The 53,638-nt window shown below is 58.5% G+C and carries 63 protein-coding genes and 2 tRNA genes (1 of these 65 only partly in view); 42 read left to right on the forward strand and 23 right to left on the reverse strand.

Translation table 11 applies throughout. The features are described 5' to 3' along the window. The 3 genes from DBP26_RS19095 to DBP26_RS19105 all read right to left on the reverse strand — a co-directional run. Positions 1–476, reverse strand: the 5' portion of a protein-coding gene (locus DBP26_RS19095) for an SOS response-associated peptidase (RefSeq protein ID WP_108239111.1). 154 nt of this gene lie to the left of the window's left edge; the window shows 476 of its 630 coding nt (coding positions 1–476); the start codon lies at positions 474–476; the stop codon falls past the left edge of the window. A 63-nt stretch (positions 477–539) separates the two neighbouring features. Further along, complete coding sequence (locus tag DBP26_RS19100) at positions 540–800, reverse strand: DUF2007 domain-containing protein (RefSeq protein ID WP_108239162.1); 261 nt, start codon at positions 798–800, stop codon at positions 540–542. Then, positions 800–982 (reverse strand): CPXCG motif-containing cysteine-rich protein, encoded by a 183-nt coding sequence (locus DBP26_RS19105; protein WP_108239110.1) that lies wholly within the window; start codon positions 980–982, stop codon positions 800–802. The genes DBP26_RS19100 and DBP26_RS19105 overlap by 1 nt, the downstream gene beginning before the upstream one ends. Before the next feature lie 204 nt (positions 983–1,186). Between DBP26_RS19105 and DBP26_RS19110 the strand changes: the two genes are divergently transcribed. Beyond that, positions 1,187–2,350, forward strand: coding sequence for a 1-acyl-sn-glycerol-3-phosphate acyltransferase (locus tag DBP26_RS19110; protein ID WP_177411090.1), 1,164 nt, complete (start codon positions 1,187–1,189; stop codon positions 2,348–2,350). A gap of 203 nt (positions 2,351–2,553) precedes the next feature. Here DBP26_RS19110 and DBP26_RS19115 read toward each other — a convergent pair whose 3' ends face one another. Continuing rightward, positions 2,554–2,823, reverse strand: coding sequence for a hypothetical protein (locus DBP26_RS19115; RefSeq protein ID WP_108239108.1), 270 nt, complete (start codon positions 2,821–2,823; stop codon positions 2,554–2,556). A gap of 214 nt (positions 2,824–3,037) precedes the next feature. Continuing rightward, a complete protein-coding gene (locus DBP26_RS19120; RefSeq protein WP_108239107.1) occupies positions 3,038–3,619 on the reverse strand; it encodes a YajG family lipoprotein in 582 nt (193 codons plus the stop codon). 224 nt (positions 3,620–3,843) lie between these two features. On the opposite strand from DBP26_RS19120, the gene DBP26_RS19125 reads away from it, so the two are divergent. Then, a complete protein-coding gene (locus DBP26_RS19125; protein WP_108239106.1) occupies positions 3,844–4,077 on the forward strand; it encodes a hypothetical protein in 234 nt (77 codons plus the stop codon). Between the two features lie 730 nt (positions 4,078–4,807). Then, positions 4,808–6,313, forward strand: a complete 1,506-nt coding sequence (mqo, locus tag DBP26_RS19130) for a malate dehydrogenase (quinone) (RefSeq protein WP_108239105.1) — start codon at positions 4,808–4,810, stop codon at positions 6,311–6,313. 133 nt (positions 6,314–6,446) lie between these two features. Here the strand turns inward: mqo and DBP26_RS19135 are convergent, their stop codons facing one another. The 5 genes from DBP26_RS19135 to DBP26_RS19155 all read right to left on the reverse strand — a co-directional run bounded on the left by DBP26_RS19135 (position 6,447) and on the right by DBP26_RS19155 (position 10,227). Further along, positions 6,447–7,556, reverse strand: coding sequence for a hypothetical protein (locus DBP26_RS19135; RefSeq protein WP_108239104.1), 1,110 nt, complete (start codon positions 7,554–7,556; stop codon positions 6,447–6,449). Between the two features lie 426 nt (positions 7,557–7,982). After that, on the reverse strand, positions 7,983–8,447 hold the full coding sequence (locus DBP26_RS19140) for a hypothetical protein (protein WP_108239103.1): 465 nt from the start codon (positions 8,445–8,447) through the stop codon (positions 7,983–7,985). A 228-nt stretch (positions 8,448–8,675) separates the two neighbouring features. Then, positions 8,676–8,963 (reverse strand): PA4642 family protein, encoded by a 288-nt coding sequence (locus tag DBP26_RS19145; protein WP_108239102.1) that lies wholly within the window; start codon positions 8,961–8,963, stop codon positions 8,676–8,678. Positions 8,964–9,030: 67 nt separating this feature from the next. Next, positions 9,031–9,516: a hypothetical protein gene (locus DBP26_RS19150; protein ID WP_108239101.1), complete on the reverse strand. Its 486-nt coding sequence runs from the start codon at positions 9,514–9,516 to the stop codon at positions 9,031–9,033. Positions 9,517–9,669: 153 nt separating this feature from the next. Further along, positions 9,670–10,227, reverse strand: coding sequence for a hypoxanthine-guanine phosphoribosyltransferase (locus tag DBP26_RS19155; RefSeq protein ID WP_108239100.1), 558 nt, complete (start codon positions 10,225–10,227; stop codon positions 9,670–9,672). A 269-nt stretch (positions 10,228–10,496) separates the two neighbouring features. Between DBP26_RS19155 and upp the strand changes: the two genes are divergently transcribed. Next, positions 10,497–11,135 carry a uracil phosphoribosyltransferase gene (upp, locus tag DBP26_RS19160; protein WP_108239099.1) on the forward strand — a complete coding sequence of 213 codons (639 nt, stop codon included), beginning with the start codon at positions 10,497–10,499 and terminating at the stop codon, positions 11,133–11,135. Continuing rightward, on the forward strand, positions 11,135–12,415 hold the full coding sequence (locus DBP26_RS19165) for a uracil-xanthine permease family protein (protein WP_108239098.1): 1,281 nt from the start codon (positions 11,135–11,137) through the stop codon (positions 12,413–12,415). The genes upp and DBP26_RS19165 overlap by 1 nt, the downstream gene beginning before the upstream one ends. 277 nt (positions 12,416–12,692) lie before the next feature. On the opposite strand, the gene hemH is transcribed toward DBP26_RS19165, so the two are convergent. Further along, complete coding sequence (gene hemH / locus DBP26_RS19170) at positions 12,693–13,724, reverse strand: ferrochelatase (protein WP_108239097.1); 1,032 nt, start codon at positions 13,722–13,724, stop codon at positions 12,693–12,695. 14 nt (positions 13,725–13,738) lie between these two features. Beyond that, complete coding sequence (locus tag DBP26_RS19175) at positions 13,739–14,641, reverse strand: TIGR01777 family oxidoreductase (protein ID WP_108239096.1); 903 nt, start codon at positions 14,639–14,641, stop codon at positions 13,739–13,741. A gap of 299 nt (positions 14,642–14,940) precedes the next feature. Here DBP26_RS19175 and DBP26_RS19180 point away from each other — a divergent pair, with 299 nt between their 5' ends. The 6 genes from DBP26_RS19180 (at position 14,941) to DBP26_RS19205 (ending at position 20,097) form a co-directional block, all read left to right on the forward strand. Continuing rightward, entirely contained in the window at positions 14,941–15,927 is a 987-nt protein-coding gene (locus tag DBP26_RS19180; RefSeq protein WP_108239095.1) for an NAD(P)/FAD-dependent oxidoreductase, read from the forward strand. Beyond that, positions 15,924–16,139 carry a TIGR02450 family Trp-rich protein gene (locus DBP26_RS19185; protein ID WP_108239094.1) on the forward strand — a complete coding sequence of 72 codons (216 nt, stop codon included), beginning with the start codon at positions 15,924–15,926 and terminating at the stop codon, positions 16,137–16,139. Before DBP26_RS19180 ends, DBP26_RS19185 begins: the two co-directional genes overlap by 4 nt. Positions 16,140–16,301: 162 nt before the next feature. Further along, positions 16,302–17,282: a DUF523 and DUF1722 domain-containing protein gene (locus tag DBP26_RS19190; protein ID WP_108239093.1), complete on the forward strand. Its 981-nt coding sequence runs from the start codon at positions 16,302–16,304 to the stop codon at positions 17,280–17,282. 3 nt (positions 17,283–17,285) lie between these two features. After that, complete coding sequence (locus tag DBP26_RS19195) at positions 17,286–18,224, forward strand: MerR family transcriptional regulator (protein ID WP_108239092.1); 939 nt, start codon at positions 17,286–17,288, stop codon at positions 18,222–18,224. 9 nt (positions 18,225–18,233) lie between these two features. Next, on the forward strand, positions 18,234–19,679 hold the full coding sequence (gene phrB, locus DBP26_RS19200; protein WP_108239091.1) for a deoxyribodipyrimidine photo-lyase: 1,446 nt from the start codon (positions 18,234–18,236) through the stop codon (positions 19,677–19,679). After that, positions 19,672–20,097 (forward strand): nuclear transport factor 2 family protein, encoded by a 426-nt coding sequence (locus tag DBP26_RS19205; protein WP_108239090.1) that lies wholly within the window; start codon positions 19,672–19,674, stop codon positions 20,095–20,097. Before phrB ends, DBP26_RS19205 begins: the two co-directional genes overlap by 8 nt. 174 nt (positions 20,098–20,271) lie before the next feature. Here the strand turns inward: DBP26_RS19205 and DBP26_RS19210 are convergent, their stop codons facing one another. The 6 genes from DBP26_RS19210 to hemA form a co-directional block, all read right to left on the reverse strand. Further along, positions 20,272–20,790, reverse strand: coding sequence for an acyloxyacyl hydrolase (locus DBP26_RS19210; RefSeq protein ID WP_108239089.1), 519 nt, complete (start codon positions 20,788–20,790; stop codon positions 20,272–20,274). 111 nt (positions 20,791–20,901) lie between these two features. After that, positions 20,902–21,702, reverse strand: coding sequence for a glutamate racemase (murI, locus tag DBP26_RS19215; RefSeq protein ID WP_108239088.1), 801 nt, complete (start codon positions 21,700–21,702; stop codon positions 20,902–20,904). Positions 21,703–21,716: 14 nt separating this feature from the next. Then, a complete protein-coding gene (locus tag DBP26_RS19220) occupies positions 21,717–22,472 on the reverse strand; it encodes a molybdopterin-synthase adenylyltransferase MoeB (RefSeq protein WP_108239087.1) in 756 nt (251 codons plus the stop codon). Then, complete coding sequence (prmC, locus tag DBP26_RS19225) at positions 22,466–23,299, reverse strand: peptide chain release factor N(5)-glutamine methyltransferase (RefSeq protein WP_108239086.1); 834 nt, start codon at positions 23,297–23,299, stop codon at positions 22,466–22,468. The genes DBP26_RS19220 and prmC overlap by 7 nt, the downstream gene beginning before the upstream one ends. After that, a complete protein-coding gene (gene prfA / locus DBP26_RS19230; RefSeq protein ID WP_108239085.1) occupies positions 23,300–24,382 on the reverse strand; it encodes a peptide chain release factor 1 in 1,083 nt (360 codons plus the stop codon). Further along, positions 24,379–25,656 (reverse strand): glutamyl-tRNA reductase, encoded by a 1,278-nt coding sequence (hemA, locus tag DBP26_RS19235; RefSeq protein WP_108239084.1) that lies wholly within the window; start codon positions 25,654–25,656, stop codon positions 24,379–24,381. The genes prfA and hemA overlap by 4 nt, the downstream gene beginning before the upstream one ends. Positions 25,657–25,913: 257 nt before the next feature. Between hemA and DBP26_RS19240 the strand changes: the two genes are divergently transcribed. From DBP26_RS19240 to ychF, 8 genes are all read left to right on the forward strand, one after another. Next, positions 25,914–27,641, forward strand: a complete 1,728-nt coding sequence (locus DBP26_RS19240; RefSeq protein ID WP_108239083.1) for a tetratricopeptide repeat protein — start codon at positions 25,914–25,916, stop codon at positions 27,639–27,641. A gap of 3 nt (positions 27,642–27,644) precedes the next feature. Further along, entirely contained in the window at positions 27,645–28,262 is a 618-nt protein-coding gene (gene lolB / locus DBP26_RS19245) for a lipoprotein insertase outer membrane protein LolB (protein WP_108239082.1), read from the forward strand. 1 nt (position 28,263) lies between these two features. Further along, complete coding sequence (ispE, locus tag DBP26_RS19250) at positions 28,264–29,115, forward strand: 4-(cytidine 5'-diphospho)-2-C-methyl-D-erythritol kinase (RefSeq protein ID WP_108239081.1); 852 nt, start codon at positions 28,264–28,266, stop codon at positions 29,113–29,115. A gap of 36 nt (positions 29,116–29,151) precedes the next feature. Continuing rightward, positions 29,152–29,226 (forward strand) — tRNA-Gln (locus tag DBP26_RS19255). A gap of 47 nt (positions 29,227–29,273) precedes the next feature. Next, the gene (locus DBP26_RS19260; protein WP_093462390.1) at positions 29,274–30,215 is read left to right on the forward strand and encodes a ribose-phosphate pyrophosphokinase; all 942 of its coding nucleotides are present in this window, start codon (positions 29,274–29,276) and stop codon (positions 30,213–30,215) included. A 139-nt stretch (positions 30,216–30,354) separates the two neighbouring features. Further along, complete coding sequence (locus tag DBP26_RS19265; RefSeq protein WP_108239080.1) at positions 30,355–30,960, forward strand: 50S ribosomal protein L25/general stress protein Ctc; 606 nt, start codon at positions 30,355–30,357, stop codon at positions 30,958–30,960. Positions 30,961–31,033: 73 nt separating this feature from the next. After that, entirely contained in the window at positions 31,034–31,618 is a 585-nt protein-coding gene (pth, locus tag DBP26_RS19270) for an aminoacyl-tRNA hydrolase (protein WP_108239079.1), read from the forward strand. A 21-nt stretch (positions 31,619–31,639) separates the two neighbouring features. After that, positions 31,640–32,740, forward strand: a complete 1,101-nt coding sequence (gene ychF, locus DBP26_RS19275) for a redox-regulated ATPase YchF (RefSeq protein ID WP_108239078.1) — start codon at positions 31,640–31,642, stop codon at positions 32,738–32,740. 51 nt (positions 32,741–32,791) lie between these two features. Here ychF and DBP26_RS19280 read toward each other — a convergent pair whose 3' ends face one another. Both DBP26_RS19280 and DBP26_RS19285 read right to left on the reverse strand, forming a co-directional pair. After that, positions 32,792–33,451 carry a class I SAM-dependent methyltransferase gene (locus DBP26_RS19280; RefSeq protein WP_108239077.1) on the reverse strand — a complete coding sequence of 220 codons (660 nt, stop codon included), beginning with the start codon at positions 33,449–33,451 and terminating at the stop codon, positions 32,792–32,794. A gap of 164 nt (positions 33,452–33,615) precedes the next feature. Then, complete coding sequence (locus tag DBP26_RS19285; RefSeq protein WP_108239076.1) at positions 33,616–35,673, reverse strand: methyl-accepting chemotaxis protein; 2,058 nt, start codon at positions 35,671–35,673, stop codon at positions 33,616–33,618. 443 nt (positions 35,674–36,116) lie between these two features. Here DBP26_RS19285 and DBP26_RS19290 point away from each other — a divergent pair. From DBP26_RS19290 to DBP26_RS19365, 17 genes are all read left to right on the forward strand, one after another. Next, positions 36,117–36,193 (forward strand) — tRNA-Met (locus DBP26_RS19290). Between the two features lie 170 nt (positions 36,194–36,363). Continuing rightward, positions 36,364–37,596 (forward strand): tyrosine-type recombinase/integrase, encoded by a 1,233-nt coding sequence (locus DBP26_RS19295; RefSeq protein ID WP_108239075.1) that lies wholly within the window; start codon positions 36,364–36,366, stop codon positions 37,594–37,596. 103 nt (positions 37,597–37,699) lie between these two features. After that, positions 37,700–38,581 carry a hypothetical protein gene (locus DBP26_RS19300; protein ID WP_108239074.1) on the forward strand — a complete coding sequence of 294 codons (882 nt, stop codon included), beginning with the start codon at positions 37,700–37,702 and terminating at the stop codon, positions 38,579–38,581. Between the two features lie 91 nt (positions 38,582–38,672). After that, on the forward strand, positions 38,673–38,942 hold the full coding sequence (locus DBP26_RS19305) for an AlpA family phage regulatory protein (protein WP_256600902.1): 270 nt from the start codon (positions 38,673–38,675) through the stop codon (positions 38,940–38,942). After that, positions 38,942–39,580, forward strand: a complete 639-nt coding sequence (locus tag DBP26_RS19310) for a hypothetical protein (protein ID WP_108239073.1) — start codon at positions 38,942–38,944, stop codon at positions 39,578–39,580. The genes DBP26_RS19305 and DBP26_RS19310 overlap by 1 nt, the downstream gene beginning before the upstream one ends. A gap of 1 nt (position 39,581) precedes the next feature. Continuing rightward, on the forward strand, positions 39,582–39,884 hold the full coding sequence (locus DBP26_RS19315) for a helix-turn-helix domain-containing protein (protein WP_108239072.1): 303 nt from the start codon (positions 39,582–39,584) through the stop codon (positions 39,882–39,884). Further along, positions 39,881–40,534 (forward strand): KilA-N domain-containing protein, encoded by a 654-nt coding sequence (locus tag DBP26_RS19320; protein ID WP_108239071.1) that lies wholly within the window; start codon positions 39,881–39,883, stop codon positions 40,532–40,534. Before DBP26_RS19315 ends, DBP26_RS19320 begins: the two co-directional genes overlap by 4 nt. After that, a complete protein-coding gene (locus tag DBP26_RS26885) occupies positions 40,534–41,010 on the forward strand; it encodes a hypothetical protein (RefSeq protein WP_146749650.1) in 477 nt (158 codons plus the stop codon). The genes DBP26_RS19320 and DBP26_RS26885 overlap by 1 nt, the downstream gene beginning before the upstream one ends. After that, entirely contained in the window at positions 41,007–41,228 is a 222-nt protein-coding gene (locus DBP26_RS19325) for a hypothetical protein (RefSeq protein ID WP_108239070.1), read from the forward strand. The genes DBP26_RS26885 and DBP26_RS19325 overlap by 4 nt, the downstream gene beginning before the upstream one ends. A gap of 11 nt (positions 41,229–41,239) precedes the next feature. After that, positions 41,240–41,515, forward strand: coding sequence for a DUF3077 domain-containing protein (locus DBP26_RS19330; RefSeq protein WP_158541410.1), 276 nt, complete (start codon positions 41,240–41,242; stop codon positions 41,513–41,515). Further along, the gene (locus DBP26_RS19335; protein ID WP_108239068.1) at positions 41,512–41,814 is read left to right on the forward strand and encodes a hypothetical protein; all 303 of its coding nucleotides are present in this window, start codon (positions 41,512–41,514) and stop codon (positions 41,812–41,814) included. The genes DBP26_RS19330 and DBP26_RS19335 overlap by 4 nt, the downstream gene beginning before the upstream one ends. Further along, positions 41,811–42,107 (forward strand): hypothetical protein, encoded by a 297-nt coding sequence (locus tag DBP26_RS19340; RefSeq protein WP_108239067.1) that lies wholly within the window; start codon positions 41,811–41,813, stop codon positions 42,105–42,107. Before DBP26_RS19335 ends, DBP26_RS19340 begins: the two co-directional genes overlap by 4 nt. Continuing rightward, a complete protein-coding gene (locus tag DBP26_RS19345) occupies positions 42,104–42,439 on the forward strand; it encodes a hypothetical protein (RefSeq protein ID WP_108239066.1) in 336 nt (111 codons plus the stop codon). Before DBP26_RS19340 ends, DBP26_RS19345 begins: the two co-directional genes overlap by 4 nt. Positions 42,440–42,502: 63 nt before the next feature. Next, positions 42,503–42,775 carry a hypothetical protein gene (locus tag DBP26_RS19350; RefSeq protein WP_108239065.1) on the forward strand — a complete coding sequence of 91 codons (273 nt, stop codon included), beginning with the start codon at positions 42,503–42,505 and terminating at the stop codon, positions 42,773–42,775. Then, positions 42,768–42,989 carry a hypothetical protein gene (locus DBP26_RS19355; RefSeq protein WP_108239064.1) on the forward strand — a complete coding sequence of 74 codons (222 nt, stop codon included), beginning with the start codon at positions 42,768–42,770 and terminating at the stop codon, positions 42,987–42,989. Before DBP26_RS19350 ends, DBP26_RS19355 begins: the two co-directional genes overlap by 8 nt. A gap of 550 nt (positions 42,990–43,539) precedes the next feature. Beyond that, positions 43,540–44,154 (forward strand): hypothetical protein, encoded by a 615-nt coding sequence (locus DBP26_RS19360; protein ID WP_108239063.1) that lies wholly within the window; start codon positions 43,540–43,542, stop codon positions 44,152–44,154. 60 nt (positions 44,155–44,214) lie between these two features. Next, positions 44,215–44,574 (forward strand): hypothetical protein, encoded by a 360-nt coding sequence (locus DBP26_RS19365; RefSeq protein WP_108239062.1) that lies wholly within the window; start codon positions 44,215–44,217, stop codon positions 44,572–44,574. 166 nt (positions 44,575–44,740) lie between these two features. Here the strand turns inward: DBP26_RS19365 and DBP26_RS19370 are convergent, their stop codons facing one another. Beyond that, complete coding sequence (locus DBP26_RS19370) at positions 44,741–45,346, reverse strand: DUF6030 family protein (protein WP_349254554.1); 606 nt, start codon at positions 45,344–45,346, stop codon at positions 44,741–44,743. Between the two features lie 93 nt (positions 45,347–45,439). Between DBP26_RS19370 and DBP26_RS19375 the strand changes: the two genes are divergently transcribed. Next, complete coding sequence (locus DBP26_RS19375; RefSeq protein ID WP_108239060.1) at positions 45,440–46,222, forward strand: hypothetical protein; 783 nt, start codon at positions 45,440–45,442, stop codon at positions 46,220–46,222. Positions 46,223–46,505: 283 nt separating this feature from the next. Here the strand turns inward: DBP26_RS19375 and DBP26_RS19380 are convergent, their stop codons facing one another. Continuing rightward, positions 46,506–46,940, reverse strand: a complete 435-nt coding sequence (locus DBP26_RS19380) for a hypothetical protein (protein ID WP_112235849.1) — start codon at positions 46,938–46,940, stop codon at positions 46,506–46,508. Between the two features lie 280 nt (positions 46,941–47,220). Here DBP26_RS19380 and DBP26_RS19385 point away from each other — a divergent pair, with 280 nt between their 5' ends. The 5 genes from DBP26_RS19385 to DBP26_RS26995 all read left to right on the forward strand — a co-directional run bounded on the left by DBP26_RS19385 (position 47,221) and on the right by DBP26_RS26995 (position 53,208). Beyond that, the gene (locus tag DBP26_RS19385) at positions 47,221–49,023 is read left to right on the forward strand and encodes a hypothetical protein (RefSeq protein ID WP_108239058.1); all 1,803 of its coding nucleotides are present in this window, start codon (positions 47,221–47,223) and stop codon (positions 49,021–49,023) included. Continuing rightward, on the forward strand, positions 49,023–51,455 hold the full coding sequence (locus DBP26_RS19390) for a hypothetical protein (RefSeq protein ID WP_108239057.1): 2,433 nt from the start codon (positions 49,023–49,025) through the stop codon (positions 51,453–51,455). Before DBP26_RS19385 ends, DBP26_RS19390 begins: the two co-directional genes overlap by 1 nt. A gap of 34 nt (positions 51,456–51,489) precedes the next feature. Beyond that, on the forward strand, positions 51,490–51,726 hold the full coding sequence (locus DBP26_RS19395; RefSeq protein WP_108239056.1) for a hypothetical protein: 237 nt from the start codon (positions 51,490–51,492) through the stop codon (positions 51,724–51,726). A 360-nt stretch (positions 51,727–52,086) separates the two neighbouring features. Further along, positions 52,087–52,605, forward strand: coding sequence for a hypothetical protein (locus DBP26_RS19405; RefSeq protein WP_108239055.1), 519 nt, complete (start codon positions 52,087–52,089; stop codon positions 52,603–52,605). 426 nt (positions 52,606–53,031) lie between these two features. After that, positions 53,032–53,208: a hypothetical protein gene (locus tag DBP26_RS26995; RefSeq protein WP_158541409.1), complete on the forward strand. Its 177-nt coding sequence runs from the start codon at positions 53,032–53,034 to the stop codon at positions 53,206–53,208. Between the two features lie 102 nt (positions 53,209–53,310). On the opposite strand, the gene DBP26_RS19410 is transcribed toward DBP26_RS26995, so the two are convergent. Further along, the gene (locus tag DBP26_RS19410; protein ID WP_108239054.1) at positions 53,311–53,505 is read right to left on the reverse strand and encodes a hypothetical protein; all 195 of its coding nucleotides are present in this window, start codon (positions 53,503–53,505) and stop codon (positions 53,311–53,313) included. Positions 53,506–53,638 lie beyond the last annotated feature (133 nt).

Genomic DNA, 53,638 nt, shown 5'->3' on the forward strand with positions numbered 1-53,638 from the left:
GCGTCGAGGATCAGCGGTCGACGCTGGCTCATCGCGGGCTGCGTCACCACGGCCACACTCAGCCAGTCGTGGCCGTCTACCGGGTAGGCTTCCCAGATCGCTGCGAAAAACAGCGACGCTCCCTCCCCCGGCGTCAGCCAGAACGGCCGCTTGCGTACGGTGCCGCGCCACTCATAAAAGCCGTTGGCCGGCAGCAAACAGCGGCGCTCCCGGAACGCCTGGCGAAACATCGGCTGCTCGGCCAGCGTTTCCGCCCGGGCGTGAGCGGGGGTACGCGACATGTCGGTGAGCCACGCAGGTGTCAGTCCCCAGCGGGCACGCGCCAGCGTTCGCGCGGCCGGTTCGCCTGGAACGGCGCGCAACATCAGCACCGAGTCATTGGGGGAAATGTTCCATTGCGCCTGCTGGTCGGCCGGAAAACCGGGCAACGCCGCAAAAGCGGGCGACCAACGAAACAGCGCATAACGTCCACACATGAATTAGGAGCACTTCTTCTGGAAAAACGGGGGGGGGGGGAGGTCTAACCGACGGAGCCGTTATCAGCACAGCAACACATCGGGGTAATTGTCAGGCTCTTCGCCCGACAGTGGAAAAGCCTCATTGTACTCAGTGATCAAGCGTCGCGCCCGCTCGGCCTGATCGTCATGCACAGCCAGGCCCAGCAGGCCGAACACCGGCAGTTCGCCGATGCCGCCGAGCAGGTGCCGGCCTGTGATGTGCGACTCGATCCCTTCACTGGCAAGCATTGCCTGCAGCAACTCACCTTCCATCATGTTTTCCGGCTCGTAGATTTTGCGCATCATTCGTTCTCGCTACGCACGTCCAGGGTCCAGTCCTCGCCATCGGTCTGCAGGCTGAAAATGATCGGCCGACAGCACACCGGGCAGTCTTCAATATAAGTCTGGTCGCCGCCGGAAAGGTCGAGCACCGCCTCCACCGGTTCGCCGCAGTAAGGGCAGTCATAATCCTGTATTTCCTGCATCACAGTCTCCTGGCCCAGTTTTGCGTATAATCGCCGACTCGTTTGCTGGCCGAACGTTTTGTTGCAAGGTGGCAGGCTCCGTACGAAAGGGGTTGAAAGCGAAGTGATCGAGGATGTTTTCAGCCCGGCATGGCCGAATATCGACCCCTTTCGTATCGAGCCTGCCGCCTACCTTTACCCTAGCCGTTTTTACAAGAGAGCATGATGGGCGAATTCGATGCCATCCGACCGTACGACGACACCGAAGTAAAAGCCGTACTCAACCGGCTACTGAGTGACAAGGCGTTCCTCGCGATCCTCACGCATTTTCGTTTTCCGCGCTTGGCCGGCTCGCTCGGCTGGATCCTGCAGCCGGCGATCGCCCGCAAGCTGCGTCGTCAGTTTGCCGGTATCGATTCGGTGGCTGCCTTGCAGGACAAGGTCGAGCATTACGTCGACCACACCATCGAGCGCGCCACCGATGGTGTGACCTACACCGGCGTCGAGCAGTTCAAGTCAGGGGTGGCCTACCTGTTCCTGGCCAACCACCGCGACATTGTGATGGACCCTGCGTTCGTGAACTATGCGGTGTACCACGCCGGCCTGCCGACGCCACGCATTGCGATCGGCGACAACCTGCTGCAGAAGCCCTTTGTCAGCGATCTGATGCGCCTGAACAAGAGCTTCATCGTGCACCGTTCCATCACCGGCCGGCGGGAGAAGATGGCGGCCTATCAGTTGCTGTCGGCTTACATCAATCATTCGATTCGCCACGACTGCCAGTCGATCTGGATCGCTCAGGCCGAAGGCCGGGCCAAAGACGGGGACGACCGCACCGAATCAGCCATCCTCAAGATGTTTCACATGAGCCGCAAGGACGAGCCATTTGGCGAGGTCATTCGGTCGCTGAACCTGACCCCGGTGTCGATCAGTTACGAGTACGACCCCTGTGATCACGCCAAGGCGCGCGAGCTGTACATCCGGGCCACCACGGGCAGCTATACCAAAGCGCCGGGCGAAGACGATGTCAGCATCGCGCTGGGCATCACCGGCTATAAAGGCCGAGTGCATGTCAATTTCGCGCCGCCCATCACCGAGGTCTACGAAGACACCAAGCAACTGGCGGCAGAGATGGACAAGCAGATTCTCGGCGGCTATCGCTTGTTCCCGGTGCATTACCTCGCGTATGCGCAGTGGGCCGATGCCGATCCCGGCCTGAAGGTGCCAAGCGCAGCCGAGGTGTTCCCGGCAGATGAATTGGCGCGTGCGAAGGAGGAGTGGCAGCGCCGTCTGGACGGCTGTCCGGAAGAACACCGGCCCTACCTGGTTTTGCAATACGCCACGCCCGTGCGCAATCAGTACCGGGTCAAGGCGGGATTACCGCTGTAGGCTCAAGATGCCCGGCAACCGTGACTTGCGGTTGCCGGCACCGAACATTCCCACGCTCCGCGTTGCCGGATATCGAATGCGAAGTCTCAACGGCGTCGGAAAATCTCCAGACAAGGCCTGCTGAACCTCCCAGCCGTGCGCCCAACAAGCCAGCTGGCGCGCTCCCCTCCTCGGTCATGGGCAGGCAGACTCCGCGAAGACGCTCAGAGCTTGGTGCTGACCCATGACAACGCCAGTGCGAACGCCAAACAACCGGCCCCGATCCGGTAGCTCAGGCGGATCATGCGCAGCGTCGGCACATCCATCAGGTGCATTGGCTCGTCGATCGGCGCCTGCTCGGTCAGGTTGTTCAAATGCGTGGTTTCCCGCTGCTCACGGATGCGGGTGGAATGGAGCAGCCAGATACCAGGGCCTGCCGCCAGCAATGCCATAAAGTTGATGACCATCCCGGGAGAGTGCTGGATGAGTGACATGGGGCCTCGATGGCGCCATGCAGAAGGCGCCGCAGATTCGGGTGTATCTGCCCCTACGGTATCCGCTGCCACCTTAACCTCGCCTGAACCGCTCGTTAGCCTGGCCGTGACGAACACAGCGCGGCGCAGCCCAGGGTTCTTTTCGGGTCGACATGAGGCACAAAAAAGCCCCGGCATCTTGCGACTCCAGGGCTTCGATGGACGCGGCAGAGGGTTACTGGCTCAGCATTTGCCCAATGGTGGGGTCCTTGAACAGGCGAGTCAGCGCATCGCTCAGCACATCACCGATCAGCTTGGTATTGGTTTCCTCGTTCGGCGCCATGCCGAAACGCTGGTCCAGCGAGGCGGCGTAGCGGCCGTTATAGCTGCGGCCATTGTTCTGCACATCGGCGCGGAACGTCGAGCTGATGTTCGCTTCAGTCACGTACAGGCCTTCCTTGGGTGACTGATACTTCAAATCAGCCAAGGTGACGGTCAGCTGCGGGCCGTTCCCACCTTGAACGGGCGTGAAGCCCAGCAGGCGAACGGCAGCTTCGGCCTGAGCCTGAAGCTGGGGCACCAGTTGCTGCCCGCTCACGGTGATTGCACTGGTTTCCGGGTACAGACCACCCCGGGTGCCGAGGGTCTGGGACTGACGACCGTCGACCACCCGCACCACGACCTGCTGGCCATGGCCGACCGCCGCGAGCTGGCTGTTCAGCTTGGGTTGCGGATTGAGTGTCTGCGGACTGTGGGCACATCCCACCAGCATCAGACTGCCGACGGCAAGCAAACCGAACAAAACACGACGCAACATGCTCATTTCTCCATGGGCCAGGGCACAAATTGTGCGGCAGTATAGCGACCTCCAGAGGTCGCTCACTAGGGTAAAGATACGACAAAGTGCCACTGTCGCGGTTCCCATACCAGCCGGGTGCCTGCCTCCCAAAACATCTGGACATCATCGCGCAACGGTAACGTCACGGACATGTCATCGGCCCACGACATACTTTTCACAACTGCCCTCACTGGAGTCCGAGCATGGACTTTTTCTGGTCGTTGTTCTCTCGGAAAAGCCGACATCGCTACTACGCCCGTGTCGACGCGCAGGGCGTGTGTCTGTCATTCAGGCATTGCTCACAGCCGCCCGGAGGCGAGGAATGGGTGGAAATCACCGAACCCAGGCTGTGCTGGCTGAAGCGCCCGCTGCCCAAAAGCGCCTGCGTCATTCGCCAGCCTCGGGCGATCACCGCCCGGCAATTGCTCAGCATCTGACCGGACGGCGAATAAAAGTCATTTTTTCTGGATCATTTCTGCGCGTTTCATCGTTATAATCTCCCCCCGATTATAAGGACGTCTCCTGATCGGGCCTCGCAGCATCGCTGATAGCAGCTTTCAGCTCCTTCGTTCCGCCCACAGAGAGCCTTCCACACAGACATGTGCAGCCCGGCGTGCAGCCTTGCCGCGTGTAAAGCTCGATCCATTCGAACCTTTCGCGTCGGCCAGTGCCCACACTGTGTTGGAACCTGATCTGCAGGCCCTGCCAGCGCGCAGGCCTTTTTTGAGGTTCGCGTCTCCAAAAGAGCGCGAAAAAAACGGGTTTTCACAACTTCACAAGAGTGTGGCGAGCAAATGAACAGTTACGCGTTTGTAAATGCACCGTTAGCGTCTGACCCAACCCCTTCGCACAGCCCTGACTGCCGCGCAGTCTCCACCATTGGAGCCTGATGCCGTTCACGACTGATTTGCCTGCATGACCGGACGTCTTGACGTTAGTCGAATGGCTGTTCGGGCCAGAAAATGCGTTCATGCTTGGTAATAAAAGCATCAACCCAGGCCCTACCAGTGGCGTCCGCTGAAGATGCAAGAAATGGCGAAGAACCGGACAGGGAATTTCCCGGCCGATCGGCACGAGGTACTGCGCGATCCCGCGCGGCCCGGCATCGGTCATTGACCTCGGGAACCCTGCCGCCAATTTGGTGTTGCAGATTTTGGAGACGCGTTAATGGCGCATAACGAAGCAGTCGATGTGGTATTGGTCGGGGCAGGCATCATGAGTGCCACCCTCGCAGTACTGCTCAAGGAACTGGACCCGGGCCTCAAGATCGAGGTGGTCGAGTTGATGGACTCAGGTGCCGCGGAGAGTTCCAACCCCTGGAACAACGCCGGAACCGGTCACGCAGGCCTGTGTGAGCTGAACTACACCCCTCAGGCGGCCGATGGCTCCATCGACACCAAAAAAGCGATTCACATCAACACGCAGTTCGAAGTCTCTAAGCAGTTCTGGGCCTATCTGGCACGCAAGGGCACTTTTGGCTCCGCGCGCTCCTTCATCACGCCCGTTCCCCACCTGAGCTACGTCGAAGGCGAGAAAGGTGTTGCTTACCTGAAGAAGCGCTTTGAAGCGCTGCGCAAGCATCACGCGTTTTCAGCGATGGAATACACCGAAGACAAGGCCAAGATGGCCGAGTGGATGCCCTTGATGATGCCGGGCCGCCCGGCAGACCAGCGCTTGGCAGCCACCCGCGTCATGCATGGCACCGACGTCAACTTCGGCGCGCTGACCAACCAACTGCTCAAGCATCTGGCCAGCGCGCCGGACGCTCAAGTGAAGTATTGCAAGCGGGTCACCGGTCTGAGCCGCAAGGGCGAAGGCTGGAGCGTGACCATCAAGGACGTCAACAGCGGCAGCACGCGTGATATCGACGCTCGGTTCGTGTTCCTCGGTGCCGGAGGCGCGGCGCTGCCGCTGCTGCAAATGTCCGGTATCGAGGAAGGCAAGGGCTTTGGTGGCTTCCCGGTCAGTGGCCAATGGCTGCGCTGCGACAACCCTGAAGTGGTCAAGCGCCATCAGGCCAAGGTCTACAGCCAGGCCGCGGTGGGCTCGCCGCCCATGTCGGTTCCACACCTGGACACCCGTGTCGTGGACGGCAAGACTTCCCTGCTGTTCGGACCGTACGCCGGCTTTACCACCAAGTTCCTCAAGCATGGGTCGATCATGGACCTGCCCTTGTCGATCCGCGCAGCCAACATCGCGCCGATGCTGGCGGTGGCCCGCGACAACATGGACCTGACCAAATACCTGATCAGCGAAGTGAGGCAGTCGATGGAACAGCGTCTGGAATCGTTGCGCCGTTTCTATCCCGAGGCCAAAGCCGAAGACTGGCGTCTGGAAGTGGCAGGGCAGCGCGTGCAAATCATCAAGAAAGATCCGAAGAAAGGCGGCGTTCTGCAATTCGGTACCGAACTGGTTTCGGCCAAGGATGGTTCCCTCGCCGCCCTGCTGGGCGCCTCCCCAGGCGCTTCGGTCACGGTGTCGATCATGCTGGAATTGATCGAGCGCTGCTTCCCGGAAAAAGCCAAAACCGAATGGGCCGCCAAACTCGACGAAATCTTCCCGGCGCGTGAAAAGGCCCTGGAAAGCGATGCGCAGTTGTACCAACGCATCGCGGCTCAGAGCGACGAGAGCCTGGAGCTGGTTTCCAACAGCCCCGCGGCAAGCTTCGCTTGATTCAGGAGTCATCCTGAATCGGTGAGATGACTGAAGGCCCCGCCCCCGCAGCGGGGCCTTCAGTTTTACGGAACGAGCTGTTCAGCAGAGCGCTCAGCTTTCGAAGACAATCTGCGAATGTCGATTCTCTCTGTTATGGGTGCCTGTACTGAGGCCTTGTCCGCCCCCAGGCAGCCTTGTCCGACTTTGGAGCGGCCCACGTCATCAGGCCGCTCGAATACATCGTGCCATCCGTGTCTTCCACAATGACGGTTGCGGTTTTGAGCATCGAATGGAAATACAGATAAGGCTCTGGCACAACGAATGAGACAAAACCTGGTCCGTCCTCTTCAAGCAAAACAGTTTGAGCAAAAGGTTCTGCTGCGACTCCAAACAGATGAAAAGTTACCCGACTGCCACGTCCGACGGGCTGATTGATCCTTGAGCTGAACCTGCAAGCGGGAATCCCCCCGATATCCTCTACTACAGGATACAGATACCAATCCATCTCAAGATCCGGGTCGGTCTCATAAACAGAGTCCGCATCCATCCAACTTGGCAAGGCAGCAGTTATCGGAATAGATCTGCGCAATGTTGTACTCCTCCAAAGTTCTCCGTACCGTACCTCCCCTGCTTTACGCATAACAGCCAGGTACTTTAAGCGTTTGCTAGGCAACGTCTGGGAATATTCTTTCGGGTATTTGATATAGATTCCATTATCGATATCAGACTGCTGCAGCGTTAACTGCGCAGCAAAACCGAGAGAAACAGGGGACTCATCCACCACGACCTGCACAACGTCGCCCACTTCCATGCCATAGTATTTCGAAAACTCGAACGTCAGCCCCTTGTCGAGCAGATCTACCGGAATGGCTCCATCACTGGCCCCAACCACACTCACCGATGGGGCGAAGCGTTCCACGCGGAACGAGAACGGCTCCGACATTCCACCCGAGGTGAGGTTTGCATACCCGACAATTCCACTACCAGGATCATAATTAGCAGCAAAACCGCGTATCACAATACGCAACTCTTTTTCCGGATCAGCCAGTGTCGCCCGTTCCCAGTAACCAAAAAAGTAGGCAGCAATCTCATCACCACTGACGCCATTGGGTTGAGGGGGGACGATAACAACGACGCCATTTATAAATGTATCCCATGGCAAATAGTCACCTTCCGCATCACTCTCCAGACCAACGATTGAACACGGCGGAAGATACCCTTCCTGTTTAACAATGCATCTTAGTTCCTTAAGCGCACTCATCTTGGATCTCCATTTTTTGAGAGAGGTGGCCTATTCAACAGTAGATCACTGAGCTTTAATCACTAGAATGATTCACGATAACCTTCAAAATCGATCGCTATAACTGAAAAATAAAGTACCAGAAATTAAGCTGCTTTCTGACAACTTGAGGAAAGAATCGGAGAGATCGACGACACGGCTATAAGAACCCGCAAAGCTCCGGCGCGTGCACATCGTCAAGATAGGCCTTGATCAGCGTGTACTGATCGAACGCTGCGTCCCTGAAAAACCCAAAACCGAATGGGCCGCCCAGAGCGACGCGAGCCTGGAACTGGTTCAACAGCCCCGCGGCAAGCTTCGCTTGATTCGGCAGTCATCCTGAATCGGTGAGATGACTGAAGGCCCCGCCCACGCAGCGGGGCCTTCAGTTTTATACAGGTGCGCCGGTTACTTCATCGAGAACCGCACGCGATACCGGTCCAACGAACCTTGCCCATCCGTCACCACTGCCGTGCACTCAGCAGGCACCGCTCCAGTGGATCTGGCGCTCACGCGCTTTTCGTTGTTCGGGCTTAGACCGAACCAGCTGAAGACCATTTGATGGGACATTTGAAATTCACACTTTTTGCCCTCCCCATTGCTGTAACGAAAGGCCGCTACACCGCTTCGCGGATTACTGAACACTCGCTTGAATACCCGGAATGATTGATCAGCGGTCAGCGCATGCCGGGCGCGCTCGTCGGCGTCTGCGTTCCAACTGGTGCCCGTCATTTGGAGGTCTTGCCGGCCATCATTTCGGATCTCGAACGTGGCTTGCATGGTCTTCGGATAGTTCGCAGCATGGACTGCAGGCATTGCCAGAATCGCAGCAATTGCCAAGCCGCCCGCGAAAACGGATTTGATAACGCTCATTGTTGAATTCCTTTTCCTAAATTGAATAACCGGGCTTCCTGCCCGGCGCTCGTGCATCTGTGCACGAATTTAGTATGGCGCCAAACGCTTGATTAAAAAGGGTCAACGAGAGGATGTGGCTGTAGGAAAGATCAACCAAAGGCGTGAGGGAGATAGAGTGGGGGGTGGGCAATACGTTGAGCAGACGGACGCGTCGAAGCGCCCGTCATAGTGGCTGATCGATGCCGGTTAGCCGCGCGCTTTCTCGATCAACTCGATGTAATCCCCGGCATTGCGCTGATCCTTGATCAGAGCGACAAAATCGTTGCCGTGCTCGTCCTTGCCATTAAGGTCGTAGCCCGCTTCCTTGAAGAAGCCCAGAAAGCGCTCGAAGTCATCGATGCGCAAACCGCGATACGCTTTGATCAGCTTGTGCAACGAGGGTGAAGTGGCATCGGCGGGTTCGAAATTGAGGAACGACTTGATTTGGGCATCGCCGATTTCATCGCCAATCACCTGCTTCTTATCTTTACGCATTGCTGACTCCAACTGACTTTCGGGACATTTCGCGGGCGAGCAGTTTACCCCTCGCCCGGTCACGGGCTCAACGCGCGCGTACGCTGCCGGTGTGCAGGTCGGCCCAGATATGGCCGTTGGGGTAGCTCAGAAATTGCACGTACACCTTTTCATTACGCAGCAGATCGACCACGACCCGGTACTGAGTTGCCGGGTAAAAGAGCGTCAGCGTGCGGTTCGATTCATCGAAGGTCGGTTTCTTCAGGCTTTTACTTTCGCCGTCGAAGTGAATGAACACCTCGGCAATCGTTGCGCCCTTGTTCATTGGCTTGCCTTTCAGGCGCACGCTCAAGGGCGAGGTGACCGGGATGGGTTGCTGATTGGATTGACGCTGGCTGCCCGCAACGATCGAGTATTCGGTGACCTGCAACAACTGCTGCTGTTCAGGTTCGCCCTCGCGCACTGACAGCTCATCCGGAGGGAGGTATTGGGCGTGCATGGGCTCAGCGAGGGCCGGGAGCGGCAGGGTCAACAGCAACATCAACGCGGCTCGACTGCGAAACGATAACGTCATGGAGGCCTCCCGGGAAAAGTGGGTGGCACTCTAGCATGTGGGGGCGCAGAACACCTGTAGGAGCACGCTTGCCCGCGATAGCGGTGAATCAGTCACTTCTTTAGCCACCGATAAATCCCATTCGCGGGCAAACGCAGCCCTGCAGGTCACGGCTCACATGCCTTTAACGGCGTAGATCCCTGCCGCATTGCGCCAGTAGCCTTTGTAGTCCATCCCGTAGCCGAAGATGTAACGATCAACGCATGGCAGCCCCACGAAATCGGCTTTCAGGTCCGGGCGTGCCTTACGGTCGTGGTCCTTATCGATCAGCACGGCAGTGTGAACGGCGCTGGCACCCGCATGCTTGCAGAAGTCGATGATCGCTCCCAAGGTGTGGCCCTCGTCGAGGATGTCATCGATGATCAGTACGTCGCGGTCGATGAAGGACACTTCAGGCTTGGCCTTCCAGAACAATTCTCCGCCGCTGGTTTCGTTGCGGTAACGCGTGGCGTGCAGATAAGACGCCTCCAGCGGAAAATTCAGATGGGTCAACAGCTTGCCTGCGAAGATCAGGCCGCCGTTCATCACGCAGAACACCACCGGGTTGCGATCCGCCAGCACGCTGTTGATTTGCTCGCCGACGCGAGCGATGGACGCCTCGACCTCGTCGTGGGTGTACAGGCAGTCAGCCTCGCGCATGACTTGACGGATATGCTCGAGATCAGCGGACATGATGCTCTCCAAAGGGGCTGGGCAGGGAAAAGCGGGCAAAGGTACGCATCCGTCATCGTCAGAGCAAGCTTTTATGGACTAACGTTGCCGGAGTCGCCACGAAAAGCGGCTGCGTGCCGCGACCCTGCCCTGCCTGCGTCGACAGGGCTCGCCTTGATGACGGGTCAGACCCTCAATGTCAGAAACAGGAACTTAACCGGTAAGACAAGTTACAGCTGAATAGATTAATCTAAGCCGTTTTTTTTGCCCGTCCGCTGGAGCCCTTTCCTATGTCCATCCGTGAGATCCGCCATCCGCTGATCCGTCACAAGCTCGGCCTCATGCGCCGCGCCGATATCAGCACCAAGAACTTCCGTGAACTGGCTCAGGAAGTCGGCGCGCTGCTGACCTATGAGGCGACCAAGGACCTACCGTTGGAAACCTACGCGATCGAAGGTTGGGCCGGAACGGTTCAGGTCGAGAAGATCGCAGGCAAGAAGATCACGGTAGTCCCCATTCTGCGCGCCGGAATCGGCATGCTCGAAGGCGTATTGAGCCTGATTCCGGGTGCCAAGGTCAGTGCCGTGGGGGTGGCCCGCAACGAAGAAACGCTCGAAGCCCACACCTATCTCGAAAAACTCGCGCCGGAAATCGACCAGCGTCTGGCGCTGATCATCGACCCGATGCTAGCCACCGGCGGCTCGATGGTCGCCACCATCGACCTGCTGAAAAAAGCCGGTTGCCGCGACATCCGCGCGATGGTGCTGGTGGCGGCGCCGGAAGGCATCGCCATTGTCGAGAAAGCGCACCCCGACGTGCAAATTTATACCGCGTCCATCGATCAGCGCCTGAACGAACACGGCTACATCATTCCGGGTCTGGGCGATGCGGGCGACAAGATTTTCGGCACCAAGCAAAAGGACGCCTGATGAAACAGGACGAGTTCAACGATCCACTGTGGCGCACCGTACTGTCGGGCGCTCAAATGCTGTTCGTGGCTTTCGGGGCCCTGGTGCTCATGCCACTGATCACAGGGCTCGACCCCAACGTCGCGTTATTCACCGCAGGCCTTGGCACGCTGTGCTTCCAAGTGGTCACGGGCCGTCAGGTGCCGGTTTTCCTGGCCTCCAGCTTCGCGTTCATTACCCCGATCATTCTCGCCAAGGGCCAGTTCGGGCTGGCAGCGACCATGGGGGGCGTGATGGCGGCGGGCTTTGTCTACACCTTCCTCGGGCTGGCCGTGAAGATCAAAGGCACGGGTTTCATTGACCGGCTGTTACCTCCAGTCGTTATCGGCCCAGTGGTCATCTCCATTGGTCTTGCGATGGCACCCATTGCCGCGAACATGGCCATGGGCAAAACCGGTGACGGCGCTGCGGTGCTGATTCCCTATAACACCGCGATCATCATTTCGATGGCGGCGCTGCTGACAACGCTCATCGTTGCCGTATTCGGTAAAGGCATTTTCCGCCTGGTGCCAATCATCTCCGGCGTGTTGGTGGGCTTCGCATTGTCGTTCTGGTTCGGCGTGGTGGACGTGGCCAAAATCGCCGCAGCGCCTTGGCTGGAGCTTCCCCGCTTCACCGCACCGGAGTTCAACTGGCAGGCGATCCTGTTCATCGTCCCCGTTGCGCTGGCGCCCGCGATCGAACACATCGGCGGTGTCATCGCCGTGGGTAGCGTGACGGGGCGCGACTATATTCAAAAGCCAGGCTTGCATCGCACACTGCTCGGCGACGGTATTGCCACCACAGTGGCGGGCGCGTTCGGCGGTCCTCCCAACACCACCTACGCCGAAGTGACGGGTGCGGTGATGCTGACCAAGAACTACAACCCGAAGATCATGACCTGGGCCGCAGTCTTCGCCATCGCACTGGCGTTCATCGGTAAGTTTGGCGCGCTGCTGCAGAGCATCCCTGCGCCCGTCATGGGCGGCATCCTTTGCCTGTTGTTCGGATCGATTGCAGCCGTCGGCCTGAACACCATGATTCGCCACAAGGTCGACCTGGCAGAAGCGCGCAATCTGGTCATCGTTTCCGTCACGCTGGTGTTCGGGATCGGCGGCGTGCTCATTGGCACCGGCAACGGCCCGGATGACTTCGGCATGAAGGGTATCGCGTTGTGCGCCGTGACCGCGATCCTGCTCAACCTGGTATTGCCGGGCAATGACGGTTGGAAGAACAAGCACCTGGATGATCAATTGCCGTAAACGCAGTATTTGTAGGAGCGCGCCTGCCCGCGATTGCGGTGTGTCATTCAACGTTCATGTGACTGACACCTGCAATCGCGGGCAAGCGCGCTCTACAGTGTTCTAGACCCGCATTGCAGGGGCCCGCTCGCAGAGGGCATTGAGTGCCTTCGCCCACAGATCAGTTGCCGTAGACGCAGTATTCGTAGGAGCGCGCTTGCCCGCGATTGCGGTGTGTCATTCAACGTTCATGTGACTGACACCCTGCAATCGCGGGCAAGCGCGCTCCTACAGTGTTCTACACCCGCATTGCAGGGGCCCGCTCGCAGAGCGCATTGAGTGCCTTCGCCCACAGCGGATCGTCGTTCAGGCACGGGATCAGCACCAACTCCTCCCCGCCCGCCTCCTTGAACTGCTCCGCCCCCCGATCACCGATCTCTTCCAGCGTCTCGATGCAGTCGGCGACGAAGGCCGGGCACATCACCAGCAGCCTCTTCACGCCTTTCTCGGCCAACTCGGCCAGGTGCGCCTCAGTGTAGGGTTCGATCCACTTGTTGCGGCCCAGTCGAGATTGAAACGAGACCGACCACTTACCTTCGGGAATACCCATCAGCTTGGCAAACTCGGCAGAGGAACGCATGCACTGCGCGCGGTAGCAAAACGCAAGGGTCTCGGGCGTTGCGTTGCGGCAACAGTCGCCGGACTTTTCGCAACGGTGCTGACCCGTAGGGTCGAGTTTGTTGATGTGGCTTTCCGGCAAACCATGAAAGCTCAGCAGCAAATGGTCGTAATGCTGTTCCAGGTAGGGCTTGACGCTATGGACCAGCGCGTCGAGGTATTCCGGCTGATTGAAGAACGGCGGCAGCAGAGCCAATTCGAATTTCAACTGCTTTTCGCGGATGACGCGGCGCGCCTCTTCAACCACTGTGGTGACGGTACTGTCTGCGAATTGCGGGTAAAGCGGCGCCAGGGTGACTTTCCGAATACCTTGCGCTGCCAGGCGGGTCAGCACCGACTCGATTGACGGCTCGCCGTAACGCATCGCCAGCTCGACCGGCCCCTGCGTCCATTCCCCCACCATCGCCTGTTGCAAACGCTTGCTCAGCACCACAAGCGGCGAACCCTCGTCCCACCAGATCGACGCATAGGCATGCGCCGATTGTTCAGGGCGCTTGATCAGGATCAGCGACACCAGCAGTCGGCGCACAGGCCAAGGCAGATCGATAACGTAGGGATCCATCAGAAACTGATTGAGGTAGCGGCGCACATCCGCAACTTCGGTAGAAGCCGGCGAACCGAGGTTTACCAGCAGCAATGCGTGATCGGTCATGCAACACCTTGGGGTCAATGGCGGCCTGTTACGTCTTTGAGTGCCGCGTGCAGATCGGTGAATCGGAAAGTGTATCCGGCGTCCATCAGCCGGCTCGGCCGGGCGCGCTGACCGCCCAGAAGCAGTATCGACAGTTCGCCCATCAGCAATCGCAAGGCAAATGCCGGCATGGGCATGAACGCTGGCCGTTGCAAGATCGAACCCAGCGTCTTGGCGAAATCGCGATTGCGAACCGGTGCGGGCGCGCAGGCATTATAAGGGCCTTGGGCTTGTTCACGGTTCAAGAGAAAATCAATCACCGCGATTTGATCGTCGATGTGAACCCAGGGCATCCATTGCCGTCCGCTGCCGATGGGCCCGCCGAGTCCGAGCTTGAAAGGAGGCAGTAGGCGCTGCACCATTCCACCGTCGGCGCTGAGCACCAGGCCGGTTCGAAGCAGTACGACGCGTATGCCCAAGGTTTCAGCTCGCTGGGCAGTTTCTTCCCACGCGATGCACAGACGGCTCGCGAAGTCCTCACTGACGGGAGGCGAGTTCTCGTCGAGATCGCGCTCGCCACCATCGCCATACCAGCCAACCGCAGAGCCCGAAATCAGGACAGCGGATTTTTGCTGCCGCCGCTCCAGCCAAGTGATGAGCCGTTCTGTCAACGTAATGCGGCTGTCCCACAACAAGCGTTTGCGCTTGCGAGTCCAGGGTCTGTCGGCAATGGGTGCGCCTGCCAGATTGATCACGGCGTCGACCGGCTGATCGCCGACTTCGTCCAGGTGACCGACGCCCCGGATGCCTGCACCGCACAAACGCGGCACCTCGGCAGGCTTACGGCTCAAAACGGTCAGTTGATGACCCTGATCGCGCCAGTGTCGACACAGGCGACGACCTATCAAACCTGTACCGCCGGTCAGCAAGATGTGCATGTCGGTAATCCTCGCGTGGCGTTCATCGCAATTCAGTAGTCTATTTCTTCACACACCCTGCGCATTCAGACGCGGCGAGCAGTGAAACTTTAGGCCACGTTATTGAGCAGCGCTGGAGACATACGTTCGATCTCACCCGTTCGCTCCATTGAACGAATCGGATGACATGTCAGACTCAATATGGACCGCGACGGCGGCCTGCGCCCTGGACGCCGTAGGGCGATAAGTTATACCGGAAAACAGCATTGTACAGGTTTTGACGACGGCGTAGTCTGTGCAGACAAGGTTACGAGGCTCCTATGACTGTACCCATCGCAATCATCGGTACCGGCATCGCCGGACTCTCAGCTGCCCGAGCGCTTCATGCTGCCGGGCACAGCGTTCACCTCTTCGACAAGAGCCGCGGCAGTGGCGGGCGCATGTCCAGCAAGCGCAGCGACGCGGGCGCACTGGACATGGGCGCGCAGTACTTCACAACCCGAGATCGCCGCTTCGCCAAAGTGGTCCAGCAATGGCAGGCTGAGGGCCATGTCGCTGAGTGGGCCCCGGTGCTCTACAACTTTCATGGCGGCCAACTGAGCCTCTCCCCGGACGAGCAAGTCCGGTGGGTAGGCAAACCACGCATGAGCGCCATCACCCGGGCGATGCTTGGCGATATGCCGGTTACGTTCTCCTGCCGCGTCACCGAGGTTTTTCGAGGCGAGGAGCACTGGCATCTGCTCGACGCCGAAGGTCGCAGCCACGGCCCATTCAGCCAGGTCGTCATCGCGATACCCGCGCCCCAGGCGACCACCTTGCTCGCCGCTGCCCCCAAACTGGCGAGTGTCGTGGCGGGCGTGAAAATGGAGCCTACCTGGGCGGTCGCCATGGCCTTCGAAACCCCGCTGGACACCCCCATGGAGGGGTGCTTCGTGCAGGACAGCCCGATCGACTGGCTGGCACGCAACCGCAGCAAGCCGGGCCGCGACAACACCATGGACACGTGGGTTCTACACGCCACCAGCGCCTGGAGTCGTCAGCATCTGGACATGCCCAAGGAAGTAGTGATCGAACACCTGCATGGAGCTTTCGCCGAGATGGTCAGCTGCGCAATGCCAGCGCCCGCCTTTACTCTTGCGCATCGATGGCTGTACGCGCGGCCGGCGGGCGGACGGGAAGTGGGCGCGCTGTCCGATCCGGATCTGGGTCTATACGTGTGCGGCGACTGGTGCCTGTCAGGCCGCGTCGAGGGCGCGTGGCTCAGCGGCCAGGAGGCAGCTCGTCGCTTGCTCGATCACTTGAAATGAATCGTCTGACTCCTCGCAAATTGCTGCTGTCGAAGTGGACAGCAGCCCATCCGCGGCACCGTGAGAAACATTTTCTAGTCACTGAACTCTTCTGCGATGAAGAAGGCACCGTACTGGAAATCGAACTTCAAGCCGTATTGACCAAACGCAGCCAGCGCTTGGCTTGGCAAACTCTGCAAGATGACCAGCAGTGGCTGATGGGCTGGAAGTGACCGGCCGCTGAACGTCCTGCTGAATGTTCACCTTTCCCACGAAAAAGGTTGTACAAATCGTTTGACTTGTACAACTCAATTCTTATGATGACCAGAAGTTGTACAGCGGGTTGAGGCTGTACAAGATGCCGTCGAGATCGCGAGCCTGACGAGATTTGATCCATGCGTAAGCCCCCAGAGCCATCGCCAGAACTGAAAGCTAAACCCAAACTGGGCGTCAGTGCCTGCCTGATGGGGGTTGAAGTGCGCTACAACGGCGGTCACAAGGAATCCCACCTGCTGACCCGAGCCCTCAACGAGCATTTCGACTTCGTCCCCGCCTGTCCGGAAGTCGCCATTGGCCTGGGCATCCCTCGGGAGACGATTCGGCTGGTGGGCGACCCTCATCATCCCCAAGCCGTCGGCACCGTCCACGCAGACTTGAATGTCACGCAGCCTCTGGCCGATTACGGTCGCCACATGGCCAAGGCCATGGACGGTATAAGCGGCTATATCTTCATGCAGAAATCCCCCTCCTGCGGCCTGGAGCGGGTCAAGGTCTACCGCGATAACGGTGCTCCGTTCGAAGAAGGCGGCCGCGGGATTTATGCCCAGGCATTCTGTGACCAACACCCCGATTTACCGGTGGAGGAAGACGGCCGATTGAATGACCCGGTTCTGCGTGAGAATTTCATCACGCGCGTATTTGCGTATGCAGCTTGGCAGCAGTTGATCAGAGAAGGGATCAGCCGTCGCGCGCTGACCGAGTTTCACTCGCGCTACAAATACCAGCTGATGGCCAGTGATCCGGTGCAGTACAAAGCCCTGGGCAGTTTGTTGGGCCACATGGGCCGCAGCGACCCGTCCGAGATTGCCCCCCGTTACTTCAGTGCTTTGATGAACGCGCTGAAAAAGCCGGCTACGCGGCGCACTCATACCAATGTGCTCCAGCATCTGTGCGGTTACCTGCGCGAGACACTCGGCACGTCGGACAAACAGGAGCTGCAAGGCCTGATCAGCCAGTACCGTGAGGGGATCGTGCCGCTGGTCGTCCCCCTGACCTTGCTCAAACATCACTTTCGTCAACACCCGGACCCGTACATCGCAATACAGGTGTACCTGCAACCTCACCCGGAAAACCTTAGCCTGCGTAACGCCATCTGACTTATGAACGACCACAACACCGAAGCCCTCGACGACGATCCGCAAGCCTACGCTGAAGCCTTGGAGGGCGGCTGGCTGCCGATCCGTGAAGTGGCGCGCATGACCGGCGTGAACGCCGTCACCCTGCGAGCCTGGGAGCGGCGCTATGGCCTGATCGTCCCCCATCGCACGCCCAAGGGGCACCGCCTGTACAGCACGGCTCATGTGGACCGAGTACTGGCCATTCTCACCTGGCTCAACCGCGGCGTTTCCGTCAGTCAGGTCAAGCAACTGCTCGACAGCCAGCAGACGCCACCTCCGAGCGTCGAGAGCGACTGGGACCCGTTGCGCCAGAATCTGATGCAAGCGATCACCACGCTGTCGGAGCGACGGTTGGACGACACCGTCAACCAGGCCATGTCGCTCTACCCACCACGCACACTTTGCGAACAGTTGCTCTTTCCTCTTCTCAATGCCCTTGAACAGCGCTGGCAAGGGCAGTTCGGGGCTCAACTGGAACGCGCGTTCTTCTATTCATGGTTGCGTAGCAAGTTCGGCGCACGCCTTTACCACAACAACCGTCAGGTCAATGGCACACCGCTGTTGCTGCTCAACCAATCCGACGCCCCCATGGAGCCACACCTGTGGCTGACGGCGTGGCTGATCAGCAGCGCTGATTTCCCGGTGGAAGTCTTCGATTGGCCGCTGCCTGTCGGCGAGCTGGGGCTGGCGTGCGAACACCTCAAGCCTCGAGCAGTGCTTTTGTATTCCAGCAAGCCGCTGAATCTCACGCAGTTGCCCCGACTGCTGAGCAACGTCGACTGCCCGAAATTGATCATAGGGCCTTGCGTCCGCATTCACGGGGAGGAATGGAGCAGCACCGTAAATGACATCGACGGGCTGACGCTCGCAGAAGATCCACTGGGCGCTTACGCCGCGCTGCAGCGTCTGGACCTCATTTAAGGAGCGACCATGCAATTGTTCTGGCTGCGCACCGATCTGCGTACACATGACAATACGGCACTGAATGCTGCAATGAAGCAAGGTCCGACCGTTGCTGCATTCATGATCAGCCCGGAACAATGGCGCCGCCACGACGAGGCTTCATGCAAGGTGGATTTCTGGCTGCGTAATCTGGCGGTGCTGAAGGACAGCCTGAAGGCGTTGAACATACCGCTGCTCATCGTGAATGCCGACACCTGGGATAAGGCCCCGCAAGCCTTGCTGGAGTTATGCCAGACCCACGGAATCGAACACGTGCACGTCAATGAAGAATACGGGGTCAATGAGGAAAAACGCGATAAGGCCGTCGAAGCGATGCTGGACAAACACGGCATTGGCTTCGATCGCTACCTGGACCAGTTGCTCTTCAAGCCCGGCAGTGTGCTGACCAAAAGTGGCAATTACTTCAAGGTCTATACCCAGTTCCGCAAGGTCTGCTACGAGCGTCTGCACCACTCAATCCCCTCGGTCGCCAGGCTGCACAAGCCACAGGCGGCGGTGCGCATCAAGAGCGACGACATCCCGAAGCAGGTGAAAGGGTTCAAGCAGCCCTCCGAGGCGCTGCGCAACCGCTGGCCGGCTGGAGAGGACGAAGCGCGCAAGCGGCTGGCGCAGTTCACCGACGATCAAGTGCATCATTACGAGGACGAGCGCGACTTCCCCGCTCGCCCAGGCACCAGCCAGTTGTCAGCGTATCTCGCGGCGGGTGTGGTGTCTGCGCGGCAGTGCCTGCACGCTGCACTGAGCAGCAATAATGGCGAGTTCGAGACCGGCAACGTCGGTGCCGTGACCTGGATCAATGAGCTGTTATGGCGTGAGTTCTATAAACACGTACTGGTGGGTTTCCCTCGGGTGTCCCGCCACAGGGCCTTCCGGCCGGAAACCGAGGCGTTGAAATGGCGTCACGCACCCAAGGACCTCCAGGCCTGGCAAGAAGGGCGTACCGGGCTGCCCATCGTCGATGCAGCAATGCGTCAGTTGTTGGAGACCGGTTGGATGCACAACCGCCTGCGCATGATCACGGCGATGTTCCTGACCAAAAACCTGCTGATCGACTGGCGGGAAGGTGAGCGCTTCTTCATGCAGCACCTGATCGACGGGGATCTGGCGGCCAATAACGGCGGATGGCAGTGGAGCTCGTCGACTGGTACGGACTCTTCACCCTACTTCCGCATTTTCAACCCGATCAGCCAGTCCGAACGCTTCGACCCCCAGGGTGTGTTCATCAAGCAGTGGGTGCCGGAACTGAGTGAGCTGAACAAACGCGACATTCATGATCCCTCGGCGCTGAGCGGGCTGTTTGGGGTCGAGGGCTACCCCTCCCCCATCGTGGATTTGAAAGCGAGCCGCGAGCGAGCGCTTGCAGCATTCAAGTCTCTGCCTCACCGCCATGCGGAGGCGCTTGATCATGAGTGAATTTCTGCGTGATCACACTCGGCGCTTCGCCGCTCTGACCAAAGACAATCTGGACCTTCTCGACGAGCTGTACAGCGACGACATCGCGTTTACCGATCCGCTGCATGAGGTTCATGGCCTTCCAGGCCTGCGGGAGTATTTCACCGGGCTTTACGCGACCATGGGCGATCGTCGCTTCGAGTTCCATGCGTTCGATCAGGTCCGGGATGGCAAGGGCTATGTCCGCTGGACCATGACTTATCAGCATCCACGCCTCAATCAAGGTGCCATGATTTCGGTCAGCGGTTGCTCACACTTGCTGTGGACCGATAACAAGGTCTTCCAGCATCGGGATTACTTCGACGCAGGAGCGCTGTTCTACGAGCACTTGCCGGTGATGGGCAGGATGGTTGGCTGGTTCAAGAGGCGGCTGAGATGAAAGCCAACGTTGCTGAAATGCGCTTCGGCTTCAATGTCGAGGGGAGAAATCAAGACAGTCTGACTTGATCTATCACCGTGGGAGCGAACTGATGCACGAGAGGCAGGCTGCCTTCACGCGAATGCATTCGCTCCCACAGATTCCGCAGCAGATGGCCTGCAGAGGATTACAGACTTAGAACGGCATGGTGTAGTGAACCGCGTAGCTCTCGATGCCGTCGTTGTCGCTGGTCAGGCCACCGTTGGAGTAGTGAGTGGCACGCAGGCCCACTTCATGACCACCGGCAAAGCGCAGGCCGAAGCCGATACGGTCTTCGAACTGGAATGCGCTACCCAGTTTGTTGCCTTCGACTTCAGTGCGCTGGAAGACCGCCGCACCGATACCCGCTTCGATATAAGGTTTGACGCTGTCTCCGGCAAACTCATAAACGAACACCGGGGAGAACGAAAGGCTGTTATTGCTCGCGTTCTTGTCGCCTTCCCAATGGGTATAGGCGCCGCTCCAATAACCGGTCAGACGACCGACGCCGGTTTGCCACCAGCTTTTATCCCAATCAAATTGCGCGCCCAGACGATAGGTCATCGTCGATTCCCCGGTATGACCTACCGAGAACTCGACGCCATCGGCTTGAGCGATAGCGCTTTGCCCCGTTAATGCAGCCGCAATCGCAGCCAAACAAAACAGTCGCTTCATTTGAAACATCCTATTTTCGAACGCCGTTAGAAATTTTTGTATCAACAGAGAGCTGTAGAAATCCGTCGGTGAACATAAGTTCAGCCGAAACCAGTCCAATTCACGTTTTTTTCACGAAGCGAAGAATCTCACACTGTCAGATTTTTTCCATAGCATCGGTAGGATGTTTCTGAAATTTTCTGGACTTCCACTCGTCCAGAACTGGGTTTCCCGCGCATTGGCCGACGAAAGGAGATCATGCTGACTCAACAGGCGTTGCAACTGGCGCGCTACAGCGGCACCCGTATCGATCAGCGTGATCGACATCGGAATCATGTCCCGCAAAAGAGGCTTAAGGAAAGGGTAGTGGGTACAGCCCAATATGATCGTGTCACACCCGGCTTCCAGCAGGGGCTGGACATAACCCCACAACAGCTGGCGAATGGCAGGGCTGAGCAGGTCGCCTGTTTCGATCAACTCTACCAACCCAGGACAGGGCTGGGTCACCACGCGTACGTCAGCAGCGAAGCGGTCCAGTAACGCGGCGAATTTGGCGCTTTGGAGTGTGCCGGTGGTCGCCAGGACGCCCACCACACCAGTCTGGGTCGCCGCTGCCGCGGGTTTTACAGCCGGCTCCATGCCGACCAGCGGCCAGTCGGGATAACGCTCGCGAAGATCGGCCACACCAGCGACCGTGGCCGTATTGCACGCGATCACCAAGGCTTTGGCGCCCTGCTCGCGGAAAAACTCCGCCATCGTCACGCAACGCTGACGGATGAACTCCGGCGATTTTTCGCCATAGGGGATATGGCCGCAGTCGGCGACATAAAGCAGCGATTCGTGAGGCAGCAAGCGATGAATCTCGCCTAGCACCGAGAGCCCGCCTACACCCGAATCGAAAACCCCCACAGGGGCGTCGTTGCCCCTAGCCATGTTCAAGCGTTCTATCATTCATGGGCAGTACCACATACGCTGCAGCCCGGATCGCGTTTCACCTTGAGTTCGCGGAATCGCGTGCCCAACGCATCGATCAACAGCAGACGACCCACGAGGGGCTCACCGAAACCGGCCAGCAGTTTCAAGCCCTCCAACGCTTGTAGACTGCCGACCAAGCCGACGAGCGGGCCGATGACGCCGGCTTCGCTGCACGTCAATTCGCTGTCGTTGCCGTGCCCATAAAGGCAGTGATAGCAGGGACTCTCGGCGCGGCGCGAATCGAACACCGACAGTTGCCCCTCGAGGCGGATAGCCGCACCGCTGACCAGCGGCTTACCCGCCGCCACGCACGCCGCATTCACGGCTTCGCGGGTGGTGAAGTTGTCGGAACAGTCGAGCACCAGATCCACGGCCGCGACGGCAGCCGCGAGGGAATCATCATCCAGTGCCGAACGGTGTGGTACCAGCGTAACGTCGGGGTTGATTGCCTTCAGTCGCGCGATGGCGGAATCTACCTTGGCCAGGCCGACGCTCGCGGTGTCGTGAATGATCTGCCGTTGCAGGTTGGTCAGGTCCACCGTATCGAAGTCAGCCAGATGAAGCTCACCGACGCCGGCCGCAGCCAGATAAAGCGCCACGGGAGAACCCAATCCGCCGACGCCCACGACCAATGCACGGCTGCGTTTGAGGCGCAACTGGCCGTCGATGTCGACCTGTTGCAAAAGAATCTGCCGGCTGTAACGCAGCAGTTCTTCGTCAGTCAGCACGGCACACGTCCGAACGTGATGCGCTCGTGCTCGCCGAGGTCACGACGGGTTTGAATCTGCTCGAAGCCTTGCTCGTTCAACAACTCGCGCACTGCCGAACCCTGGTCGTAGCCATGCTCCAGCAACAACCAGCCGCCGGGCTCCAGATGCAGCGGCGCCTGAGCGACGATCAAACGCAAATCATCCAGCCCGTCGGCACCTGAGGTCAGTGCACTGCTGGGCTCGAAGCGCACATCACCCTGCGCCAAATGCGGATCGTTGTCTGCGATGTACGGCGGGTTACTCAAGATCAGATCGAAACGCTGGCCTTCGACGGCGCTGAACCAGTGGCTTTCCAGCACCTGCGCGTTATCCAGGTGCAGACGCCGACGGTTGCGCTCGGCCAGCTCAACGGCTTCCGCGACCCGGTCCACAGCCGTCACCTGCCACTGCGGCCGGTCTTTGGCCAAGGACAGCGCAATGGCGCCGGTTCCCGTGCCCAGGTCCAGAAGGCGATGCGGGATCGGCCCTGGCAACAGTTCCAGCGCGGTTTCGACCAGCATTTCAGTTTCCGGCCGGGGGATGAGGGTATGGGTCGCTACTTCAAGGTCGATGCTCCAGAAACCCTGCTGGCCAAGGATGTAGGCCACCGGCTCGCCTGTGCGGCGACGCTCGAGGTAGCGATCGAACACTTGGGCAGCCTCGGTACTGACAATGCGTTCCGGCCAGGTATGCAAAAAGCTGCGCGGCTTGCCCAGGGCAGCCGCCAACAGCAGTTCGGCATCCAAACGGGCTGTCGGCGAATCCGGCAACTCGGCACTTCTTAACAAGCTGGCGATGATGGTCATTTACTCACCCAATGCCGCAAGTTGATCTGCCTGATACTCGGCAAGCAGCGGTTCTATCACTGCATCGACCCCACCCGCCAAAACTTCATCCAGCGAATACAGCGTGAGGTTGATGCGATGGTCCGTCACCCGCCCCTGGGGGAAGTTGTAGGTCCGAATGCGTTCGGAACGGTCACCCGAACCGACCAGCAACTTGCGCTCACTGGCGATGGCACTGGCCGCTGCAGCCGTCTGTTGGTCGTTCAGCTTGGCCGACAACCACGCCATGGCCCGGGCCCGGTTCTTGTGCTGGGAGCGTTCTTCCTGACACTCCACGACGATGCCGGTCGGCAAGTGCGTGATGCGAATGGCCGAATCGGTCTTGTTGACGTGCTGACCACCGGCGCCCGAAGAGCGGTAGGTGTCGATGCGCAGATCGGCCGGATTGATCTCGATGGCCTGCTGCTCATCAGGCTCAGGCAATACGGCGACCGTACAGGCCGAGGTGTGAATCCGCCCCTGAGATTCGGTCTCGGGTACGCGTTGGACACGGTGCGCGCCGGACTCGAACTTCAGCTTGCCGTAGACGTTCTCGCCTTCGACCCGCGCGATGACCTCTTTGAACCCACCGTGCTCGCCTTCGCTTTCGGAAAGAATTTCCACCCGCCAGCCACGCCGCTCTGCGTAGCGCGAGTACATGCGGAACAGGTCGCCGGAGAAAATCGCCGCCTCGTCACCGCCGGTACCCGCGCGGATTTCCAGAAAGATGTTACGACCGTCATTGGGGTCCTTGGGCAGCAGCATTTTTTGCAGCTCGCTTTCCAGTACCGCCAACTGCTCCTTGGCCTCGCGCACTTCCTCGACGGCCATCTCGCGCATGTCCGGGTCACTGTCCTTGAGCAATGCCTGAGCACCCTCGAGGCCGGCCTGGACCTTTTTCAGCCGCGAGTAGGCCTGAATCACAGGCTCGACTTCCGCATATTCGCGGGAATAGGCGCGAAACTGGGTCTGATCGGAAATGACTTCGGCGTCGCCCAGCAACGCAGTCAGTTCTTCGAAACGGTCGCTGAGCACATCCAGCTTATTAAGCAGTGAAGCTTTCATTGCGTGGGTTTATCCGTGGCACCCTCATGGAGGGCAAAGAGTTCCTGGGCCATGGCCAACGCATCGACGCGGCCTTCGGCAGACAGCTTTTTGAGTTGCACGCTGGGTGCGTGCATCAGTTTATTCGTAAGGCCCCGAGCCAGCGCCATCAACACCTCTTCAGCATTGCCGCCATTGGCGAGCATGCGTTGCGCCTTTTGCAACTCTTCATCGCGCAGGCGCTCGCTTTGCTGACGGTAGGCCTTGAGCACATCGACGGCCGCCAACTCCCGCAGCCGCGACATGAAATCATCGACGCCCAGCGTCACCAGTTCCTCGGCAGCCTGGGCCGCACCCTGACGACTCTTGAGGTTTTCCGCGACGACTTCGTGCAGGTCGTCCACGGTGTACAGGTACACGTCGTCGAGCTCGCCCACCTCCGGTTCGATGTCGCGCGGGACGGCGATATCGACCATGAAAATCGGCTTGTGCTTGCGCAGCTTCAGAGCGCTCTCCACGGCACCCTTGCCCAGAATCGGCAACTGGCTGGCGGTGGAGCTGATGACGATGTCGCTGTTGACCAGTTCGGCTGGAATATCGGCCAACAGCACCGCGTGGGCACCGAACTCTTCAGCCAGAATATTCGCCCGTTCCAGCGTGCGATTGGCTACCACGATACGCTTCACGCCCAGGTCGTGCAGGTGGCGGGCGACCAGCGTGATGGTCTCGCCCGCCCCGATCAGCAGCGCCTGGCTACGCTGTAGGTCACTGAAAATCTGCTTGGCCAGACTGACCGCAGCGAACGCCACGGAGACCGGGTTCTCGCCGATGGCTGTGTCGGTGCGTACCTGTTTGGCGGCGCTGAAAGTCGCCTGAAACAGCCGCCCCAGTAATGGACCGATGGTTCCGGCTTCCCGTGCCACCGCGTAGGCGGATTTCATCTGCCCGAGAATCTGCGGCTCGCCCAGCACCAGCGAATCCAGCCCGGAGGCCACGCGCATCATGTGCCGCACCGCCGCATCATCCTCGTGCACATACGCGCTGGCGCGCAGGTCTTCGATGTTGAGGTGGTGGTAATCGGCCAGCCAGCGCAACACGACATCCGCTGCAACCGAATCCTGCTCTATATAAAGCTCACTGCGATTGCAGGTCGAGAGGATGGCAGCCTCTCGACTCTGGGTCAGGCGGCAGAGTTGCTGCAACGCCTCGACCAACTGCTCAGGCGTAAATGCCACGCGCTCGCGGACATCCACGGATGCAGTCTTATGGTTGATACCCAGAGCAAGAAAGGCCATTCAAGGTCGCTGATGGTGACGTGAGCCGGCAATTGTCCTACTTCAATAGATTCAGAACAACCACCGTAATACGTCCAGAACGTCCGGAGCCGACTATTGTCCCTATAGAGACCCGCCACACGACGCGACCCCTGCGACAAATTGTCCAGGCGCAGGCTGTAAAACGCGGGTCTTTAGTTTTCAGTCGGGCTGTGGGTTTGCTCCCTGCCTTGTGTCATGATGTTTTCAAACCGCAGGTAAGCCGCCCTCTCGTCTATATGAATAAATCCTCCGCGTTATTCCTTGCCTTTGTCGTACTTGGTGGCTGTCAGTCGACGCCCCCCGCTTCAACGGAGCCCGCCGCTCCGGCGAAGGAGGCGACGCCCGCGCCTGATGCCAAGCCGAAGGTGTATGGTTCGCTCACTCAGGAAACGGTCGTCGCCCTGTTGACGGCCGAACTGGCCGGCCAGCGCAATCGTTTCGACATTGCGCTGGATAATTACGTGACGCAGGCGATCCAGACCCAGGACCCGGGGATTTCCGAGCGCGCATTCCGTATTGCCGAATACCTGGGCGCCGATCAGGCCGCGCTGGATACCTCCATGCTGTGGGCCAAGAACGACCCGGCAAATCTTGAAGCGCAACGGGCCGCTGCCATCCAGTTGGCCCGTGCAGGTCGCTACGACGACTCCATGCGCTACATGGAGAAAGTGCTCCAGGGTCAAGGCGACACGCATTTTGATTTCCTCGCCTTGTCGGCTGCGGAAACCGACTCCAACACACGCAAAGGCCTGCTTGCCAGCTTTGATCGGCTGTTAGCCAAGTACCCGAAAAACGGGCAATTGATCTTTGGCAAAGCGCTGCTGCTGCAACAGGAAGGCGACAGCGCCGCGTCGCTGAAACTGTTGGAGGACAATCCTCCCGGGGAAGGCGAAGTCGCGCCGATTCTGCTGCGCGCGCGGCTGCTGCAAAGCATGAACCGGGGCAAGGAAGCGATGCCCCTGCTGGAAAAAAGCATCAAGAAATACCCCGACGACAAACGCCTGCGCCTGACGTACGCGCGGATGCTCGTCGAGCAGAACCGCATGGAAGACGCCAAAGTGCAGTTCTCCAGCCTCGTCCAGCAATACCCGGATGATGACGAGCTGCGTTACTCATTGGCTCTGGTCTGCCTGGAAAACAAGGCGTGGGATGAAGCTCAAGGCTATCTGGAAGATCTGATTGCCCGGGGCAGCCATGTCGATTCGGCCCACGTCAACCTGGGGCGCATCTACGAGGAACGCAATGACCCACAAAATGCGTTGAACGAGTACAGCCAGGTCGGCCCAGGCAATGACTACCTGCCCGCACAACTGCGCCAGGCAGACATTCTGGTCAGCAACGGCAACTCCGCCGAAGCGTCGAAGCGCCTTGCCCAGGCCCGCGCCGACCAACCTGATTACACCATCCAGCTGTACCTCATCGAAGCGGAAACCCTGACCAATAACAACCAGAGCGACCGTGGCTGGCAAGTGTTGAGTCAGGCGCTCAAACAGTACCCGGACGACCTGAACTTGCTGTACACCCGGGCAATGCTGGCGGAAAAGCGCGACGATCTGAAGCAAATGGAGACTGACCTGCGGGCAATTCTCAAACGCGAACCGGACAATGCCATGGCATTGAACGCCCTGGGGTACACCCTGTCCGACCGCACCACCCGCTACGCCGAGGCCAAAGAACTGATCGAGCGCGCTCATCAGCTCAACCCCGATGACCCCGCCGTGCTCGACAGCCTGGGCTGGGTCAATTATCGGCTGGGTAACCTCGACGAAGCCGAGCGCCTGCTGCGCGAAGCCCTGGAGCGCTACCCCGACCATGAAGTCGCCGCGCATTTGGGCGAAGTTCTGTGGGCCAAAGGCCAACAGCGTGAAGCACGCAAAGTGTGGGGCAAAGCCCTTGAACAGCAACCTGACAGCCCGGTCTTGCGCAGCACCCTCAAGCGCCTGACCGGGTCCGAGACCCTTTGATTTATGTTATCGCGCCACATCATCGTATTCAGCCTGATCGCCCTGCTCGCCGGTTGTGCGGGCATCACTTCCCGGGAGGCCGTGCAGGGCACGGGCGACGCCAACCAATGGAAGGCCAACAAGGAGCGGCTCGCCAGCCTCGACGGCTGGGAAATCAATGGCAAGGTCGGCATCCGCGCACCCAAGGACTCCGGCAGCGGCACCTTGTACTGGCTGCAACGCCAGGACTACTACGACATTCGCCTTTCCGGTCCGCTGGGCCGCGGGGCCGCGCGCCTGACCGGACGCCCCGGCGCGGTATCCCTTGAGGTCGCCAATCAGGGCCGGTATGACGCGCCCGACCCGGAAACCCTGCTTAAAGATCAACTCGGCTGGAAGCTGCCCGTATCGCACCTGGTCTGGTGGGTTCGCGGACTCCCCGCCCCGGAAACAAAAAGCAAGTTGACGCTGGACGGCAACAGTCGCCTTTCGGGCCTCGAGCAGGACGGCTGGCAGATCGAATACCTCAGCTACGCCGAACAGAACGGCTACTGGCTTCCGGAGCGGATGAAGCTGCACGGTCAAGATCTGGATGTCACGCTGGTCATTAAAGATTGGCAGCCACGCAAGTTGGGGCAGTGACATGCCCCAGCCACACCTGACGCTGCCCGCCCCTGCCAAGTTGAACCTGATGCTGCACATTCTTGGCCGCCGCCCCGACGGTTATCATGAGTTGCAGACCCTGTTCCAGTTTCTCGACTACGGTGATGAACTGGAATTTGCGCTGCGCGAAGACGGCGAAATCCGACTTCAGACGGAAATCCCGGACGTCCCCCATGACAGCAATCTGATCGTCAAGGCCGCACGCGCGCTCAAAGCGCAATCCAATTGCTCACTCGGCGCCGACATCTGGCTGAAGAAAGTGCTGCCCATGGGCGGTGGCATCGGCGGCGGAAGTTCGGACGCGGCGACCACACTGGTCGGCCTGAACCACCTCTGGCAACTGGGTTGGGACGAAGATCGGCTCGCGGCCCTGGGTTTGAAGCTGGGCGCCGACGTGCCGGTTTTCGTGCGCGGGCACGCCGCCTTTGCCGAAGGTGTAGGTGAAATACTCACCCCAGTGGACCCTGAAGAACCGTGGTACGTGGTGCTGGTGCCGCAAGTCTCTGTAAGTACAGCAGAAATTTTTTCAGATCCCCTGTTGACACGTGACACGCCGCCCATTAAAGTGCGCCCCGTTCCCAAGGGAAACAGTCGAAATGACTGCTTACCGGTTGTAGCAAGGCGTTACCCAGAAGTTCGTAATGCTTTGAATTTGCTAGGTAAATACACCGACGCAAAATTAACCGGGACTGGAAGTTGTGTGTTTGGGGCCTTCCCAAGCAAAGCTGAAGCTGATAAAGTCTCGGCCCTTCTTACAGAGACCCTTACAGGGTTTGTAGCAAAAGGCAGCAACGTTTCGATGTTGCACCGCAAGTTACAAGCACTGCTCTAAGAGAACCGAATGCCAGGCATTCGTTGCAACAGATACAGGGGCGTCGCCAAGCGGTAAGGCAGCAGGTTTTGATCCTGCCATGCGTTGGTTCGAATCCAGCCGCCCCTGCCATTTTCCTATAGCCATCCAGGCATACCCTAATACATCAGGTACTGCGCGTGTCCAAGATGATGGTCTTCACGGGGAACGCTAACCCCGATCTGGCTCGGCGCGTTGTTCGTCAGCTGCATATCCCTCTCGGTGACATCTCTGTCGGTAAGTTTTCCGACGGCGAGATTACGGCCGAGATCAATGAAAACGTTCGCGGTAAAGACGTCTTCATCATTCAGCCGACCTGCGCTCCGACCAACGATAACCTGATGGAACTCGTCGTGATGGCTGATGCCTTCCGTCGTTCCTCGGCGACTCGTATCACCGCTGTGATCCCTTATTTTGGTTATGCCCGTCAGGACCGCCGTCCGCGCTCCGCTCGAGTAGCCATCAGCGCCAAGGTAGTCGCAGACATGCTCACCGTGGTGGGCATCGACCGCGTATTGACCGTCGACCTGCACGCCGACCAGATCCAGGGCTTCTTCGATATACCGGTAGATAACATCTACGGCTCCCCGGTACTGGTGGATGACATCGAAGACCAACGCTTCGAGAACCTGATGATCGTTTCCCCGGATATCGGTGGCGTCGTGCGCGCACGGGCTGTCGCCAAATCCCTGGGCGTGGATCTGGGCATCATCGACAAGCGTCGCGAGAAGGCCAATCACTCCGAAGTGATGCACATCATCGGCGACGTCGAAGGTCGGACCTGCATTCTGGTCGACGACATGGTCGATACCGCCGGCACCCTGTGCCATGCGGCCAAGGCGCTGAAAGAGCACGGCGCTGCCAAGGTCTTCGCCTATTGCACACACCCTGTGCTGTCGGGTCGCGCGATCGAAAACATTGAGAATTCCGTGCTGGACGAATTGGTGGTGACCAACACCATTCCGTTGTCCGCTGCAGCACAAGCCTGTGACCGTATCCGTCAACTGGATATCGCACCGGTAGTGGCCGAAGCGGTTCGCCGCATCAGCAACGAAGAATCGATCAGCGCGATGTTCCGCTAAGGGCCCTGCCCTTTCGAACATCCGTTGACGAAAAGCGCCCCGCCCCAGCAGCTTCTGTTGGGGCGGGGCTTTTTTGCCCATATCGGGTTTGGCGCTGGTCGCAAACGTCACCCGAAGATGGCTATTTTGGAGATACAAAATGACTGACTTTACTCTGAACGCCCAAGCGCGTACTGACCTGGGGAAAGGTGCGAGCCGCCGCCTGCGTCACTCCGCCAGCATCCCTGCCGTCGTTTACGGCGGTAACAAAGACGCGCAATCCCTGACCATCGTGGCCAAGGAAATCGCCAAACTGTTCGATAACGAAGCGGCCTTCAGCCACGTGATCGAACTGAACGTTGACGGCGCCAAGCAAAACGTCATCGTCAAAGCGCTGCAGCGTCACCCTGCCAAGCAGTTCATCATGCACGCCGACTTCATCCGTGTCGTCGCTGGCCAGAAGCTGACTGCCAAGGTTCCGGTTCACTTCATCAACGAAGAAGCTCCGGTCAAGAAAGGCGGCGAAGTTTCCCACGTAGAAAACGAAATCGAAGTTTCCTGCGAAGCCAAAGACCTGCCTGAGTTCATCGAAGTTGACCTGGCCAAAGCTGAAATCGGCACCATCATTCACCTGTCGGACCTGAAAGCTCCGAAAGGCGTTGAGTTCGTGGCCCTGGCCCACGGTGACGACAAAGCAGTTGCCAACGTTCACGCGCCACGCATTTCTGCTGAAGCCGCTGACGAAGCTGAAGGCGCTGCCGAGTAATTCACTCGCACGCTGGTTGCAGGGGCGACGGTACTGGGTACCGTTGCCCTCAACCCAAGGAAGAGCCCCTGACGTGACCGCCATACAACTGATCGTCGGCCTGGGAAACCCCGGCCCCGAATACGAACAGACCCGGCATAACGCGGGGGCTCTTTTCGTTGAGCGCATTGCCAGTGCCCAGCGAGTCAACCTGACCGCTGATCGCAAATATTTCGGCTTGACGGCTAAATTCAGCCATCAAGGCCATGACGTTCGTCTGTTGATCCCGACCACTTACATGAATCGCAGTGGCCAATCCGTTGCCGCCCTGGCGGGTTTCTTCCGGATTCCCCCTGCGGCCATCCTGGTGGCCCACGACGAACTCGATCTGCCTCCCGGCGTCGCCAAACTCAAACTGGGTGGCGGGCACGGCGGGCATAACGGCCTGCGCGACATCATCGCGCAGCTCGGCAACCAGAACGGCTTCCACCGCCTGCGGCTCGGCATTGGGCATCCAGGCGACGCCAAATTGGTCTCCAACTTCGTGCTGGGTCGTGCGCCACGCGCCGAACAGGAGAAGCTGGACGCCAGTATCGACTTTGCCCTCGGCGTGCTGCCGGACGTCCTCGCAGGCGACTTCGCCAAAGCGATGCGTGTCTTGCACAGCCAGAAGGCCTGACATCACTCGAGGGGAAACACCATGGGATTCAACTGCGGCATCGTCGGCCTGCCCAACGTCGGCAAGTCCACCCTGTTCAACGCCCTGACCAAATCTGGCATCGCGGCAGAGAACTTTCCCTTCTGCACCATCGAACCGAATAGCGGCATCGTGGCCATGCCCGATGCACGTCTGAATGCGCTGGCTGAAATCGTGAACCCCAAGCGCATCCTGCCGACCACCATGGAATTCGTCGACATCGCAGGCCTGGTCGCGGGCGCGTCCAAAGGCGAAGGGCTGGGCAACAAATTCCTCGCCAACATCCGCGAAACCGATGCGATCGCCCATGTCGTGCGCTGCTTCGAAGACGAAAACGTCATTCACGTCTCCAACAGCGTCGACCCGAAACGCGACATCGAAATCATCGATCTGGAACTGATCTTCGCGGATCTGGAGAGCTGCGAGAAGCAATTGCAGAAAGTCGCGCGCAACGCCAAGGGCGGCGACAAAGAGGCCGTGGCTCAGAAGGGCCTGCTAGAGCAGCTCATCGCGCACTTCACTGATGGCAAGCCAGCGCGCAGCCTCATGAAAGGCATGAGCGAGGAAGAGAAAGCCATCATCAAGGGCTTCCATCTGCTGACCACCAAACCCGTCATGTACATCGCCAACGTGGCCGAAGACGGGTTCGAAAACAATCCGCATCTGGACGTGGTGCGCGCAATTGCCGAAGAAGAAGGCGCGATGCTGGTACCGGTCTGCAACAAGATCGAAGCCGAAATCGCCGAACTCGATGACGGTGAAGAAAAGGACATGTTCCTCGAAGCCCTGGGCTTGGAAGAGCCGGGTCTGAATCGGGTGATTCGCGCGGGTTACGAGATGCTCAACCTTCAAACCTACTTCACCGCCGGTGTCGAAGAGGTGCGCGCCTGGACCGTGCGTGTTGGCGCCACAGCGCCCCAGGCCGCAGGCGTCATTCACACTGACTTCGAAAAAGGCTTCATCCGCGCAGAGTGCATTGCCTACAACGACTTCATTCAATACAAGGGCGAAGCGGGCGCCAAGGAAGCGGGCAAATGGCGCCTGGAAGGCAAGGATTACATCGTCAAGGACGGCGACGTGCTGCACTTCCGTTTCAACGTCTGATCCGGCGTCGCCTGTTGCACCGAAAGCCCCCATACCGGGGGCTTTTCCATTTCAGATGCCTATTGGCTGAGCCGCTCGGAACAACAGCACACATCCTTCACGCCTCAGCGTCACATCACTGAAATGCTCGCGCAGCTGCGTTTCGAACCCCGCCTCGGTGTCTTCGCGATTTCCGAAAATGCCTTTTTTGTTGTAGACCGCCATCAATTTCCGACCAAAGCCGTTGTGCCCGGCAGAATCCCCCAAAATCGTTGCGCCAAACAGGACTCCGCCTGGCTGAAGGTTGTGCTTGAGGTGGGCGAACACGGCTGATTTCGCCTCCAGTGGCCCTGGCAGGCAATGAAGCAGATAGAACAGGGAAATCGAATCAAACCGCTCGCCGCCCGGAATGGGTTTGAACACATCGTGCTGAATCGTTCGGGTCCCCGGGCGATTGATCCGACGTTTCGCGGCTTCCAGGCTGCTGGGGTTCAAATCCAGCAAGGTGACCTGCGTCTGTGAAGACAACTGCGCCTTCGCGAGGTAGTACCCCGTCCCCACTCCGATATCCAAATGGCGCGGCCGAACGTTGGCACGAAAGAACGGCAAAAGTACCGACTGGGTCCCACAGCGCCAGGCGAAACGATTAGAGACGCCCAGCACCCAGGCGTCATAAAGCGCGAGAGTCAGGGGTGAGTAGACCGCCGCACCCGCGGCACTGCTTTCGGTCATGAGAAGAGCCTTGAAAAAATGAGCGAGTGAGCGATAAAACCGACCCCCCACCTGTTTAGTCAAGGCTTTTCATCGACAAAACGTGACCTGCGTGGCTCCAACGTATCCATCGGCTGCGCCACGGGCCAGCCGCCAGCACCGAACGCGTATCAACACTCGCGGGCTTAGCCCAACTGGAATCGCGAAGTATTGTCGCTCAACGCCCGACTTCCCTTGCTCAGGGTGTCAGCGGCCTGATTGACCGCCCTTGCGCCATCGAGCAGGCGCCCGGCGGCCTGATCCACCTGCTGAATGTTGCCGCTGACCTCATCGGCGGTCGCTGCCTGTTCTTCCACGGCCGTGGCGATTTGCGCCAGGGTATCGGTCACGCGCTGGACCGCCCCCGCGATCTCGCCGAGCCGCTCGCCCAACCCCGTCACAGATTGAGCATCGGTCACTGCCTGACCACATGCGGCCTCCATCAGGCTGACGGCCTGACTGACGGTTGAGCGCAGGCTATCGACCGTGCCTGCAATCTGCGCAGTAGAGGCCTGAGTTCGTTGCGACAGGCTACGCACCTCATCGGCCACGACGGCAAAACCACGTCCCTGCTCGCCCGCTCGCGCAGCTTCGATGGCAGCGTTGAGCGCCAGCAGGTTCGTCTGTTCGGCAATCCCGCGAATGGTGTCGACGACGGACTGAATCTGCTGCCCCTGCTCACTGACCCTGCCAAGCGCATCGGCGGTGTCAGTCAAACGCTGGTTGAGCTGCTGAATGCTGGCCGTCGTCCGCTGGCTGTCGCGGCTGCTGTCCTCGGCAATGCGCCGCGTTTGCTGGGCGTTTCCGGAAGCCTCTTCGCAGCTTTTAGCGACGCCCATGGACGTGGCGGCCAGTTGAGTCGCCGCAGCGGCGATCTGGCTGATCTGCTGCTGTTGATCCTCGACCTCGTTCAGCGTGCTGCCTGATTGCGAATTGAGGGTAAGAACGGCAGACCCTAACTGTTGGGTTTCATGGTTAACCCCCAGCAGCGTGGTCCGCAACTGGACCACTGCGACGTTCAGCGCCTTGCTGATGGCGGCCAGCTCGTCACGCCCCTCGACAGCGACTTCCACGCACAAATTGCCATCGCGCAGCGATTCAGCCAGGGTAGTGATCCCCTTGGCGCTGCGGCGAATCGAAGCCTGGAGGCAAATGAACAGATACAGTGCAGCCAGCGCCAGGATGCCGAAGACCGCAGCCACGGGAATGAACTGTCTGATCGCCCGATCGTGGTAGTAATCCAGACGGCCGTCCAGTGACGTCAGGGACTGATTGCGCAAGGCGGCGAGCGCGTCGAGGGTGGTATCGACGCTGCGCTCGAAGGCCGAGGTGTCCAGTTTGATCGTGCCGCCGAACACACCCTCGTCCAGCGCTTTCAGCTCGCCATCCAGACGTTGGAGGCTGTCATTGTATTGGGCAAGCCAGGTTTCCATCCCTGGGTAGGCTTTGGCTTTGAGCGATGCTGCCGCCTTCACCAATTGATCACGGGCATCGGCGATCCGGCTGCGCAGATCACGCATCTGCAGACGGCTCTGCAATGAAAACTGTCCGGAGGCTACCGATGATTGCCCCACACTGGCCATGCGCCCGACACGCTCAATGAGATCGGGTGTCTGCTGCGTGGCGATCTGCATCAGCAGATAGGTTTCCAACCACGGATCGAGAATCAACCCGTTATCCATTGCAATTTGCTCGCGCAGGCTTTGGAGTGCGGTCAGGGCAGCCGTGAAGCGGTCGTACCCATCAGGCCACCAGCCGATAGTGCGAAGGGATTCGGAGTCCATGCCATGGACGGTCGCTTGCAAGGCCTGATATCGAGCCAGGGTGTCAGCGCTGGCCCGGTGCGCCTTCAACTGCTCGCCTAGGTCCGCTAGCGTCTTAGTGAGGACAGGACTCGCGGCATCCAGCGCCGCCATGGCGGCCTTCGCAGCCGGGGTGGGTTCATGAAGTATGTCCGCAGCTTTCCAACGGGCAGCGAGGTTGCGCTGAGCGGTGAGTTGGGCATCCAGGGCGTCGAGTGCCAGCAGTTGCCGTACCCCGGCCTGCTCTCCGGAAATGACGCTCAGCTTGTTGAGATAGTCCTGCCCGATCATCCACAGGCTTCCGGCCAAGGGAAGAATGAACAGAAAGAACAGCACTTGAAACTTGCGTGCAAAACCGAAGCGTCCGAGCAGACGAATTCCTGGCGACAAAAGACTTTGCATGACCGACGACTCCTCACGGACGACCCGCAACTGCAGCTTTTGACCGCAGCGGCTGCCGCCTCACATTCTTTACCGGCAAAATGCCATGTCTTTGTTTTAAAAACGACAACCGCCCGTCCCCTGTGTCGAAGACTGCGTCGCGGTTCTTCAAGCGATTCGCGCGCGAGAATGGTGATGCGCGCAATTAATGTGCAGTAAGCAAAAACCGGACCGATAGCCAGAAGCCATCTAAACGGGCATACGGCCACAAACGGTGCACTGCTTTTGCACGAAAATGAGGCAATTCCACTCACCAGGCGTCGCAAACTGTCACCGACGAGCTGATGACCGCGTATACCCAGGGGGAGCTAGAGAGCAGATCTCTAACCAATTGATCGCACGCAGAAATTTTTCAACGAGAGGGTTGACACATCCCACGTCTAAGCGAATAATGCGCGCCACTTGGCTACATAGCTCAGTTGGTTAGAGCATAGCATTCATAATGCTGGGGTCCGGGGTTCAAGTCCCTGTGTAGCCACCAAGTACCGATCCATAGATGTCTACAGCAGTCTATGAATCACCCCAAGAAGCCCGCCTTGTGCGGGCTTTCTTGCTTCTGGCTATTTATATCTGTCCATAGCTATATCTTCCCTCCGTGTATCCCGCTGTGTATCCTCGGCAAATAATTGAACCGAGGGGATACACGCCCAAATGAAGCGATCCGAGATAAAGCGCCGCCCGCTCTCCGACACCACTCTGTCCGGCTTGGAGCCTGATACGAAGGAGTACCGGGAACTGGACGGGAACAGCCTTTATTTCCGGGTGAAGCCAGATGGGCAAAAATCCTGGCAACTCCGCTACAAGAAGCCCGATGGCAAATGGTCATGGCTCGGCTTAGGCGGCTACCCCGAAGTTAGCGGATCTCTAGCCCGTCAGAAAGCTGCTGATCTGCGCTCGGACGCAGCCAGCGGTAAAAATCCGATAATTACGAAGCAGGCTCGCAAAAAGGCTGAGGAAGCAAACTCTGTGGAGACCTTCGAGCCGCTCGCCCGTGAGTGGTACAACTCACGCCTCAGCAATTGGGACGCAGGCACGGCCAAACGCATCATTGGCGCCTTGGAGCGTCACGTGTTCCCTGTCTTCGGCAAACGCCAGTACGTCGAGATCACTCCGCTGGAATGGATGGAGTTTCTGCGCGGGATGGAGCAGCAAGGCATCCTTGAGCAGATGAGCCGAGTTAGAGCCTACTGCCGTGATGCGTATGATCTGGCGCGAGTAACCGGTCGAGCAACGCACAATCCACTTGATGGGCTTCAGAAATATCTTCAATCCGGCAAAGCCGAAAACTACGCTCACGTATCCCTTGAGGAACTCCCCGATCTGATTCGCGCGATCGCCGCATACCCTCACGCGCACGATGTGCGTCTGGGCCTGCGTTTGCTGAGCCTTTTCTCAGTACGTCCGAGCGAGTTGCGCGAGGCGCGGTGGTCTGAGTTCGATTTCGTGAAGAAGGTGTGGACAATCCCCGTCGAGCGCAAGGGCCGCAAGAAAGGGCTGGAGCACCTGGTCCCTCTCTCATCCCAAGCCATCGAGGCACTGGAGGAACTGCGTAAGTACACCGGCAGCTATCCCCTGCTCTTTCCTGGTCGGAGCGATCACACCAAACCACGAAGCGACACCGTCTTTCTCATGGCGCTTAGGCGCATGGGCTACGACGGGCGGCAGACAGGTCACGGCTTCCGACATATCGCCTCCACGGTGCTGAACGAGAACGGGTTCGATGAAAACCACATTGAGGCCCAGCTATCGCACAAGAAACCGGGGGTTGCTGGCGTTTACAACAAAGCCCAGTACCTGGCCCAGCGCACGACCATGATGCAATGGTATGCCGACCATTTAGACAAGCTGGCCAAGGGCAATATTGTGTCGATCAAGAGGGCCTGAGCAGGCCCTTCCATGCTCCTGTAGACAGATATAGACTGAAAACACTGGTTGAACGTACAGATAAAATGCGAATGAGAGGTCTGCTTTCGTGGGAAAACTACTGATGCTCAAGGAGTGGTTAACGCTCGATGAAGCGGCAGCACGTCTGTCAGTCTCTGCCGGAGAGGTGGTCACGCAGGCCGATATATTGCGTCTGGCCATCGACAACCATCTGCAGCTTTCTGTGTTCATCGACGACAACCTCACTGTTCGCAGCATGGAGTTCGAAGTTGAGGAAATAGACGGCATGAAGTGCTTGATGCTGGGCAAGGGAGCATCGGAGCCATGCCGTATCAATGGACTTTGGGACTTGGCTGCCTACGGCGAAGCGGTCGGCGAACTGGAGCGGCTATACCGGGAGCAAAAAGGATTTACCCCAACGTCACGAATTGAACTGTCGAACATGGGGCTCTATTTACACGATAAGGCAAAGACTGAGGTCTACGAAGTCTTGCGCATTCATTTGAAATTCAAATTCGTCGAGAAACGTGTTGATGACGATATGCAGAGTCTTGGCTCAGATGTCAGAAAATCTGTGTCTAGTCTCACAGTCGACACTGACGAATCACTGATCGGCGATATCAACACCCTTCTCAAAGAGGGCCTAGGTCTCCACGAGCCAGTATTTGACGAAAAACTCTGCAGCTTCTATCGGGAGCACCATTTTCCTAAGCATTGCCTGATCGTTTTGCGCCGAGAAGAAATGCTCGCTTTTGAGAATCGCCACTTTGGCGGATCGATCAAGGCAGAGCTGTCGCCAACAGAGCGAACGAGCTCACATCAGATCATCGCGGCACTTGCCTCAATGGCGAATATTGACCTCTCTGCTCCATACAAAGCTGTGGGCATCCTCAGAAGAGAGGCCGAGCTTAAAGGGCTTGAACTGCCGTCGAGCGACGAGACGATCGTCAAATTCCTTGCCGGTCCCACCCGCAAAAAGCGCTGAACCCATTGGGGTTCTGCCTCCCCCCATTAAGACCTGCAAGTTTAATTTACCATCATTCTTTCCCCGTCCAAATCCACATCGGGGAACAGATATGAACATCCCAGTCGAAGCATCAAATGCCTCCAGTGAAAAACCTGCCGCCTTCGATCCAGCAACCACCATCATTCGCATGGAAGGCCTGCAATCAATAACAGGCTACAAGCGTGCGGGTATCTACAAGCGCCTTAAAGACGATCCGACCTTTCCAAAGCCTGTTCCACTGAGCGACAGCAAATCGCGCGGCGCCCCTGTTGGTTGGGTTCTTGCCGAAGTTCAAGCATGGGTTCGCCAGCGAATCGCCCTTCGCTCGGAGGCCGCGTAATGACCTCTACCAACGCATCTGTCATCGCCCAGGAAGGTCAGTTCACCCTTGTCGCCTCTGACAAATTGGTGAACTCATCGACGCTGCAGGCGCAGGCCCAACCTCTTGCGGCACTGGGCTTTCTCACCCTGAATGACACCCTGCCTCTGATTCATCGAATTGCGGCAAAGCTCGGAAAGCCGCTCAGTGACAAATGGGCGGATGTGGCCACTGTCAGCGCTCAGCAGGATGACTTTTTCCGCGCACTCAAAACTGCTGGTATTGCCGAGCGTGTTCCGGGCGATATCGCACGTCGCGGCAAACTTGATGGACGAAAGCACGCTTTTGGTGAGATCGATTACCGTCCGGGCCTTTGGCTTCACCGCGATCTCGCCTTGCCATACGCACGCTGGATCGGTTCAAGGGTTGTGCCGCCCCGGAAGACCCCGCTGGAGTCGTTTCTGGAAAAGCATCTCAGCACACCATTGCCTGCTGCTGAAAAGCCTAAGCCGGTGGCGGTCGGTTTTGCTGGCGAGGTTGACGCCCAAGGCATGAAGGATCTGGAGCGAATCGACCGGGTCATGATGGCGGACGGCGTATCGGCTGCCGAACGCATCGAGGTACTGACGGCTCGCGTCGAAGCGATGCAGGGGGCCTGACATGGCAAAGAAAAAGGCCGACCAATCAGCCAGCCCCAAAGAAAGCACGAGCATCAAAAATACCAGCACTGACGCCCAAATCAACCGCCTTGTTGAACGTCTGCGGCTTGAGCCGTTAGACACTTTTACCGTCATGCGCGAGTTGAATATCTGCCGACCCGGTGCGCGCATCTGCGATCTGCGGAATCGTGGCTATCAGATCCACACCGCACGAATCCGGCTGACCGATGAGTGGGGCCGGAATCACAAGGGCGTCGCCCGATACACACTGATCAGTGAACCGGCAGAGGGGCGCGCAGCATGACCGCCAAAATCATCCACATGGACTTTGAAGGCCAGCCCGTAGCGTTCAACGCCGAGGGCTGGATCAATGCTACCGAGGCGGCGTCTCGGTTCGGGAAAGAGCCTGCTCAATGGCTTCGACTTCCTGACGCAGTCCGCTATCTGGAGGGGCTGGAGCGTACATACGGGAAAATCACATATGTAAAAACCAGCCGCGCGCGCGCCGATCGTGGTGGTGGTACTTGGATTCATCCGCGCTTGGCTGTGAAGTTCGCACGCTGGCTTTCTGTCGATTTCGAGATCTGGTGCGACGCGCGGGTCGACGGATTGATCCGCGGCGAACTGAATACCAAGGCCATCGCCCGTCGTCAGGCTGCCGTGGGCTATCGCAGCCTGTGCGATGCCCTGTGGATCACCAGCGAGTCAGCGGGCAAGTCTCCAAAGCCTCACGTTTTCATGAACGAGGCCCGTCTCATCAACGAGGTGATCACCGGCAATTTCTCCGGGCGTGATCGCGACCAACTGAGCCAGGCTGAGCTGGAACTGATCATGCTGGTGGAAACTCGCGACGTGTTGCTGATCGGCCAGGGCAAGGACTACGCCGCCCGTAAGGCTGAGCTGAACGCCTACGTTCAGCAGTTGCGCATGAAGAGCCTGGGCAAGGTGGCGTGATGATATTGCTCAAGGTTGGGGACGAACGGTCGATTACTTCGGTTGCAAGCAATCGTACTCACGGTTATCGTTCGCCCGTCGTTGCAAATTCAACGACCGGGTTTGGTCGCCCGATTGAATACAGGCGCAACAGCGCCCCCATTACGATTGCAGGCGCTTTTTTTGTGCCCGCAGTCCTGTGTTATGGCGGCTGTGCGCAGGACACCTTCGGGTGTGCCGGGTTCCTGTATCTCCGGTCGACCAACCTACGCACGGCTGTCACCCATTCGTTTGGTCGCGAACGTGGCAGCTCTCAACTTGATACGGGAGCTACACCTATGCACGCCCTCAATCCGTCCAAAAATCGCGCCGCTGCGCACAAGGCGATGGCCTTGGCAGCTTTACGCGCAGACTCAAGCCTCCGCACTCGTCTCGCCCGCTATAACGATCACATGGCCAAAGCCCGCGCCCTGGAAGCACAAGGCGGTGTCCGGTGATCATTCAATTCCCCAAACCCATTTCCGCTGCTGATACGCCACTTGGCCTCGCCGACATTCACGAGACGCTGGTAATGCTCAGCCTCGCCCTAGCGCTGATCGCCTCGCCAAAAATACCAATCGATCGCGCACGCATTGCCGCCAAGGACGCTCAGAAGGTGGCCGAGGCCTACGTCGATGTTGTCGCAGCCATGATTGATCAGGGAGGTGAGCAATGAGACCTCGCTTAATGACAACCGAGAAAGAATTCAGCGCAGTTGGTCCCGCCACTGAAAAGTTGAAGATTTTTAAAGTCGCGGAGGGAATCGATGCCGAGCACGCACTGAACAAAGCGTCAGATCTGCTCGAGATCATTGTCGACAGCATTGAAGATGCGGCAATGGGTACTGTGAAATTTGATGGCCACTCGGCGTGGCTGGCACTTCACGCTGCCGAAAGTGCGAAGGCGATCGTCGACGCGCTATGGAACAGCCTTGAGCTTGCCGATCGCGGAGGTGAGCTATGAGCTGGATACAAATCATCGCCGGCGATCAAGCCATCGAAGCGCTCACTGATGAACAAAAGATCAAAGCGGTGAGCGCTGCAGAACAAAATATTTCGTGTCTCGCCGAGGGAATCTCGGGGCTTGGAAGCATCATGGGTGCCGCAGGTGCGGGTAAATTTGGCATCGACGAACAGGCGGTCGCCCGGGTCGGTTGGATGCTGGAAAGCTTGGGCTCCCTGATCGGCAACCTCGTGGAGTTTCAAGACGCGATTCATCACTACCAGCGTGAGCAGAAGCCGCGCAAAGGCGGTGCGAAATGAATCGCTCAGTATTCGAGATTGCAGCAACAGGCGTAGACGATCTGCTGGCAGTGCAGAAATCTTTCGACAACTCGAAAGTTATCTTCGAGCTGATCATGAAGCAAATATCGCCAGATAGCACGGTTTACGCACTCGTGGAACTGGGCATGCTCGATGTCTGCCAGTGGGAGAGCAAGGTCATGGATTGGTGCGTTGTTATGGATGATGAGCTCGACTGTTTTACGGGGCTGCGCGAGGCCTATCAGGTTAAAAGCTTCCTTCGTAATTCGTTGCGGACAGGAGGTGCTCTATGAATACCGCAAACACCATCACCAGTTGGAAGGACCTGAGCTTTACGCGGCGCAACAGCGGAGGAAGGGTTGTCTTTTGGCCGAGGAACAATCCGGGTGTGTCTAGCGATTTTGGCAAAGGTAAAGCCTTTTTCGATAAGGAAATTGGCGCATTGGCCGCGGTCGATGAGACAGAGGCGTTCACCGTCATCTGCGCAGTGCTTTCAGATATGGCTCATCGGAGCACCAATCTAGAAATCGGCTTCGCGGATTCGATCGGTCGGGCTGCCATCCTTGGATTGCGAGCTTTACGGGAAGGCGCCAACGCATTCAAACCGATCGAAAATTTCGACTGAGACAACTACAAAACTTTTGTAGTGGCAGACCTATTAAGCGGTAGTTCAACAGAGGTTTAACACATGAATCGAAAAAACGGCGCACTTGCGCCGACGGGATCGGCTTGCCTGAAAAAAGCCACGACGCTGTTTTTCGTCAGCCATCCAAAGAGCGAAAAGCCCTTGCTCGGACCGTTTCTCACTGCCGCCGATGCGGAGTACGGACGGCAGGTGATGCGCAGTCCCGACGCCACCGTTACATCGAGCCAGGCGGAGATTGACCACCTGACTCAGTGGCGCGCCGAAAACAACGGTGTCGTAGTTCGCACCTTCGCTGGAGGTGCCAGCCATGGGTAATGTCATCGATTTTGACGTTGCAGCAGGCATCACGCGCGACAACAAGCCTGCACATATCGACGAGTACGGCCAGGTCATGCTGATCGGCGTTTTCGGCGATCTGGTGAAGCTACGAGACAACGCAGCCAACGAGCAGAGTCGCAAACAAGTCGACGCCATTGTTAAGCAGTTGGGCGCGCTCCTGTCGCGTTATGAGCCGGATGGCGCGGCGTGACGATTCCAAAAAAAATCCTCAGTGGTCGAGCTATCTGAATGGCAAAGAAACGCCAATTACCTTTCGACACGGCTGGAGGAGTGGTCGCAATTCAGCGGCGCATGCTGTCCTCTCCGGCCTACCTTGGGCTTTCAGCCCAAGCAAAGGTACTCATGACCCTTATGCAACGGCACTGGTCAGCAACCGGGCCGATAGGGTTTGGCGTGCGACAAGCGGAGCAGGAGATTCCCTGCTCGCGCGTGGTGGCTTTGAGGGTGTTTTCGGAGCTTGTGCAAGCGGGTTTCATCGTACTAGTCGACGAGAGTCTGTTCTGCAGTCGCACGCAATCCAAAACTCGAACCTGGAGACTTACGTGGATGCCGTGCTGGAACCATAGAGCACCTACAAATGACTGGGAGAGACCCGAAATTTCGATTTCTACCGGTTTAAAAACGATACCTGTGACCAGTCCACAGGTATCAAATATGAACCATTGAGGCCTGAAAAAAATTCCACAGGTATCATTTTTAGTACCTGTGGAGGTGTTTTTGAGAAGCCACAGGTATCAAATATGAACCACTCCTACTTAAGCCATACACACCATGTTTTGCCTGACGATTTGAAAGGGGCTGATGGGCAATCACTCATGCCTAAGATTGTCGGCGCACTTCACGCTATTGCAGCGAAACCCGACGTCACGCCGAGCACCCTCCTGATCGTCACTCGCCGCACTTGCCGTATCTTGGTGGCGATCCGAGACGACATCTGGCGCGAGCGCAAACAGTGCCTGAGAACTGCCGTGAAGGCTGGTCGAGATCTGCCCTGGTCTGCGCCAGATATCGAAATGCTGCAAGACCTGGCCTTGACACATCGCCGTGACGAGTACGAATACGCTCGGGCGCGTCTGGTTGAGTTCGGTCGCCTGTTGTCAATGGATGGCAGCGGGATTGCTGAGCGGCTCGGCTTTGAGCGGCTATGCGACATCCTCAACGTGAACCCGGTGCGGCGTGCGACGCTCGGTGGTCGACGCTCAGTGTCGCTACGTAGACTGATCTTCAGTGCAAAAGCTGAAGACAGCGCCGACGTGGACCGAGACGGCTTGACGGGCCGCGGGCCGCTCTCTGAGGCGTTCTACGCTGCGTACTGCGATGACCTGTTGCAGAAGTGCCTGACCGCGCATGCGTAGCCCCAATGACGCAAGTAATGCCCACCTGACCCAATACCCCAAAAGCTCGGAGCAATCCCCATGCAACAGCCTGGCAAGAACACTACAGCCATCGCAGCCGGTCTCACCCCTGAGATGAAAGCCGCCTCGTTTATCTGCGGGATCAAACCCTACGCCTCATACAGCGAGCAGGCCGTTATCGATGAAGTGACGCAGCAGATCGCCGCGGTGGTCGCCGGCGACATTACTCGCCCAGAAACAATGATGGCCGCCCAGGCTGAGACGCTCGACGCGCTGTTTTACAGCCTGGTCGCGCAGGCGCAGCGAGCGACTGAGCCCGATCTGTGTGCGATGTTGCTGGGCGCCGCTCTACGCGCGCATGAAGGCTGTCGGTCGGCAGTGGAGAGTCTGGCCACCATTCAGCGGGCAAAGTCGTCGTGAGCCTCACCTTGTCCGGTGTCAGGCACAGCCCAGGCTATGCTTCACAACCTTGTTTGCTGGTTTTCCGCATCCTTGGATGTGGTTTTTCCCCATGCTGGAAACTGCTACGGAAATAGCAGTTTCGCGCCACGAAAAACGATGATGCGAAATCGTGGCGCGGATCGCTTCAGCGCATCGTTACGTGGATCTCATAGCCCTTTCCAGTCGGCCAATCATCGCGAGACACCTCGACCTCGCCGCTGCCCAGCTTTTGCAGGCCCGGCCTGCCTGCTTTGATGAGTGACGAAACGGATTCAGGGAGCTTCGCGCCCAGGGCCTTCAAAGCAAGCTTCTGCGAGGCAGCGATCAGCGCCGAGGTGGCGGCAGACCCGGATTTCGGCTGGTTGTAGTTCACGACCAGCTTCACCTGGTGTACCTGACGGCCTTCGCCGGTGACGTAGTACGCCAGATTGTTTGCAAGCGGTGAGCCCTTGCCTATGTCTTTGTAGTCAGACGCGCAACCGGACGTGCCATCGCCGTAATCCGCGACCCATCTGCGGCCCTTCAGGCCTGAGTCTGCAAGGTACTGACAAACGACCTCTGGAGAGGGCTGGGCTACCTCGGCAATGGCGGGAAGTGAGCAGATAGCGAGAGCGAGAAGGGCGATGGTTCTTTTCATGGCCGGTCCTTTGGCTGAATCCGGCGGGCTACCGGCTGGCATGATGATACTCAGCGGGGGCGAGGCGTGGTAGTGATGTAGCAGCGTGATTAACAGCCAATTGAGACAGACGATATGGTCCGATTCGGATCTTTTGGTCTGCCTTCAACGCGGGATCGCATACGTCCCCTCCCACGCGCCTCACTTTCTCAACCGCACGGAGCGCCTATGTATATTTTTGAAATCGTGGTCCCTGGAATATGGATTGATCTGGAAGACCGCGGCCTTGCATGGCGCACTGAAGGATTGCTCAGAAGCCTTCAGTCTCAGTTTTTTGAGGCAAATCTAGCGCTCAACTTGTTCGAAGAGGCTCAAAGCGCTGTCGCCGCACGTTTTCCAGATCGGGATGCGTGGTTTAGAGATTCTCAACGACGTGCGGAGATCCAGCAGGCCTTGGAGGTCGAGGTCGGCGGCATGCTCAACCGAGAGCTGATGGATCAGATTCGCTTCCAGTCGGAAGTTATATTCAAGAGGGAGCGGTGGGCTTCAGGTGTTGTGCCTCGCGAATTGCAGCACAGGATACCGTTCGTTCACGCCCGCACGTTCCTCTATGCCTTGGATTCATTTGACAAGCTTCTCAACGTATTGGCTAAAGAGCCCGGTGCGCCGAGCGCGTTGACGGACGCCAAGGATGAGATGGCTCGCCTGTTTCCGACCCTTAGAGAGGTCAGAAACTCCGCTCACCACATTGAGGACAGGCTGAGGTACCTCGGGAAATACAATAAGCCCCTTGATCTGAAGCCTGTCAACGCAGGGGGGATTCGAGCTCCTGGTGGGGCGCTAATTCTCGATAATCTGAATGGCTCGCGATACGGGGCAACCATGGTTGATGGTCATTTCGGCGAAGTTGATGTGTCCAACGAATCGATGGAGGGGCTGCAGGCTGTTCTGAACAACGTTTATCGAGCCTACCCGTGGAAAGGTCCGAAGCAACACCTTCCAAGCGTCTGAGGGGCGTGTGGCTTTCAACACACTGTGTGGAAACCAACACACTGTGGCGTTTTCTACACACTCGGGCTCGGTACCGAGAAAAACGGAACGACTCGCGATTTTCCACCACCCCGATCCGGGGGAGTGGTGAACGATTCGTTCACCCAGCGAGACAGACCAAATCATCCCACTGAGACCAATTCGTCTCACTCGGCTGAGCTGAAATCTCAGCCAAGCGATGTGAGCACATTTGCTCACATTAGATCGCCTCCCGATAGCTTCAAACGCGTGACTGAATACGAGATCAGAACCCGACGAACTCCACAGCAATCACTACCTCGCGCGGGATATATTCGCCTGAACCGGGTGCTATTGAGACTTCACTCTCATCAGGGTGCTTAGGATTCTGAGATGTTCCGCTGACGACGCCGAATTGCGAAAACAGAGTGGGATCTATCGTATACACGACTCCTAGACACCGCTGCTGGTCCCTATCGTGAGTAGCGAAGAATATTGCGACGTCTTTGTTCGTGGTCGTAGAAATGAAAGCGGTGTCCCAGGTGCCAGTCTCAATATGCTGAGCGTTTATGGCATTCTCGATGCTCTCGCCGTATGTGAAAGTGCCGTCATACCGCGCGAGCCCGTCATGCCGTGGCACAACGCTGCTTTCAGATCCGCTGACCTTTATCAGGCCGTTGTTGGCCTCATGCATCTCCAAACTCACGCCACGATATAGCATCGTCGCCCCCTCCCCTCGCACTGGATACTTTGAAGCAATATTAGCTTCTCTTGGATTTGAAATCCGAAGCTACCCAAACCCTGGATAGATACCGGCAAATTTTCCGGCATCCGCTAACGCTTGCAGCGGTACCTGGCCTCCCATTTCACTATGTCATGACCGGCCCGGCCTCGGATCTGAGGTCAAAGCTGAAACACCCGAAATACCTGTTGTATGGCGTGACTGAGTCACAAACGCTGAGGGAAATGACACTGTCTAACCCAACGCGGAGTACCACACAATGGCAATCGGCGACATCGTCGGAGACCTGGCCACGGCCTACCTGACACCGGCTCAGCGCGCAGCCAAAAACGGACTTCAACCGCAGACCGATGGGCCGATTGCTCGAGCTACCGGTCAAGCAGCAACAGTCGGAGCGGTCGCAGGGGGTGTGGCATCCACTTCCCAGCCGCAGAGCGACCAGTTTGCACTGAACCCGAATCCCCAACATCTGGGCGATATCTACAAGAACCCAACTCAGCTCGCACAGCCGCCGCAGGTCGCCTCGCTTGAATCTCTTAGGCCGGTAGGTGTGACCCCCACAGTAAATTCGCCAACCTATCCAACCAATAGCCAGGCTATGGCCAGCCTTTCTGACGGTTTAAAACAGTCCACCACAGTGCCAGCGCCTGGCATTCAACAGCCGATCAATGCCGTTACGGCTGGGCGTAGCTCGTTGAATCTCAACCCGGTGCCGGATGCTCCCGCCGCCGCTCCGGCGAGCAACGGTTCGCAGCCAGTTGATGGCACCTATCGGCTAACCAGCACAGGCACGGGATCTAGCGCCATCGCTGCGCGTGTGGGTGCTGATGGAGTTCCAGAATTCAGCAATCAACCCGCAGATCTGGCTGGCGCCAGAATGCAGGGCCAGATCAACAATACTGCGCCGTCTCCGGCCTCTTTGGCAGATCTTCGGCCCGGCGGGCGCGCGGCAGACCCTTCTGCGCCGTTCTCCTCACTCGGATCGGCCTCAAATCTCGGGGATGGCATTGGTGGCGGCTTGTCGGTCGGCGCCCCAGGTGATTCTCAACTCGCGCTGACCCGGTTCCAGCGGGCCAACGATATCCGCGCCCTTGGCGCCGCCCAGGACCGCGCCAACTTGGCCAACTATCGCGCCAATCAGGGCGCAAGCATCGGCATTGTCCGTGACAGCAGCAGACCCCTGACGCGGTCAGATCTTGCAGCGGCGCAGCTTGATCAACAAAAACAGGCAGGCTTGGTACAAAACGCAGGCCGCGCTCAGCAATCACTTGAAGACCTGCGTAACGGGATCACCGCGGCAACTCAAACACGCCAGGCCAACCGCCTCGAAGATGCTCTGACAATGGCGACGGCGCCGAACGCTACAGATGCGGCACGACAGAACTATCGCAGGCTGACTGATCCGGACGGTTCGAAAGATCAGGCGCGTCAGTTGGTTCAGGCTCAGATCGATGAAAAGAATGCGGCCGCGCAGAAATTGCGCGCCGAAGCCGCAGCTACAGGTGGGCCGGGCAAGCTGACCGAGCAGCAAGCGAAAGATCTGCAGTACTTCTCCCGCGCTAACGCTTCCAATTCTGAGCTGGCAAATTTCGGCGATGCGCTGACCGGCACAGTTGATAGCCTGATAAGGGGAATTCCGGTGATTGGCCAATCGGGGATTGGTAACACGCTCGTTTCGAGCCGTCGCCAGCAGGCGGAGCAAGCTGGGCAGGAGTTCATCAACGCACTTCTGCGCAAGGATAGTGGTGCCGCGATCACGCAGGATGAGTCGGATCTGTACGGAAAAACCTACCTGGCAAGGGCAGGGGATAGCGATGCTGTGCTCCGTCAGAAGCATGCGGCACGTGAACGGGCAACGCAAGGTATTCGCGATGGGCTGGGAGCGGCTGCAATTCTCGCCGGAGAAACCAATCGCCCAGAGTACAAGTCAGCATCTGCAGGCGGCAAGCAGGCCTCGTCGTCCGACCAGCCAGTGCAGGTGCGGAATCGTGAAGACCTGATGGGGCTGCCTTCTGGAACACTATTCGTCTCGCCGGATGGCAAAACTCGGAGGGTTCCATAATGGCTGCTAACTGGTGGGAAGCGTTCCCCGAAGCGGACGCACAAGCGGCAGCAGCCCCGGCAGCGTCTCCCTCGACGGCATCTGTTGCCGCATCGGCGCCAGTGGCAAGCACTGCGGATGCCGACTCCAGTCAGCAGGGCCAACAGAATTGGTGGGACGCCTATCCCGAGCACAGTCCGGCAGAGCAGTCTTTGCAAACCACCCAAACGCCAAAAGCCGCGCCCCAGGTGAGCGGAGTTGGTGCGGTGCAAAACGGTCTTGAAGACATGCTGTTGTTCGGCGGTAAAGATGAGCTCTTTGCCGGTCTGGATGCCGCGGCTCAGCCGCTTTTCGGTACCGGCAATGAAGGGGAGACCTTCTCCGATCGGTACAACAAAAACCTGGTCGATCAGCGGGATTACATCAATGCGTCGGAGGATCAGCACCCAGTACTGAACGCGGTGGGCGGAGTGGTGGGGGCTGTGGCGCCCGCCCTGCTTACGGGCGGCGCGTCGCTGGCTGGCAATGGCGCGCGCGCGTCGCTGGCGGCCACCTCGGCGAAAAGTGCGGGGATCGGCGCAGCCCAGGGTGGAGCTTACGGTTTCGGTTCTGCAGATGGCGACGTGTCGGATCGCTTGTCAGAAGCCGGTACCGGTGCGCTGCTGGGTGGTGCCATAGGTGGCGCAGCACCATCGGTGATCGGCGCGTTGTCGGGCGCTGTGAGGAATGCGACACCAACTCGCCTGCTTCCAAAGCCTGGCCCCCAGCCAGGTGCGGGTATTGAAGCGGCGAGCGCGACACCTCCAAGTGCACCCGCTGGCGGCCTTTCAACGGCTGGCGAGTCGGGCTTGCGCGATACGGCGAAGTCGGTCGTTGACGCAGCAATGGCGCCGAAGCGGGGGGCAGATGCTGCTTTGGGTGATCTGGCCGAATCGATCCGCCCCCAGCAGTCGATTATCGACGCGGCAGATCGTCTGGGCGTCAATGGCCTGACTCCGGCCCAGTACTCCGGGAATCAGACCTTTCGCAATATCGAGGGCGCTCTTGCCGCCTTGCCGGGCAATGACATTGCTGCCCAGCGCGCGGACGTTCTCAGCAAGCTTTCGCAGCGCGCAGACGACTTCATCAACGAATTCGGTGGCAGCACTGACAAGGCCGGGTACAGCGACGCATTTAAACGTAGCGCGACCCAGACAATCGAGGGCTTGAAGGGGCAGGCTGATGACTTGTATCGCTACATTGGTCAGCAGATCCCGAACACTACCCGGGCGCCAGCCGACAACACGATTGCATACCTGCAGGGGAAGGTGGCGGAACTGGGCGGCGCGCCGCTGCTGAACGCTAACGAGAGGAAAGCTCTCAACATCCTGTCGCCAACCTATGTCACAGAGCCAAACCCGCTGATTCCTGGCACTGTCCGGACCATCGTGAAAAACCCGACTTATGGCGCGCTGGATCTGGTCAGAAAACAGATCGGCCAAGGCTACAGCCGCACTGGACCGTTCAAGGACATGCAACAGGGCCAATTGGACGCCCTGTATTCCACGCTCACCCGGGATCAGGAGGCACTGGTCAACTCTGTTAGCCCTGAGCTGGCATCGGTCTACAAGGGTGCGAAATCAGTGGTTGCCCAGCGCAAAGAACTGGAATCGAGCCTCCAGTCTGTTTTGGGCAAAGACCTCTCCGGCTCAATCGCTACCAGTCTTGGGTCTTCGGTGAAGCAACTGGGCCAAGGCAATTTCAAGAACTTCGACAACATCATCCGACACATTCCTGAGGCGAGCCGCCAAGACGCTATCGTGACAGCACTCAACGATGCGTTCACTTCTGGATCTGCGCAACGGCAGTTATCAGCAGACGGATTCTCCAAGTGGTGGGGCGACGTGAGTCGACAAGGGGCTGCGCGCGATCGGTTTGCCAAATACCTGCCAGACGATGCAATTAAGCGCCTGGACGACATCGCGACTGTTGCCAAAGGTATTGCCGATGCCTCCAAGCAAACTGTTCGCACCGGAGTATCGCGTGGGGCGCTGGAGGATTATCTGGGCGAAGGTGGAGTGGTCAGCCGGATCTGGGACATCGCCAAGCCCGCTCTCGTTGCAGAGGGGTTGGGTAATGCCGCTGGTGTTCCAGGCCTGGGCGCGACTATCGCTGTGGTGGCTGGGATGAGGAAGAACGCTGTGCCGATCCAGCAGAGGGCCGCGGATCTTCTGGCATCTCCTCAGCTCGGCAATCTGCTTAAGTCCTTCGCGGCTGCTGGCGGAGAGCCTAAGGCAAACGTACTGGCGCGCGAGAAGCAACTGATCAGGACGCAGGCCTATCGGGCTTGGGAACGAGCCTTGAGCGAATCGGCCCGGGCGCGTATCGCGACAGTCGGCCCGCTGGTGTATTTGACGGAGCAGGCGCGCAAGCCTGGCCAAATCGAGTTGCCGCCTACCAACGTCACCCCGTAAGCCATATCATGGTGCTCTACGCATAGGGGGCACCATGCAAAAGGTCCGTATTCGCTTCGCCTACAAGCAGGGATTTCGCCGGGTGTGGCTCATCATCTCGCTGCTCTGGCTGCTGTTTGTCGGCTTCGCCGGCTGGCGCAGGGCGGAAGGCGTGATTGGTGAGTTCTTTCCCACCTTCCTGCAGATTGGTGTTTTGCCAGTGGTCGCGCTCTATCTGTTCGGCGTGATCTGCGTCTGGATCATCGAAGGCTTCGCAAGGGCCGATAGATAAGGCTTCTGGCCCGCTCAGTCATCTCTCCCAAACAGTTCCAGTCGCATAAGTTTGGTCACATCTGGATTACTCGGGGTGGCTGGACATGCAAGCAGTGACTGTCGGAAACATCTCAATCAACCTTCCACGCTTGCCGCTTCGCAAAACCCACTGCGCGGCGGCGCAGCTCGTTACGCTCGATGGTGAAACCCGGCCTGCTCTGGTATGGGCGACGATACGCGGTTTGAAGTGGCAGACGGTGAAGATGCGGCGATTGCGGGGAGATCGATGGCAGGAGGCGCTTCAGCCCGAGCTGCGGAGGGTTATCATGGATGGCGCCACCCTCCGTCGAGCGACCGCAGCAGATTGCCGGAAATCAGCATGATCAAGCGTTCAGCGCCAGACTGGGAAGCGATCGAGCGGGCGTACCGCGCTGGTGCTGGGTCGCTGCGCGCGCTGGCCGAAGCCTATGGCACCAAAGAGGGCACGATCCGCAGCAGGGCCAAGGCTCAAGGCTGGCAGCGAGACCTCACAGAGCAGGTGCGCGCGGCGACCAGGCAGAAAATCTCACGCACGGTTTCACGCAGTGATCGCGCAGAGCCGGATCTGCGTGAAGATGCCCAGGTGGTGGCCGATGTTTCCGATAAGCGCGCTGGTGTCGTTGTCGCTCAAATTGGTCGACTCGAGGAACTGGGTGAGATCTCTGGTAAACTGAGACAATCTCTCCGAGAGACCGATATCGATGCCGACAATCAGGCCGAGTTTTCTCGATCGCTGAACGCCGCAGTGGATGCCGAACTTAAGCTGATCAAGGCCGAGCGCCAGGCGTATGGCATCGATGAGTCGAACAGCGAGGAATCATATGAGGATCGGCTGGCCAGGTTGCTGGTTGATCAGTGATCAAGTTCTGACCTGATGCGCAGCGGCTTTGAGCGCGACCTCCAAGTCAGACCAAGGACGCCGACGGTCGCTGTTGGGGCAGCGGGTAGCATGCCTGAATTGTTGAGATTGATCGTCCTCTAACTGCTCCGCTTGGCAACCGCGGCATGCCACCCTACCTGCGCTCAGCCGCCAGTGAGCATTCCAATCCGTTATCAATGTTGTAGGCATCGCTTTGTTCCATCATCAATCTTCGAACTGGATCATCCAGAGGCCAGTTCCGTTCTTGATTTTCGCGCAACAGGCGATGAACGTACATCGAGAATAACGGAGTCGGCTGACAGACGTAACGCTTGTCGGGAAAATTCACTCGCCCAAATATTCTCGGCACTCTTTCGGATAGCTAAGCTCAACTGTGAAAGGAGAAATAATCGTCAAGGAGGACACATGCCGCAGAACTCTCGATCCCAGCGACAAATGGAAAGCCTGCGCCGGATGCGCGAATGGCACCTGAGCGAAGCAGTGCGTGCAAAAATGGAAGGTCGCAAGGAGCAAGCGGACTTTCATTACCGATATTACGATTTGCTTGGCCCTGCGGTGGAAGACGGCCCTCGTCAAGGCTAAGACGTAGACAACGCTCTCCAGCCGTCGCTCTAATCGGCAACGATGACAAACAGGTGAATCTGGTGGCGGAATCTCCCGACGCAGAGACTCCGCTACGCATGATCAAACCACCGCATCAGCCGCGACCTCAATCTCATTGATGGCCGCTGGCACGTACGCTGAATCGTAATCCTTGTGCTGAAGCAACTCGTCGATGGCTGCTTCCGTCAGTTCGTCAACATTGAGGCCCTGCCTCCTTGCAGCGATCAGCACCGCCTTCAGCGCCAAAATCAAAGCCCTTTCCCTGTCTTCGCTCATGACCGTTCCCTCCATGTGGAGTCGTAAGGGTAGACCAACCGGGCAGATTGATCAGAGCGTTCCGCGGTATCCAAACTCGGCATTCACGGTTTCGCCCACCTGCGGTACGAGGCCTGGCCGTGTTCGCATCCTC

Origin of the sequence: Pseudomonas sp. RIT409, from assembly GCF_003052515.2 — a bacterium.
GTDB lineage: Bacteria > Pseudomonadota > Gammaproteobacteria > Pseudomonadales > Pseudomonadaceae > Aquipseudomonas.

What these genes read in the sequence shown, in the direction of transcription:
- DBP26_RS19100 (WP_108239162.1), bottom strand. Translation starts at nt 800, where the DNA reads ATGCGCAAAATCTACGAGCCGGAAAACATGATGGAAGGTGAGTTGCTG.
- DBP26_RS19105 (WP_108239110.1), bottom strand. Translation starts at nt 982, where the DNA reads ATGCAGGAAATACAGGATTATGACTGCCCTTACTGCGGCGAACCGGTG.
- DBP26_RS19110 (WP_177411090.1), top strand. Translation starts at nt 1,187, where the DNA reads ATGGGCGAATTCGATGCCATCCGACCGTACGACGACACCGAAGTAAAA.
- DBP26_RS19115 (WP_108239108.1), bottom strand. Translation starts at nt 2,823, where the DNA reads ATGTCACTCATCCAGCACTCTCCCGGGATGGTCATCAACTTTATGGCA.
- DBP26_RS19120 (WP_108239107.1), bottom strand. Translation starts at nt 3,619, where the DNA reads ATGTTGCGTCGTGTTTTGTTCGGTTTGCTTGCCGTCGGCAGTCTGATG.
- DBP26_RS19125 (WP_108239106.1), top strand. Translation starts at nt 3,844, where the DNA reads ATGGACTTTTTCTGGTCGTTGTTCTCTCGGAAAAGCCGACATCGCTAC.
- mqo (WP_108239105.1), top strand. Translation starts at nt 4,808, where the DNA reads ATGGCGCATAACGAAGCAGTCGATGTGGTATTGGTCGGGGCAGGCATC.
- DBP26_RS19135 (WP_108239104.1), bottom strand. Translation starts at nt 7,556, where the DNA reads ATGAGTGCGCTTAAGGAACTAAGATGCATTGTTAAACAGGAAGGGTAT.
- DBP26_RS19140 (WP_108239103.1), bottom strand. Translation starts at nt 8,447, where the DNA reads ATGAGCGTTATCAAATCCGTTTTCGCGGGCGGCTTGGCAATTGCTGCG.
- DBP26_RS19145 (WP_108239102.1), bottom strand. Translation starts at nt 8,963, where the DNA reads ATGCGTAAAGATAAGAAGCAGGTGATTGGCGATGAAATCGGCGATGCC.
- DBP26_RS19150 (WP_108239101.1), bottom strand. Translation starts at nt 9,516, where the DNA reads ATGACGTTATCGTTTCGCAGTCGAGCCGCGTTGATGTTGCTGTTGACC.
- DBP26_RS19155 (WP_108239100.1), bottom strand. Translation starts at nt 10,227, where the DNA reads ATGTCCGCTGATCTCGAGCATATCCGTCAAGTCATGCGCGAGGCTGAC.
- upp (WP_108239099.1), top strand. Translation starts at nt 10,497, where the DNA reads ATGTCCATCCGTGAGATCCGCCATCCGCTGATCCGTCACAAGCTCGGC.
- DBP26_RS19165 (WP_108239098.1), top strand. Translation starts at nt 11,135, where the DNA reads ATGAAACAGGACGAGTTCAACGATCCACTGTGGCGCACCGTACTGTCG.
- hemH (WP_108239097.1), bottom strand. Translation starts at nt 13,724, where the DNA reads ATGACCGATCACGCATTGCTGCTGGTAAACCTCGGTTCGCCGGCTTCT.
- DBP26_RS19175 (WP_108239096.1), bottom strand. Translation starts at nt 14,641, where the DNA reads ATGCACATCTTGCTGACCGGCGGTACAGGTTTGATAGGTCGTCGCCTG.
- DBP26_RS19180 (WP_108239095.1), top strand. Translation starts at nt 14,941, where the DNA reads ATGACTGTACCCATCGCAATCATCGGTACCGGCATCGCCGGACTCTCA.
- DBP26_RS19185 (WP_108239094.1), top strand. Translation starts at nt 15,924, where the DNA reads ATGAATCGTCTGACTCCTCGCAAATTGCTGCTGTCGAAGTGGACAGCA.
- DBP26_RS19190 (WP_108239093.1), top strand. Translation starts at nt 16,302, where the DNA reads ATGCGTAAGCCCCCAGAGCCATCGCCAGAACTGAAAGCTAAACCCAAA.
- DBP26_RS19195 (WP_108239092.1), top strand. Translation starts at nt 17,286, where the DNA reads ATGAACGACCACAACACCGAAGCCCTCGACGACGATCCGCAAGCCTAC.
- phrB (WP_108239091.1), top strand. Translation starts at nt 18,234, where the DNA reads ATGCAATTGTTCTGGCTGCGCACCGATCTGCGTACACATGACAATACG.
- DBP26_RS19205 (WP_108239090.1), top strand. Translation starts at nt 19,672, where the DNA reads ATGAGTGAATTTCTGCGTGATCACACTCGGCGCTTCGCCGCTCTGACC.
- DBP26_RS19210 (WP_108239089.1), bottom strand. Translation starts at nt 20,790, where the DNA reads ATGAAGCGACTGTTTTGTTTGGCTGCGATTGCGGCTGCATTAACGGGG.
- murI (WP_108239088.1), bottom strand. Translation starts at nt 21,702, where the DNA reads ATGGCTAGGGGCAACGACGCCCCTGTGGGGGTTTTCGATTCGGGTGTA.
- prmC (WP_108239086.1), bottom strand. Translation starts at nt 23,299, where the DNA reads ATGACCATCATCGCCAGCTTGTTAAGAAGTGCCGAGTTGCCGGATTCG.
- prfA (WP_108239085.1), bottom strand. Translation starts at nt 24,382, where the DNA reads ATGAAAGCTTCACTGCTTAATAAGCTGGATGTGCTCAGCGACCGTTTC.
- hemA (WP_108239084.1), bottom strand. Translation starts at nt 25,656, where the DNA reads ATGGCCTTTCTTGCTCTGGGTATCAACCATAAGACTGCATCCGTGGAT.
- DBP26_RS19240 (WP_108239083.1), top strand. Translation starts at nt 25,914, where the DNA reads ATGAATAAATCCTCCGCGTTATTCCTTGCCTTTGTCGTACTTGGTGGC.
- lolB (WP_108239082.1), top strand. Translation starts at nt 27,645, where the DNA reads ATGTTATCGCGCCACATCATCGTATTCAGCCTGATCGCCCTGCTCGCC.
- ispE (WP_108239081.1), top strand. Translation starts at nt 28,264, where the DNA reads ATGCCCCAGCCACACCTGACGCTGCCCGCCCCTGCCAAGTTGAACCTG.
- DBP26_RS19265 (WP_108239080.1), top strand. Translation starts at nt 30,355, where the DNA reads ATGACTGACTTTACTCTGAACGCCCAAGCGCGTACTGACCTGGGGAAA.
- ychF (WP_108239078.1), top strand. Translation starts at nt 31,640, where the DNA reads ATGGGATTCAACTGCGGCATCGTCGGCCTGCCCAACGTCGGCAAGTCC.
- DBP26_RS19280 (WP_108239077.1), bottom strand. Translation starts at nt 33,451, where the DNA reads ATGACCGAAAGCAGTGCCGCGGGTGCGGCGGTCTACTCACCCCTGACT.
- DBP26_RS19285 (WP_108239076.1), bottom strand. Translation starts at nt 35,673, where the DNA reads ATGCAAAGTCTTTTGTCGCCAGGAATTCGTCTGCTCGGACGCTTCGGT.
- DBP26_RS19295 (WP_108239075.1), top strand. Translation starts at nt 36,364, where the DNA reads ATGAAGCGATCCGAGATAAAGCGCCGCCCGCTCTCCGACACCACTCTG.
- DBP26_RS19300 (WP_108239074.1), top strand. Translation starts at nt 37,700, where the DNA reads ATGCTCAAGGAGTGGTTAACGCTCGATGAAGCGGCAGCACGTCTGTCA.
- DBP26_RS19305 (WP_256600902.1), top strand. Translation starts at nt 38,673, where the DNA reads ATGAACATCCCAGTCGAAGCATCAAATGCCTCCAGTGAAAAACCTGCC.
- DBP26_RS19310 (WP_108239073.1), top strand. Translation starts at nt 38,942, where the DNA reads ATGACCTCTACCAACGCATCTGTCATCGCCCAGGAAGGTCAGTTCACC.
- DBP26_RS19315 (WP_108239072.1), top strand. Translation starts at nt 39,582, where the DNA reads ATGGCAAAGAAAAAGGCCGACCAATCAGCCAGCCCCAAAGAAAGCACG.
- DBP26_RS19320 (WP_108239071.1), top strand. Translation starts at nt 39,881, where the DNA reads ATGACCGCCAAAATCATCCACATGGACTTTGAAGGCCAGCCCGTAGCG.
- DBP26_RS26885 (WP_146749650.1), top strand. Translation starts at nt 40,534, where the DNA reads ATGATATTGCTCAAGGTTGGGGACGAACGGTCGATTACTTCGGTTGCA.
- DBP26_RS19330 (WP_158541410.1), top strand. Translation starts at nt 41,240, where the DNA reads ATGACAACCGAGAAAGAATTCAGCGCAGTTGGTCCCGCCACTGAAAAG.
- DBP26_RS19335 (WP_108239068.1), top strand. Translation starts at nt 41,512, where the DNA reads ATGAGCTGGATACAAATCATCGCCGGCGATCAAGCCATCGAAGCGCTC.
- DBP26_RS19340 (WP_108239067.1), top strand. Translation starts at nt 41,811, where the DNA reads ATGAATCGCTCAGTATTCGAGATTGCAGCAACAGGCGTAGACGATCTG.
- DBP26_RS19345 (WP_108239066.1), top strand. Translation starts at nt 42,104, where the DNA reads ATGAATACCGCAAACACCATCACCAGTTGGAAGGACCTGAGCTTTACG.
- DBP26_RS19350 (WP_108239065.1), top strand. Translation starts at nt 42,503, where the DNA reads ATGAATCGAAAAAACGGCGCACTTGCGCCGACGGGATCGGCTTGCCTG.
- DBP26_RS19355 (WP_108239064.1), top strand. Translation starts at nt 42,768, where the DNA reads ATGGGTAATGTCATCGATTTTGACGTTGCAGCAGGCATCACGCGCGAC.
- DBP26_RS19360 (WP_108239063.1), top strand. Translation starts at nt 43,540, where the DNA reads ATGAACCACTCCTACTTAAGCCATACACACCATGTTTTGCCTGACGAT.
- DBP26_RS19365 (WP_108239062.1), top strand. Translation starts at nt 44,215, where the DNA reads ATGCAACAGCCTGGCAAGAACACTACAGCCATCGCAGCCGGTCTCACC.
- DBP26_RS19375 (WP_108239060.1), top strand. Translation starts at nt 45,440, where the DNA reads ATGTATATTTTTGAAATCGTGGTCCCTGGAATATGGATTGATCTGGAA.
- DBP26_RS19380 (WP_112235849.1), bottom strand. Translation starts at nt 46,940, where the DNA reads ATGCTATATCGTGGCGTGAGTTTGGAGATGCATGAGGCCAACAACGGC.
- DBP26_RS19385 (WP_108239058.1), top strand. Translation starts at nt 47,221, where the DNA reads ATGGCAATCGGCGACATCGTCGGAGACCTGGCCACGGCCTACCTGACA.
- DBP26_RS19390 (WP_108239057.1), top strand. Translation starts at nt 49,023, where the DNA reads ATGGCTGCTAACTGGTGGGAAGCGTTCCCCGAAGCGGACGCACAAGCG.
- DBP26_RS19395 (WP_108239056.1), top strand. Translation starts at nt 51,490, where the DNA reads ATGCAAAAGGTCCGTATTCGCTTCGCCTACAAGCAGGGATTTCGCCGG.
- DBP26_RS19405 (WP_108239055.1), top strand. Translation starts at nt 52,087, where the DNA reads ATGATCAAGCGTTCAGCGCCAGACTGGGAAGCGATCGAGCGGGCGTAC.
- DBP26_RS26995 (WP_158541409.1), top strand. Translation starts at nt 53,032, where the DNA reads ATGCCGCAGAACTCTCGATCCCAGCGACAAATGGAAAGCCTGCGCCGG.
- DBP26_RS19410 (WP_108239054.1), bottom strand. Translation starts at nt 53,505, where the DNA reads ATGAGCGAAGACAGGGAAAGGGCTTTGATTTTGGCGCTGAAGGCGGTG.